Origin of the sequence: Halobacillus salinarum (genome assembly GCF_022919095.1) — a bacterium.
In the GTDB taxonomy this organism is placed as follows: Bacteria; Bacillota; Bacilli; order Bacillales; family Halobacillaceae; genus Halobacillus_B; species Halobacillus_B salinarum.
In genome coordinates this window covers 1,899,688-1,957,358 of sequence record NZ_CP095073.1, presented here as the reverse complement: position 1 = coordinate 1,957,358, position 57,671 = coordinate 1,899,688, and the positions used below count along the sequence as shown (strand labels likewise).

At 41.7% G+C, this 57,671-nt stretch carries 55 protein-coding genes, 3 pseudogenes and 3 other annotated features (1 of these 61 running past the window's edge); of the genes and pseudogenes, 8 read left to right on the top strand and 50 right to left on the bottom strand.

Features of this window, described 5'->3' with window-relative positions; all coding sequences use genetic code 11:
- Positions 1–317 carry the end of a ribonuclease HIII gene (gene rnhC, locus MUN89_RS09930; RefSeq protein WP_244713269.1) on the top strand. It extends 613 nt beyond the left edge of the window, so 317 of the gene's 930 nt are visible here — the last part of the coding sequence; its start codon lies beyond the left edge, outside the window; its stop codon occupies positions 315–317.
- A gap of 221 nt (positions 318–538) precedes the next feature.
- Here rnhC and pheT read toward each other — a convergent pair whose 3' ends face one another.
- The 3 genes from pheT to MUN89_RS09915 form a co-directional block, all read right to left on the bottom strand.
- The gene (gene pheT / locus MUN89_RS09925; RefSeq protein WP_244713268.1) at positions 539–2,965 is read right to left on the bottom strand and encodes a phenylalanine--tRNA ligase subunit beta; all 2,427 of its coding nucleotides are present in this window, start codon (positions 2,963–2,965) and stop codon (positions 539–541) included.
- Between the two features lie 15 nt (positions 2,966–2,980).
- Entirely contained in the window at positions 2,981–4,015 is a 1,035-nt protein-coding gene (gene pheS, locus MUN89_RS09920; RefSeq protein WP_244713267.1) for a phenylalanine--tRNA ligase subunit alpha, read from the bottom strand.
- Positions 4,016–4,092: 77 nt separating this feature from the next.
- Positions 4,093–4,313, bottom strand: a binding site (T-box leader).
- Positions 4,314–4,362: 49 nt separating this feature from the next.
- Positions 4,363–5,097: a TrmH family RNA methyltransferase gene (locus tag MUN89_RS09915; protein ID WP_244713266.1), complete on the bottom strand. Its 735-nt coding sequence runs from the start codon at positions 5,095–5,097 to the stop codon at positions 4,363–4,365.
- Positions 5,098–5,223: 126 nt separating this feature from the next.
- Between MUN89_RS09915 and sspI the strand changes: the two genes are divergently transcribed.
- Positions 5,224–5,445, top strand: a complete 222-nt coding sequence (gene sspI / locus MUN89_RS09910; RefSeq protein ID WP_244713264.1) for a small acid-soluble spore protein SspI — start codon at positions 5,224–5,226, stop codon at positions 5,443–5,445.
- A 121-nt stretch (positions 5,446–5,566) separates the two neighbouring features.
- Here sspI and MUN89_RS09905 read toward each other — a convergent pair whose 3' ends face one another.
- On the bottom strand, positions 5,567–6,652 hold the full coding sequence (locus tag MUN89_RS09905; protein WP_244713263.1) for a M42 family metallopeptidase: 1,086 nt from the start codon (positions 6,650–6,652) through the stop codon (positions 5,567–5,569).
- A gap of 84 nt (positions 6,653–6,736) precedes the next feature.
- On the bottom strand, positions 6,737–7,219 hold the full coding sequence (locus MUN89_RS09900; protein WP_244713262.1) for a dUTP diphosphatase: 483 nt from the start codon (positions 7,217–7,219) through the stop codon (positions 6,737–6,739).
- A gap of 114 nt (positions 7,220–7,333) precedes the next feature.
- Here MUN89_RS09900 and MUN89_RS09895 point away from each other — a divergent pair, with 114 nt between their 5' ends.
- Positions 7,334–7,732 (top strand): sigma-w pathway protein ysdB, encoded by a 399-nt coding sequence (locus MUN89_RS09895; protein WP_244713261.1) that lies wholly within the window; start codon positions 7,334–7,336, stop codon positions 7,730–7,732.
- Between the two features lie 60 nt (positions 7,733–7,792).
- Here the strand turns inward: MUN89_RS09895 and MUN89_RS09890 are convergent, their stop codons facing one another.
- The 24 genes and pseudogenes from MUN89_RS09890 to citZ all read right to left on the bottom strand — a co-directional run bounded on the left by MUN89_RS09890 (position 7,793) and on the right by citZ (position 30,543).
- Positions 7,793–8,362: a TVP38/TMEM64 family protein gene (locus tag MUN89_RS09890; RefSeq protein WP_244713260.1), complete on the bottom strand. Its 570-nt coding sequence runs from the start codon at positions 8,360–8,362 to the stop codon at positions 7,793–7,795.
- A 39-nt stretch (positions 8,363–8,401) separates the two neighbouring features.
- Positions 8,402–8,686 carry a DUF1294 domain-containing protein gene (locus MUN89_RS09885; RefSeq protein WP_318036132.1) on the bottom strand — a complete coding sequence of 95 codons (285 nt, stop codon included), beginning with the start codon at positions 8,684–8,686 and terminating at the stop codon, positions 8,402–8,404.
- Positions 8,687–8,747: 61 nt separating this feature from the next.
- A complete protein-coding gene (rplT, locus tag MUN89_RS09880; protein ID WP_244713259.1) occupies positions 8,748–9,104 on the bottom strand; it encodes a 50S ribosomal protein L20 in 357 nt (118 codons plus the stop codon).
- 30 nt (positions 9,105–9,134) lie between these two features.
- A complete protein-coding gene (gene rpmI, locus MUN89_RS09875; RefSeq protein ID WP_244713257.1) occupies positions 9,135–9,332 on the bottom strand; it encodes a 50S ribosomal protein L35 in 198 nt (65 codons plus the stop codon).
- Between the two features lie 29 nt (positions 9,333–9,361).
- Complete coding sequence (infC, locus tag MUN89_RS09870) at positions 9,362–9,865, bottom strand: translation initiation factor IF-3 (RefSeq protein ID WP_244713256.1); 504 nt, start codon at positions 9,863–9,865, stop codon at positions 9,362–9,364.
- Positions 9,866–9,944: 79 nt separating this feature from the next.
- Positions 9,945–10,069 (bottom strand) — a sequence feature (ribosomal protein L20 leader region).
- A gap of 113 nt (positions 10,070–10,182) precedes the next feature.
- On the bottom strand, positions 10,183–12,123 hold the full coding sequence (thrS, locus tag MUN89_RS09865) for a threonine--tRNA ligase (RefSeq protein WP_244713255.1): 1,941 nt from the start codon (positions 12,121–12,123) through the stop codon (positions 10,183–10,185).
- 108 nt (positions 12,124–12,231) lie between these two features.
- Positions 12,232–12,456, bottom strand: a binding site (T-box leader).
- A gap of 50 nt (positions 12,457–12,506) precedes the next feature.
- Positions 12,507–13,313: a sporulation protein YtxC gene (gene ytxC, locus MUN89_RS09860; protein ID WP_244713254.1), complete on the bottom strand. Its 807-nt coding sequence runs from the start codon at positions 13,311–13,313 to the stop codon at positions 12,507–12,509.
- A 156-nt stretch (positions 13,314–13,469) separates the two neighbouring features.
- Positions 13,470–14,402 carry a primosomal protein DnaI gene (gene dnaI / locus MUN89_RS09855; RefSeq protein WP_244713253.1) on the bottom strand — a complete coding sequence of 311 codons (933 nt, stop codon included), beginning with the start codon at positions 14,400–14,402 and terminating at the stop codon, positions 13,470–13,472.
- Positions 14,403–14,414: 12 nt separating this feature from the next.
- Entirely contained in the window at positions 14,415–15,767 is a 1,353-nt protein-coding gene (locus MUN89_RS09850; RefSeq protein ID WP_244713252.1) for a replication initiation and membrane attachment family protein, read from the bottom strand.
- A gap of 51 nt (positions 15,768–15,818) precedes the next feature.
- Positions 15,819–16,283, bottom strand: a complete 465-nt coding sequence (gene nrdR, locus MUN89_RS09845) for a transcriptional regulator NrdR (RefSeq protein ID WP_244713251.1) — start codon at positions 16,281–16,283, stop codon at positions 15,819–15,821.
- A 37-nt stretch (positions 16,284–16,320) separates the two neighbouring features.
- Complete coding sequence (locus MUN89_RS09840) at positions 16,321–16,671, bottom strand: cytosolic protein (RefSeq protein ID WP_244713249.1); 351 nt, start codon at positions 16,669–16,671, stop codon at positions 16,321–16,323.
- A 208-nt stretch (positions 16,672–16,879) separates the two neighbouring features.
- Positions 16,880–17,257 carry an adenosylmethionine decarboxylase gene (speD, locus tag MUN89_RS09835; RefSeq protein WP_244713247.1) on the bottom strand — a complete coding sequence of 126 codons (378 nt, stop codon included), beginning with the start codon at positions 17,255–17,257 and terminating at the stop codon, positions 16,880–16,882.
- 228 nt (positions 17,258–17,485) lie between these two features.
- Positions 17,486–18,520 (bottom strand): glyceraldehyde-3-phosphate dehydrogenase, encoded by a 1,035-nt coding sequence (locus MUN89_RS09830; protein ID WP_244713245.1) that lies wholly within the window; start codon positions 18,518–18,520, stop codon positions 17,486–17,488.
- Between the two features lie 143 nt (positions 18,521–18,663).
- The gene (gene coaE, locus MUN89_RS09825) at positions 18,664–19,263 is read right to left on the bottom strand and encodes a dephospho-CoA kinase (RefSeq protein WP_244713691.1); all 600 of its coding nucleotides are present in this window, start codon (positions 19,261–19,263) and stop codon (positions 18,664–18,666) included.
- 14 nt (positions 19,264–19,277) lie between these two features.
- Positions 19,278–19,880: a manganese efflux pump gene (locus tag MUN89_RS09820; protein ID WP_244713244.1), complete on the bottom strand. Its 603-nt coding sequence runs from the start codon at positions 19,878–19,880 to the stop codon at positions 19,278–19,280.
- Between the two features lie 58 nt (positions 19,881–19,938).
- Positions 19,939–20,763, bottom strand: a complete 825-nt coding sequence (mutM, locus tag MUN89_RS09815) for a DNA-formamidopyrimidine glycosylase (RefSeq protein WP_244713243.1) — start codon at positions 20,761–20,763, stop codon at positions 19,939–19,941.
- 14 nt (positions 20,764–20,777) lie between these two features.
- Entirely contained in the window at positions 20,778–23,417 is a 2,640-nt protein-coding gene (gene polA / locus MUN89_RS09810) for a DNA polymerase I (protein ID WP_244713242.1), read from the bottom strand.
- 296 nt (positions 23,418–23,713) lie between these two features.
- Positions 23,714–24,399, bottom strand: a pseudogene (locus MUN89_RS09805) (sensor histidine kinase).
- On the bottom strand, positions 24,396–25,466 hold the full coding sequence (locus MUN89_RS09800) for a PAS domain-containing protein (RefSeq protein WP_244713241.1): 1,071 nt from the start codon (positions 25,464–25,466) through the stop codon (positions 24,396–24,398). Before MUN89_RS09800 ends, MUN89_RS09805 begins: the two are co-directional and overlap by 4 nt.
- Positions 25,467–26,162 (bottom strand): response regulator transcription factor, encoded by a 696-nt coding sequence (locus MUN89_RS09795; protein ID WP_244713239.1) that lies wholly within the window; start codon positions 26,160–26,162, stop codon positions 25,467–25,469.
- A gap of 365 nt (positions 26,163–26,527) precedes the next feature.
- On the bottom strand, positions 26,528–27,004 hold the full coding sequence (locus tag MUN89_RS09790; RefSeq protein WP_244713237.1) for a MaoC family dehydratase: 477 nt from the start codon (positions 27,002–27,004) through the stop codon (positions 26,528–26,530).
- A 75-nt stretch (positions 27,005–27,079) separates the two neighbouring features.
- A complete protein-coding gene (gene mdh, locus MUN89_RS09785) occupies positions 27,080–28,018 on the bottom strand; it encodes a malate dehydrogenase (RefSeq protein WP_244713235.1) in 939 nt (312 codons plus the stop codon).
- Between the two features lie 25 nt (positions 28,019–28,043).
- A complete protein-coding gene (icd, locus tag MUN89_RS09780; RefSeq protein WP_244713233.1) occupies positions 28,044–29,318 on the bottom strand; it encodes an NADP-dependent isocitrate dehydrogenase in 1,275 nt (424 codons plus the stop codon).
- Positions 29,319–29,428: 110 nt separating this feature from the next.
- Positions 29,429–30,543: pseudogene (gene citZ / locus MUN89_RS09775) on the bottom strand (citrate synthase).
- Positions 30,544–30,829: 286 nt separating this feature from the next.
- On the opposite strand from citZ, the gene ytvI reads away from it, so the two are divergent.
- On the top strand, positions 30,830–31,804 hold the full coding sequence (ytvI, locus tag MUN89_RS09770; RefSeq protein ID WP_244713232.1) for a sporulation integral membrane protein YtvI: 975 nt from the start codon (positions 30,830–30,832) through the stop codon (positions 31,802–31,804).
- 161 nt (positions 31,805–31,965) lie between these two features.
- Here the strand turns inward: ytvI and MUN89_RS09765 are convergent, their stop codons facing one another.
- The 8 genes from MUN89_RS09765 to dnaE form a co-directional block, all read right to left on the bottom strand.
- The gene (locus tag MUN89_RS09765; protein WP_244713231.1) at positions 31,966–32,358 is read right to left on the bottom strand and encodes an FxsA family protein; all 393 of its coding nucleotides are present in this window, start codon (positions 32,356–32,358) and stop codon (positions 31,966–31,968) included.
- Between the two features lie 112 nt (positions 32,359–32,470).
- On the bottom strand, positions 32,471–34,234 hold the full coding sequence (gene pyk, locus MUN89_RS09760) for a pyruvate kinase (RefSeq protein ID WP_305852445.1): 1,764 nt from the start codon (positions 34,232–34,234) through the stop codon (positions 32,471–32,473).
- A 48-nt stretch (positions 34,235–34,282) separates the two neighbouring features.
- The gene (gene pfkA, locus MUN89_RS09755) at positions 34,283–35,242 is read right to left on the bottom strand and encodes a 6-phosphofructokinase (protein WP_244713230.1); all 960 of its coding nucleotides are present in this window, start codon (positions 35,240–35,242) and stop codon (positions 34,283–34,285) included.
- Between the two features lie 211 nt (positions 35,243–35,453).
- The gene (gene accA, locus MUN89_RS09750; protein WP_244713229.1) at positions 35,454–36,416 is read right to left on the bottom strand and encodes an acetyl-CoA carboxylase carboxyl transferase subunit alpha; all 963 of its coding nucleotides are present in this window, start codon (positions 36,414–36,416) and stop codon (positions 35,454–35,456) included.
- On the bottom strand, positions 36,394–37,272 hold the full coding sequence (gene accD / locus MUN89_RS09745; RefSeq protein ID WP_244713227.1) for an acetyl-CoA carboxylase, carboxyltransferase subunit beta: 879 nt from the start codon (positions 37,270–37,272) through the stop codon (positions 36,394–36,396). Before accD ends, accA begins: the two co-directional genes overlap by 23 nt.
- A gap of 98 nt (positions 37,273–37,370) precedes the next feature.
- On the bottom strand, positions 37,371–37,979 hold the full coding sequence (locus tag MUN89_RS09740; RefSeq protein WP_244713226.1) for a FadR/GntR family transcriptional regulator: 609 nt from the start codon (positions 37,977–37,979) through the stop codon (positions 37,371–37,373).
- An 80-nt stretch (positions 37,980–38,059) separates the two neighbouring features.
- On the bottom strand, positions 38,060–39,298 hold the full coding sequence (locus tag MUN89_RS09735) for an NADP-dependent malic enzyme (RefSeq protein ID WP_244713224.1): 1,239 nt from the start codon (positions 39,296–39,298) through the stop codon (positions 38,060–38,062).
- A 112-nt stretch (positions 39,299–39,410) separates the two neighbouring features.
- Positions 39,411–42,782 carry a DNA polymerase III subunit alpha gene (gene dnaE, locus MUN89_RS09730; RefSeq protein WP_244713222.1) on the bottom strand — a complete coding sequence of 1,124 codons (3,372 nt, stop codon included), beginning with the start codon at positions 42,780–42,782 and terminating at the stop codon, positions 39,411–39,413.
- A gap of 135 nt (positions 42,783–42,917) precedes the next feature.
- Here dnaE and MUN89_RS09725 point away from each other — a divergent pair, with 135 nt between their 5' ends.
- Together MUN89_RS09725 and ytrI are read left to right on the top strand one after the other, a co-directional pair.
- Positions 42,918–43,250, top strand: a complete 333-nt coding sequence (locus MUN89_RS09725; RefSeq protein ID WP_244713221.1) for a sporulation membrane protein YtrH — start codon at positions 42,918–42,920, stop codon at positions 43,248–43,250.
- On the top strand, positions 43,250–43,750 hold the full coding sequence (gene ytrI / locus MUN89_RS09720; protein WP_244713220.1) for a sporulation membrane protein YtrI: 501 nt from the start codon (positions 43,250–43,252) through the stop codon (positions 43,748–43,750). Before MUN89_RS09725 ends, ytrI begins: the two co-directional genes overlap by 1 nt.
- 72 nt (positions 43,751–43,822) lie before the next feature.
- On the opposite strand, the gene MUN89_RS09715 is transcribed toward ytrI, so the two are convergent.
- Positions 43,823–44,773, bottom strand: coding sequence for a DHH family phosphoesterase (locus MUN89_RS09715; RefSeq protein WP_244713219.1), 951 nt, complete (start codon positions 44,771–44,773; stop codon positions 43,823–43,825).
- A 120-nt stretch (positions 44,774–44,893) separates the two neighbouring features.
- On the opposite strand from MUN89_RS09715, the gene MUN89_RS09710 reads away from it, so the two are divergent.
- The gene (locus MUN89_RS09710; protein WP_244713218.1) at positions 44,894–45,187 is read left to right on the top strand and encodes a YtpI family protein; all 294 of its coding nucleotides are present in this window, start codon (positions 44,894–44,896) and stop codon (positions 45,185–45,187) included.
- A 40-nt stretch (positions 45,188–45,227) separates the two neighbouring features.
- On the opposite strand, the gene MUN89_RS09705 is transcribed toward MUN89_RS09710, so the two are convergent.
- The 9 genes and pseudogenes from MUN89_RS09705 to MUN89_RS09665 all read right to left on the bottom strand — a co-directional run bounded on the left by MUN89_RS09705 (position 45,228) and on the right by MUN89_RS09665 (position 53,707).
- Positions 45,228–46,541, bottom strand: coding sequence for a DRTGG domain-containing protein (locus tag MUN89_RS09705; RefSeq protein WP_244713216.1), 1,314 nt, complete (start codon positions 46,539–46,541; stop codon positions 45,228–45,230).
- A gap of 157 nt (positions 46,542–46,698) precedes the next feature.
- On the bottom strand, positions 46,699–47,379 hold the full coding sequence (locus tag MUN89_RS09700) for a metal-dependent hydrolase (protein ID WP_244713207.1): 681 nt from the start codon (positions 47,377–47,379) through the stop codon (positions 46,699–46,701).
- A gap of 32 nt (positions 47,380–47,411) precedes the next feature.
- Positions 47,412–48,962 (bottom strand): polyamine aminopropyltransferase, encoded by a 1,551-nt coding sequence (locus MUN89_RS09695; protein ID WP_244713206.1) that lies wholly within the window; start codon positions 48,960–48,962, stop codon positions 47,412–47,414.
- A 223-nt stretch (positions 48,963–49,185) separates the two neighbouring features.
- Positions 49,186–49,581, bottom strand: a complete 396-nt coding sequence (locus tag MUN89_RS09690) for a DUF350 domain-containing protein (protein ID WP_244713204.1) — start codon at positions 49,579–49,581, stop codon at positions 49,186–49,188.
- Between the two features lie 13 nt (positions 49,582–49,594).
- Positions 49,595–50,278, bottom strand: a complete 684-nt coding sequence (locus MUN89_RS09685) for a DUF4247 domain-containing protein (RefSeq protein ID WP_244713203.1) — start codon at positions 50,276–50,278, stop codon at positions 49,595–49,597.
- Positions 50,279–50,352: 74 nt separating this feature from the next.
- Positions 50,353–51,024: a PspA/IM30 family protein gene (locus MUN89_RS09680; RefSeq protein WP_244713202.1), complete on the bottom strand. Its 672-nt coding sequence runs from the start codon at positions 51,022–51,024 to the stop codon at positions 50,353–50,355.
- Positions 51,025–51,039: 15 nt separating this feature from the next.
- A complete protein-coding gene (locus tag MUN89_RS09675; RefSeq protein WP_244713201.1) occupies positions 51,040–51,549 on the bottom strand; it encodes a DUF4178 domain-containing protein in 510 nt (169 codons plus the stop codon).
- A gap of 133 nt (positions 51,550–51,682) precedes the next feature.
- Positions 51,683–52,800 (bottom strand): annotated as a pseudogene (gene ald / locus MUN89_RS09670) (alanine dehydrogenase).
- Positions 52,801–52,948: 148 nt separating this feature from the next.
- Positions 52,949–53,707, bottom strand: coding sequence for an SDR family oxidoreductase (locus MUN89_RS09665; RefSeq protein ID WP_244713200.1), 759 nt, complete (start codon positions 53,705–53,707; stop codon positions 52,949–52,951).
- An 809-nt stretch (positions 53,708–54,516) separates the two neighbouring features.
- Here MUN89_RS09665 and MUN89_RS09660 point away from each other — a divergent pair.
- Positions 54,517–54,969, top strand: a complete 453-nt coding sequence (locus tag MUN89_RS09660; RefSeq protein ID WP_244713199.1) for a universal stress protein — start codon at positions 54,517–54,519, stop codon at positions 54,967–54,969.
- 37 nt (positions 54,970–55,006) lie between these two features.
- Here MUN89_RS09660 and MUN89_RS09655 read toward each other — a convergent pair whose 3' ends face one another.
- The 3 genes from MUN89_RS09655 to MUN89_RS09645 all read right to left on the bottom strand — a co-directional run bounded on the left by MUN89_RS09655 (position 55,007) and on the right by MUN89_RS09645 (position 57,662).
- On the bottom strand, positions 55,007–55,519 hold the full coding sequence (locus MUN89_RS09655; protein ID WP_244713198.1) for a MogA/MoaB family molybdenum cofactor biosynthesis protein: 513 nt from the start codon (positions 55,517–55,519) through the stop codon (positions 55,007–55,009).
- Positions 55,506–56,351, bottom strand: a complete 846-nt coding sequence (locus MUN89_RS09650) for an EcsC family protein (protein WP_244713197.1) — start codon at positions 56,349–56,351, stop codon at positions 55,506–55,508. The genes MUN89_RS09655 and MUN89_RS09650 overlap by 14 nt, the downstream gene beginning before the upstream one ends.
- Before the next feature lie 123 nt (positions 56,352–56,474).
- On the bottom strand, positions 56,475–57,662 hold the full coding sequence (locus tag MUN89_RS09645) for an acetate kinase (RefSeq protein WP_244713196.1): 1,188 nt from the start codon (positions 57,660–57,662) through the stop codon (positions 56,475–56,477).
- Positions 57,663–57,671: the final 9 nt, after the last annotated feature.

Here is a 57,671-nt window from a genome sequence, read left to right as displayed (position 1 = left end):
ACCAATTTGCAGATCCGGCTATTTATCAAAAGCATTTGAAAAGTGAAGGTCTCAAGCTTCAAGAAAATGTTTATTTTATGACTAAAGCTGAAAGCTTTTCCACAGCTGTTGCCGCAGCCTCCATTATTGCCCGCTCTTCTTTTGTTAAAGCGATTGCCCAATTGGAGATGGACTTAGGGTTAGACATCCCAAAAGGTGCTTCTGCCAAAGTAGATCAGGCAGCGTCTGAAGTTATTAAGCATTACGGAGAAGAAAAATTACTGGAAATCGCCAAAGTTCATTTTGCAAATACACAAAAAGCAAAGAAGTTTCTTTAGAAGCAAGCAGATCAGCAATCACTTTTTTCAATTCGGCGCTGTGACAAAAGCCTATCGTTGACTTAGGAATTTCCCTCCCCTTCATTGTTCGCCTTTAGAGGGGAGGTTTTTAATTATGCCCCGCCGCTTTTTTTAAAAAGAGCATAGTGAACTCGCACGAAAAAAAGCTGCCGCGATTATTCCGCGACAGCTTGCTCACATGCCTACCTGAAAAATTCGATTTATCCTCTTAGCTCTGCCTGGTGGTCTTTTTTTACAGCAGCTAAAATCTGTTCGTGTGCTTCCTCTACTTCTTTATCCTTTAAAGTTCGATTTGGATCCAAGTATAACAAATTGAATGCCAGAGATTTCTTGCCTTGGGGCAGATTTTCACCTTGATAGACGTCAAACACCTGCACGTCTTTGACTAGAGGAGCACCCGCTTCGGAAATCGTCTCAGCAATGGCTCCTGCTGGAATATCTTCAGCAACTACTAAAGCAATATCCCTGCTGACAGAAGGGTACCTCGGAATGGTCTGGAATGTTTCTTCTTTCGTGTAATGCTTAAGAATTTCGTCCATGTTCAAATCAAATACATACGTATCCTTAAGACCGAGATCCTTTTGCAAGGTTGGATGAACCTGACCGACAAACCCTGCCGTTTCGTTTCCTATTTTAACGATAGCCGTTCTTCCAGGGTGCATGTCGGCAACCTTGTCCTTTTCAAAGGTCAATTCGACTTCCAACAGTTTGCTTAGTCCTTCAATAATCCCTTTAACCACATAAAAGTCTACTTCTTTTTTCTCTTGCTGCCATAAATGGGAAAGCCAGTCCCCTGTAATAGCTCCTGAAGCTCTCAATACTTCAGCAGGCTGTTTGGTGATCGTTTCTTCTTCACTAATGAATACTTTTCCTAACTCATAATAGCCGATGTTCTGCTGTTTTCTTGCCACGTTATACGAGAGGGACACCAAGAGTTCTGGAAGAAGGCTGAGCCTAAGATGGCTGTGGTCCTCACTCATCGGCATCGCCAGTTGAACCGCTTTTTCAGCTCGACTGCTCACTTCTGGGCTGACAAGCATTCCAGCTTTCTGATTATTCGTTAACGAATAAGTAATGGTTTCATCCAGTCCTGCTCCTTCAAAGTAGGCTTTTACTTTTCTTTTTAACTGTTGGACTAAAGAAAGCCCGCCTGCTTGAGATGCTCCATTTGGAAGTGTATATGGCAATTTGTCATAGCCATAGATTCTCGCTATTTCTTCCAGCATATCCTCAAATAGTTCAATATCGCCGCGGCGAGTCGGAATGGATACGGTAAATAAGTTTTCATTTTGACTATATTGGAATTGCAGTCTTTCTAGTATCTTACCGATCTCTTCGTTAGAAATACTCGTTCCTAACCGTTGGTTGATACGATCGCTTTGGATCGTTACCATTTTTTCAGACCGTTCAAGCTCATCAAATTTCGCGACCCCTGTAAGAATAGTTGCATTTGCATATTTCTGGAGCAGCTCACAGGCACGCCAGCCCGCCCGTTCCACTCGGTTTGGATCCACCCCTTTTTCGAATCTGGTACTGGATTCGCTCCGAAGACCATGGTCTTTAGACGATTGACGTACGATTCGCGGATCAAAATAGGCAGACTCGAGCAAAATAGTTGTCGTATCATCTTGTACTTCAGATTCAGAGCCTCCCATAACGCCGGCAAGCGCCTGTGGGTCTTCTCCATTTGTGATGACCAAATGGCTTTCTGATAACACTCTTTCCTGATCATCCAATGTCTTCATTACTTCACCTTTGCGTGCACGACGGGTCACGACTTCTCTCGAACCAAATCGGTCATAGTCAAAAGCATGCAGCGGCTGGCCGTACTCCAGGAGAACATAGTTCGTGATATCGACCACATTATTAATCGGTCGAATTCCAGCCGCTCTCAACCGATTTGTCATCCACAGTGGCGATGGACCAACCTTTACATCCTTAATGATAAAAGCTCCATAATATGGGTTTGCCTGCTGGTCTTCAACTCTAACCTTGACATAGTCTTCTGCTTTTTCCTGCGTTGTTTCCACTTGTTCTTCTCTTAATTGGTAATTTCCATCGATTGCTGCAGCAACCTCATAGGCTACCCCAGCCATACTTAAAGCGTCTGAACGGTTAGGTGTTAAACCCAGTTCAATAATGGTATCATCTAAATTTAAAAGTGCCCGTGCGTTTTCACCTGGAACAGCATCATCCGGGAAAACAAAAATGCCATCTGCAAATTCTTTCGGAACTTCTTTCTCGTCTACCCCAAGTTCTTGTAATGAACAGATCATGCCGTTTGATTCCTCGCCGCGAAGTTTCGTCTTCTTGATCTTGAAGTCGCCTGGTAAAACGGCACCAGGGACAGCTACAGCTACCTTCTGCCCTTTCGCGATGTTTGGAGCGCCGCAGACAATTTGTAACGTTTCGCTGCCTGTATCGACTTGGCAAAGGGAAAGCTTATCCGCGTTCGGATGTTGTTCGCATGATCGAACATGTCCGACCACCACGCCTGAAGCTTCCTCTGCAATTGGTTCAACGCTTTCAACCTCTATCCCTGTTTTCGTAATAATTTCAGCGAGTTCTTCTGGTGTATAATCACTAATGTCAATATATTCTTTCAGCCAATTTAATGATACGAGCATGCTTGTTTTCCTCCTTTATGCCTTATGATATTGTTCCAGGAATCGGATATCGTTTGTGTAGAAATTACGAATATCGTCAATTCCATACTTCAGCATCGCTATTCGTTCCGGTCCCATTCCAAAGGCAAACCCTGAATACACCGTTGGATCATACCCGGCCATTTCGAGAACATTTGGATGAACCATGCCGGCACCTAGTATTTCAATCCAGCCTGTACCTTTGCATACAGAACAACCTGCTCCTTCACAGACTTTACAAGAGATATCCATCTCGACAGAAGGTTCTGTAAAAGGGAAGAAACTCGGACGAAGTCTAATATCCCTCTCTGCTCCAAACATCTGTTTAGCGAAAGCATTCAGTACGCCTTTCAAGTCACTCATCCGCACATCTTCATCGACTAAAAGACCTTCCAATTGTGTGAATTGGTGAGAATGAGTAGCATCATCTGTATCCCGGCGATAGACTTTTCCAGGACAGATCATTTTCACAGGTTCTTTGCCATTTTTCTCCCCCATCGTTCTTGCCTGTACAGGAGAAGTATGAGTCCTGAGCAGCAACTCTTCCGTAATGTAAAAAGAATCCTGCATGTCCCGAGCGGGATGACCCTTAGGAAGATTTAAGGCTTCAAAATTATAATAATCCGTCTCTACTTCAGGGCCTTCTTTAATTTCAAACCCCATTCCGATAAACAGGTCTTCTATTTCCTCAACGATACTTGTTAATATGTGAGGGCCGCCTACTTGGACCGGTCTTCCCGGCAGAGTTACATCAATACTTTCTTCTTCGAGCTGTTTTTCTAAAGCAGCTTCTTCAAATCTCGACTGCTTTGAATCGATGGCTGCTGCTATACGTTCCCTAATATCATTTGCCAACTGCCCGATAACAGGCCGCTCTTCTTTTGTGAGCTTTCCCATCCCTCTCAATACTTCTGTGATCGGCCCTTTTTTTCCAAGGTATTCCACACGAATTTCTTTTAAGCCCTGGATATCTTCCGCTTTTTCTACTTTTTGAACAGCTTCTTGTTCTAACTGCTGCAAACGCTCTTTCATCAGCTTCTTCCTCCTTTAAATAGCACTTTGCATGTTAACTTTAAATAAATGGTTCAACTAAAAAAAGCCTCCTCCCAGAAAGGGACGAGACTTGATAAGCTTCGCGGTACCACCCTTGTTGACACAGCATTCCTATGTCCACTTGAGTTCATAACGGATAAATAACCCGGGTCATCATTGATGACCAGCTCCAGAGTGAAAGTTCAATCCCTGTCTCGATCGAAATGCTTACAGTCCATGGCATTTCATCCCTGAAATCGATTTTACAGTGATTTACTGACTCTTTCGTCGCTTTTCACTATATAACTGCTTATTTATTATAGAGAAAGTAGAAGGATTGTGCAACCTTACCCTCTAAAATAATACATGAGAATGCCGCCGGCCATGGCAACATTTAGCGATTCAGCTTTTCCATAAATAGGAATGTGCACCCGGTGATCAGCCATACCGGTAAGAGTGGGATCGATTCCGTTTCCTTCGTTGCCTACGATTAAAGCAGCATTCCCATCGGCATTAAAGTCTTTGTACGAAGCAGAGTTCTCTAGTGTTGAAGCATACACCGTAACCCCGGATTGTTTCAACCCTTCTATGGAACTTTCAAGGTCCTGTTGAAATACAGGGATGTGGAAAAGAGACCCTTGAGTGGACCGGATCACTTTTTCATTAAAAACGTCTACCGTTCCTTTGCCAGCGATAACTTGAGAATAGCCAGCCGCATCTGCCGTGCGGATTAACGTTCCTAAATTTCCAGGATCCTGAACAGCATCGACCAATAACGTCAGCGGTTTAAACGTTAAATCCTGCTGTTTTATATATACAACGGCAGCTATTCCTTGGGGAGTCTCTGTCCCGGCAACAGTAGCAAACACCTGAGTGCTTACCTCCGTAACCTCAACTTTTTGAGGAAGCTTCTCTTCATAATCTTCCCGGACAATCACTTCTTCAACATCCCAGTCACTACTCAAGGCTTCCTCCACTAAATGAATACCTTCAACTATAAATTTCTGTAATTGGTCGCGGTATTTCCGTTTATGTAATTTTTTCCATTCTTTGACTTTAGGGTTAGTGATAGATGTCAGCATATAATACCCTCTTTTACTAAAGTTTCTTACTTATCATACATAGCTTGACCTAAAATGGTCAAACTAAATGAGAAATCTTGAGGAACACAGTGGTTTTTGAATGATACCAAAGGAGGCCCTTGTGACATGGATCTTAATTTAAGAAAAGCTATTCTTTCTAACGTTTCCGGGCATAACACCGAGCAGCTGGAAGCTACAATCGTGGATGCCGTACAAAACGGAGAGGAAAAAATGCTGCCAGGTTTAGGCGTACTGTTTGAAATGATCTGGAAAGAAGCAAGTGAAGATGAAAAGCAGGAAATGCTGGAAACACTCGAACAGAGCCTGCAGCATAACCAAGTTCAATAACACTGAAAAACTGTAGAGAAGCCATTTGTTTCTCTACAGTTTTTCTGATCACTTAAAAATTCTTTCGATAATAAAAGCTGTCGAGAATTCTCTCGACAGCTCTTTCTTAAGAGGATCATGATTAATTAAAAGTGATTTCATTCACTTTATCCGTATCCAAGCGTTTGATCACTTCAACGATCAGTCTAACAGCGTTCTCAAAATCGTCTCTGTGAAGCATGGCTGCATGAGAATGAATATACCGGGTTGCAATCGTAATGGATAAAGCAGGGACACCATCATGACTTAAATGGATGGAACCTGAATCTGTACCACCGCCTGCCAGGGAATCAAATTGATACGGAATCTCTTTCTCTTCCGCTGTATCTACTACGAAATCACGCAAGCCTTTATGAGAAACCATGGAAGCATCATACAATATTATCTGCGGACCTTCTCCCATTTTACTGCACGCATCTTTATCCGATACCCCAGGTGTATCTCCAGCTATGCCCACATCTACTCCAAAAGCAATATCAGGATTGATCAGATTGGCAGATGTTCTGGCCCCTCGGAGCCCAACTTCTTCCTGCACAGTACCCACACCATAGACAATATTCGGGTGCTTCTCCCCTTTTAGCTGCTTCAATACTTCTATAGCGATGGCGCAGCCAATCCGGTTGTCCCAAGCTTTTGCAAGCAGCATTTTTTCATTTTTCATTTGAGTAAACTCAAAATACGGAACAATCGAATCGCCGGGTTTTACACCGAACTCCTTCGCTTCATCACGGCTGGATGCCCCGATATCGATAAACATATCCTTAATTTCTACGGCTTTTTTACGTTGATCTGCCGGTAGAATGTGCGGCGGTTTAGATCCTATTACACCTGTAAGGTTGCCTGTACGTGTCATAATGGTTACTCGTTGAGCCAGCATAACCTGACTCCACCATCCTCCTACAGGCTGAAAATAAAGATAACCATGATCATCAATGCGGGTCACCATAAACCCTACTTCATCAAGGTGTCCTGCAACCATGATCTTCGGTCCTTTTTTGCTGCCGGTTTTTCTTGCGATTAAGCTTCCAAGGTTATCCGTATAGACTTCATCAGCAAAGGGTTTAATATGCTGTTCCATAACATCCCGGGCTTCTTTTTCATTACCAGGGATCCCTTTAGCATCTGTAAGCTCTTTCAACATTTCTAACGTTTCATCTTTTTTAGCCATATGTATGTAGTCCTCCTCTTTGTTCTCTATCAGATATTATATCTCTTTTTCGAGGAATTCACAAAATATTACGGCTATTAGAAGCTAGTATCCTTGATCCTGACGCTGAAAGTTTACTTCATTCTTCTCACAATAAGCTTGTTGGATTTCGTTCTCATCAAAACCGAGCGTCCTGCCAAGCGTCAAATAGTCGGCAAACAATTGAATGTAACTTTCTTCATCAAGCTTCCTCTTGAAATGATCCGTGCTGGAATAGACATTTAAAAAAGCGGCAGTAGGCTGCATTTCTCTGCTTAGATCTGCCATTTTATAACGAAAGTTAAGATCTAATCCTAATGATAAAATAAAATGAAGCCCGTCCACATATTCTTCGAGAATCGTCGATTTCGGACTCGGAGATTTGGTGCTCCAAAATTTAAAACAGCGGGTTTCATTGGCAAGTTCTCCTATTTCTACGAGGAGCGCAAGAATTTTATATTCGCTCAAAGAGCTGGTTTCCAGTTGATGGTTCTCAGTAATATAGTTGTCGAGCTGCTCCTGCATGTCATACAATGAAGTCCAGTTCATATAAAGGTCACTCCTCTAAAAATTTTCTCACTAATAATGTAGCATTTTTTGAAACAAAACGGCAGGTCTTTACGTAGGAAAACTATCAACCGAATTATTAGGGAGACGATGTCTATGATTATTCTTTTTCGATTGCTGTTACTCATTGCCATTGCTTTCATCGTCTATACGGTATATAAATTTATTGTTAACCCGAAGAGAAAGCTGGAAATCGCCAGAGATAAAAAAGATTTCTATTTTCATGACAACCTGGATAATACAAAACAGAACCTTCTCATGACTTATAAGGGGTATGTATTCGAAGGGGAAAAATATTTAGGGACGACTGACCATTCCCTGGAAGTAGTAAATATCAGCGTGAGTGCGAGTAACCCCGAACAATTACAAGGACTGGATCGTGAGGACATCTATTTCTTGGAAAAAGAAATTCTGATCCGTTATCCACATGCTTCCATCGAATGGAAGTACCCGATTAATCGTTTAATTATTTATCCTTTAAAAAATGATGATTAATTCATCTATCAAATCATAAAAAACCCTAAAGACCCTTATCTTCAGGGCTCTCTTATTTTGTCAGCTTGCTTGAAAGAAATCATTCCAAACGAGAACTTCATACTTTCTCCTTGCAAAAAAGCACAACAAAGCTAAACCTCCTGAAAACAAAAGCATCATTGGAATCGAAAGAAGTGTCAGCCACTGCCCCATCGAAGTATAGATGACGGCTAACGGGAAGTTGGCCATTAAACTTGACTTCGTGTAATCTTTAAAATCAGTACTAATCTGAATGAGACAGAATGATAGTAAATGAAAATGGATAAAAGGTATTAATCGGAGGATCGCCACTTGTTTAACAGTTAAAGCGGAATGTCTTTTTAACAATCGTTTTTGCATCGATTGCAATCTCGTAAATCCTGATGGCAGCAGTCTGATCATTTTATAAAAAACTAAACTCGACAGCATCGTACCGATAATGGAATAGGCGCTGCCAGCAATTGGACCGAAAACCACTCCTCCTGTAATACAAACCAGCATAACTGGAATGAACAAAAAGGGCCGAAGAAGATGAATGGCAATGAAGATCAATGGAGCCCAGGCGTCTTGATGTGTTAACCAAGTTACAATGGCAGTAGATGTGTCGCCCATATACGTTTCCCTCCCTGTCTACAGAATATGACAGGGACCTTACTTATAGAACTGAACGATAGCATAACCCAACAGGAACAACTGTAAAAGCATAAGCAGTGGAAAACCTACCCGAAAAGCCATGTGCTTCGTCTTGTGGTGAAAAGCCTGCATGCCCAGACTGCCTCCTAGAGCTCCACCAGCCAGTGCAGCTGCCCACAAGGACTTCTCTTTAATTCTCCATTTGTGCGCTCTGGCACGCTTTTTATCCAATCCTATTATTAAGAATAGCCACAGGTTAATGGTAATATAGTAGCCAAACACCATCAGCCCCCAGTGATCCACATCAATCCGCTCCCCTATAAAAAAACCATTTCCTATCGTTCGGAAATGGTTTTTTCTACGATTATTTTAATGCTGTTTTTGCTTGTTCAGCTAGACTTGCAAAGCCTTGCTCATCATTAATAGCAAGATCAGCAAGCATTTTACGGTTCACTTCAATTCCTGCAAGCTTCAAACCGTGCATAAGACGGCTGTAAGAAATATCATTCATACGCGCTGCAGCGTTGATACGTGCAATCCAAAGCTTACGGAAATCACGTTTTTTCTGACGGCGGTCACGGTAAGCATACTGACCTGATTTCATTACTTGCTGTTTAGCAGTTTTAAATAACGCATGTTTAGAACCATAATAACCTTTTGCTAGTTTAAGGACACGGTTACGACGTTTACGTGTCACTGTTCCACCTTTAACTCGTGGCATTGGAATCCCTCCTAATTATTCGTTCTGTAATTAATCCTTCGGAAGCATGTGCTTAATACGACGGTAATCTCCTGCAGATACCAGCGCATCTTTACGCAATTTACGTTTCTGCTTCGTAGATTTATTCGCAAATAAGTGGCTTGTAAAAGCGTGGGAGCGCTTCACCTTGCCAGTACCTGTTTTTTTGAAACGTTTTTGAGTCCCTTTATGGGTTTTCATTTTAGGCATTACAATATTCCTCCCTATAATTAATTCCCTTACTTCTCGTTTAGAGGAGCAAGCATCATGAACATGTTACGACCTTCCATTTTAGGTTTGGTCTCGATCTGCGCTACATCTTTGCACTCTTCGGCCATACGCTCAAGGACATCCTGCCCTAACTCTTTGTGCGTAATTGCCCGGCCTCTGAACCGTACAGAAGCTTTCACTTTATCGCCCTTAGATAGGAATTTACGAGCATTACGAAGCTTTGTATTAAAGTCATGCTCTTCAATTCCAGGACTCAAGCGGACTTCCTTGATTTTGATCGTAGTCTGCTTTTTGCGAGCTTCCTTTTCTTTCTTCTGCTGTTCATAGCGGTACTTTCCGTAGTCCATAATACGGCAGACCGGAGGCTTCGCATTCGGTGCGACCATTACGAGATCAAGATTGGCATTAGCAGCTATATCCAGAGCTTCACTCCGTGATTTAACCCCTAGCTGATCACCATTTACGTCGATAAGCCGTACTTCACGTGCGCGGATTTTTTCATTAACATTCATGCTATCCTTGCTAATAACGAGCCACCTCCATCGAAATATTTAACTATTATTAGATCTGTAATCGACAAGTCAATTTGACACCATAAAAAAAGTGCAGGTACACACTGCACCCACACGTTTCCTATAGAATACAAAGGAATAAATAACCTGCCAACTGCCCTTAGGCGCCGATCAGGTGAGAAGCGGGTGCTTCTTCTTGTCTCAGATCCGTTCATTTAGTTACCTAAATAAGAATATCATGGCTGCCCTGCCTTGTCAACAATGTTTTGTATTTTCAATGGTTCTTCTGGTAGAGCAGCCTTATTACACATTGCTCGCTACTTATTTAACAGTTTCTGTTCAATTTCGTTGCGGATTTCTTCTTTAAATGTTTCAACGGATTTTGTTTCAGATTTTTGTTCTCCATACTTACGGACATTAACAGCGTAGTCTTCGATTTCTTTATCTCCAACTACGAGCTGATAAGGAATTTTTTGAGTCTGGGCTTCCCTGATTTTATAGCCGATTTTCTCATTGCGCTCATCCACTTCTACACGCACTCCTGCCTCACGAAGCTCATCTTCCAATGTTTTTGCATAGTTGAGATGGGCTTCTGCGGAAACAGGAATAATCTTAGCCTGGACAGGAGCAAGCCATGTTGGGAATGCACCTTTATACTCTTCAATTAAAAATGCCACAAACCTTTCCATTGTTGAAACGACTCCGCGATGAATGACAACCGGGCGGTGGTCCTGTCCATCTTCCCCAACATAAGTCAGGTCAAATCGTTCGGGCAGGTGAAAATCAAGCTGAACCGTAGAAAGTGTTTCATCTTTTCCTAGAGCAGTTTTTACTTGAACATCTAATTTCGGACCATAGAAAGCAGCTTCTCCTTCAGCTTCCACGTATTCAAGCTCCATTTCCTCCATCGTTTCCTTGAGCATTGCTTGGGCTTTCGTCCACATCTCATCGTTATCCACATATTTTTCCTTATCTTCAGGATCTCTATAAGACAGCCGGAAGTAGTAGTCGTTGATCCCAAAATCTCTATAGACACGTTGAACAAGCCGGACCACTCTTTGAAACTCATCCTTCAACTGGTCAGGGCGGGCAAAGATATGAGCATCGTTTAAAGTCATCGCTCGTACGCGTTGAAGCCCAGCTAGTGCACCCGACATTTCATGGCGGTGCATGGTACCGAGCTCTGCGATCCGAACAGGAAGATTCCGATAGCTGTGAAGCTGGTTTTTATAGACCATCATATGGTGAGGACAGTTCATCGGGCGAAGTACCAGGTCCTCATTATCCATTTCCATAGTCGGAAACATATCATCTTTGTAATGATCCCAGTGCCCACTTGTTTTATACAAGTCCACACTTCCAAGGACCGGCGTATAAACGTGGTTATAGCCAAGACGTTCTTCAGTATCTACAATATAGCGTTCAATCGTGCGGCGGATGGTTGCTCCTTTAGGAAGCCATAAAGGAAGCCCCTGGCCGACTTTTTGATTAACAGTGAAAATTTCCAATTCTTTTCCTAGTTTACGGTGGTCCCTTTCTTTTGCTTCTTCAAGCATATGAAGATACTCTTCCAAATGCGATTGTTTTTCAAAGGCCGTTCCGTAAATACGCTGCAGCATCTTATTATCGCTGTCCCCACGCCAATAAGCGCCTGAAATACTGAGTAATTTAAACACTTTAATTTTACTAGTCTGCGGTACATGGACTCCGCGACACAAGTCAGCAAATTCTCCTTGCTGATAAATCGTTAAAGTTTCACCTTCAGGAATGTCATCAATTAACTCTAGCTTTAGTTCATCATCGCTAAACTTTTTCTTCGCTTCCTCACGAGTGAGTTCGATGCGCTTAACTTCTAAATTTTCGTCAACAATCCGTTGCATTTCCTTTTCAATTTGAGGAAGGTCTTCTGGAGTTAAAGACTGATCCAAGTCTATATCATAGTAAAAACCATTTTCAATGACTGGCCCAACTCCAAAGTTCACGTCCCCATATAATCTTTTAATAGCTTGAGCCATGAGATGAGCCGTAGAATGCCGTAAAACCTCCAGTCCCTCTGGATTTTTGTAAGTCAATATTTCTATTGACGCATTTTGATTAATGGCACGCCTTAAATCATAAGGATTCCCATTCAACTTGATAGCCAGTGCCTGCTTTTTTAAACCAGGTGAAATGTCATGAGCAATCTCCTCGCCAGTTACACCTTTTTCAAATTGCTTTGTATTCCCATCCGGGAACTTGATTTCAATAGGATCAGCCATCATTCTTCCTCCTTTTCGTTATTCATGATTTTTCTTTAGCAGCATGAAATTGTGAAGACCCTTCTTCAATTCTCCCACAAAAAAAGCCCGCCCCTCCGCTTCAATCAGCAAAGGGACGAGCATTTCACTCGCGGTTCCACCCAATTTCCCGCATAGTTCATGCGGCTTCGTTCATCCTTAACGCGGATTTTACGCTGCTTATTACTGTATTGTTCACAAGCAGAGCTCCGAGGTGGTAAACAGCTAAGTCGTGTTACGAAGGAGCTTCCAGCCAATGACTCCTTTCTCTGCCCATACGTCTCTTAGTGCTCTTATCCTCTTCTAAGCCTTTGTAAGTATAATATGTAGGTATTATAGCGGTTATCAGAGGTCAAATCAAGTCTTTAAAAAGGAAAGTCCTTTAAAGGCTTCCAGGTTGCTTTCTCTTCAAAAATCCTTACGAGCAGTTCAAGTTTGCCCACACCCTGGCGATCTGAATAAATAATTAATTGATCAGGCGCGTGAACAAGAGCAGGAGTTAAATCCCAATCCAATGGCAAATCGCGAATAGAAGAATCCGGATACTGGTTCATGTAAAGCAGCGTTTCTGCTTCTCTCAATTCATTTCCTTCAGCGTGATAATAGCGAAAAGGAGAATCATCTTTTATATGGAGGAGCTGCACACCTGTATCGCGTAAGCTCACTCTTTGCCGCCAGGAATCCACCATAAGCTGATGAGCTTCTTCTAGTTTATATTCATCAATGAGCTTCCCCGTGTAATCGATAAGCGTCTGGTGGACAGCTTTTAAAACGTGAACGCATAAATGATCAAACTCTACACTATACGTTTCTTGTAACATTTGATCAATATTTTGGGAAACTTCCTCAAATAGAGGCGGCCAGGAATGGCCTTCTGGTGGAGAAGGATCATATTCCTGAGCTACTTCTAAAATCCTTTGAATCTCCTGCGGATCCGTATAATAATAGGAATACCTCAGCACACCTTCAAGCCAGCCGAGCAGTTTTCTTTCCCGAAATAATTCAACAAGTGCCGTAACTGTATCCTCATAGGCTTGCCCTAAGGTGCCGGTAATCAATTGGAATTCAGTTTGGTATTCCTGAGGTTTCACATTCCACTTCCCTTTTGAAAATCGCACAGCCTGCTGAAAAAAAGCGGCATCATCACGGTTAGAAAAGTAAATACATACCAACACAGTTCCCCCTATCCCTGCATTTCCTCTACCAAGTGTATAAAAGAATCATTAAATGACTGATGTGAAAGGAATGAATATTACTCAGTAATTCTATTTGAGTCACCTTATACTTATGTTAGAAAAAAAGGAAACATGCGAAGGCTTGGCAAATTTTTATCCTCTTCTATTTTTGCCTTCCACCGGTACGATTTCACTCAGCTGGCGGATCCTTTCCGTAATTCTTTTTGCTTTTACCTGCTCCACGTCACCCCGGGAACTTGTCATCATTACTTGCTCCAGCTCTTCAAGACTGTAATTGGAAGTGAAAAACACAGGGAGTCTTTCCATCATTCTAAATTGTAAAATGGAGCCAAGCACTTCATCCCTGAACCAGGCGGACTGGGATTCGGCACCAATGTCATCCAGCATTAAGACAGGTGCGTTCTTAAATGCTTCAATTTTTTCATTCATCGAATCATCTTTTATGGAAGCTTTTATCTCCCTTACAAATTCCGGCATATAGATGATCATGGATGGAATATTCTTTTTACTAAGCTCATTCGCAATAGCACCTAAAAAATAAGTTTTCCCCACCCCGAAAGGGCCGTGAAAGTACATCCCTTTCCCAGGCAGGACGTCGTCAAGAGATTCAATGTAGTGCACTGTTTTTTCAATGGCTTTCCCTCTATCAGGATCATTGTAATCAAGCCTTTCTAAATTCGCCTCCAGGATTTCTTTCGGCATATACAGACTTTTGACGAGTGATTTCTGACTTTCTTCCTGTTCTTGTTTACGCTGTCTTGGACATTTATCATAAGCAAGCTTTATCTCCGATTGATGGACTTCAACACGAGGGGCATAGCCTGGAAGGATATTAATACATTGTTCCCTTGTCGGACATTTTTCGCATTGTTTTGATTGAGATTGATATTCATATAATTTAATTAAATTCTTTTCAAGGTCTGACTCTGTTAATGAAGGATGTTTTTCAAGGAGCTTAAGAATCTCCTCCGACTTCAGAACATCTTCTTTCGTTTTCTGCAATCGCTGTTGAAACTGCTTATGGCCGCGCATCCATTTTTTTAGAGAATGCTGAATAGGTTCCATCCTTTCACCTCCTTAACTTCCATTTCCTTTATTCGTCAGTCTTCGAATCCGTTCGGCCATCTCACTCGAATTATAAGAGGAAGCAGCTTCATTGGTGGACGATTTGTTTTTCTGCTCTTTAAACCAGGAAGGCAGTACTTCTTTTTTGCCGTTTTGCCGATACGTCTTCTTTTGCTTGCCCCACTGCTGATACTGCTGATGTTCCGCTTTTGCCATATTCATAGCCTGTCGTACAGTGGATACATTTTTCCGTGCCCAATGGCTGGCAATCTTCTCTAAGTATGGTTTCGACAGCTTCATATCTGTCTTGAGCATGACATAATGAACAAGGACATTCATAACTCCTGGAGCGAGGCCTTGTTCGGTCATTACGTCACGAATGATCTTCAGATCCTGATCAGCTGCATGACTTCCAGATGACAAATCTTCTAATAGCTCTTTCGGTGAAATCTGCTCAAGCATTGCTACAAATTGCTCTTCCTTGGTACCTGTTTGCTGTTCTTTAGAAGAGAGCTTTTCTCTTTGACTTTCTAAAGGACTGGCTGATGTAGATGGACGGGCATTAATGAAATCATGACAAGCGGCTTTGAATTCTTCTACCATAAATTCATTGTCTTCATTAATGGCCCAGGTCACCGCTTTTTCAATTTCAGTTGATGTTAAGTTGTATAAATAAGCCAGCTGAACGATTACACGTTTATTATTTCCAGTAAGAATCCGGTCACTCGGATACATTCGCTCCCTCAACGTTTCCTTCAGCCAATGAAAATCTACTCTTGAGTCAGTGACCACTGGTCCTTTTGCTAACCCGTACTCGTTTGGTTTGGATTCTACATTTTTTTTCAACCTTGAAGCTGATTGGGAAATAGGTTGGAAAACGTCTTCAAATGCAGCAGTGGTTTCCTCATATTTACTTAGATCATACGATTTATGAGATACTCGTTTCTTTAAAGCTAAATACTTATCTTCTCCCAATTCATGGTGGAGAAGTAAAGAAAGCATTTCGTCAAGAAAGAACTCTTCCGGGGTAAATGGAGAGACGATCTCGTACAAATAAACCGTGTGGCCATCTTCTATGCATTTGTAGCTCCTAAGCAGGCCAATGGCTTCCAGTTTTTTTCTTGCTTCATAAATTTTATCCAGTTGGACAGAAAGGTACGACATAATCGTGTGATGAGTATGAACTTCCTGTTCATCCATCGTTTCAAACTCACTGTCTAAAAACTGGAAAAGCGAAATGGCTAACTGACCTAACAGCGGCTGATATAAATGAGTAAGCGCCACTCTTTCTCGGTTATGGGAAACTCCGCTCTTTTTCAAACGATAGCCATCGATGGGAAGCAGTTTTCCAATCGCATATTCCAAAATGCTCCACCCCTTCTATATCTTCAAAAAAGAAAATGAGCCGCATCAGGCTCATCCCTTATCCTCGTGTTTAATTAGTTCTTTTAATTCATCAATAAACACATTGATATCTTTGAATTGACGATAAACCGAGGCAAAGCGGACATAGGCAACTTCATCAATATCGGACAGACGCATCATAACCATTTCACCGATATCCTTACTTAAAACCTCTGAAACGCCTCGATTCCTCAATTCCTTTTCAATATCAAGCGTAACATTCTCCAGTTCCTCAACCGCAACCGGACGCTTTTCACAGGCACGGATGAGCCCCCGCATAAGCTTCTCACGGCTGAATTCTTCACGCGTGCCTTCTTTCTTCACTACAATTAAAGGCACTTCTTCAATGCGTTCAAATGTAGTAAAACGAAAATCACACGCTTCACATTCCCTGCGCCTTCGTATCGCTTGTCCTTCTTCAATTGGTCGAGAATCCAGTACTTTCGTGCTCTTATAGTGGCAATTTGGACATTTCAAATTCAATCAACTCCACATTCGCTCATTTCATCTTACACTAGGACGGATCAATTGAAGGAAACTGGCGGTCCAGCTGCTGATAAAGGCTGACAATTAAATTTCTGCTGAATCCAAAGTCGATCGGTCCACCAGATTCAGTTGTTACAGAAAAATCTACAGCAGTTTGAAATGGGCGCACCATAATTACAGTAGCTACAACAAACGCCGATCTCTTCCCTTTGTATTTAATCGTGATTTCACCACGTTCTTTAGAAGACGCGACCACTTCCGATGGCGTGTCGAACATGGCTTCTACAGCTCGGAATACTTCATCTTTCTTAGCTTTATAATAATGGGAAACAAGACCTTCATCACGATGATTTTCACTCGTTTCAGAGTGTTTGCTCACATACCTGGAAATAAAAGTTTTCACTTAAACAAATCCCTTCAACAAATTCGACATGATCTCCTAACATTTTAACATGATTTAATGAATTTAGGAAAGCTGTCTAAAACATGGAATCGATCCTATGTGCAGTTGCTGAAGAGAAATCAGTTGGATTAAAACATAAGACCACCCAGCATCGCTGGATGGTCTATCGTTTTGTTATTCGATATTATAAAGCACGAGATTGCTGAACTTCAACAGGACCCATGCCCCGGGGAACTTCTACTGTTTCATTTCTGCCTGCTTCTAATGCCTGCACGATATATTCTGCAGCAACATTAGGATCGATCCGATCACCGCATGTATAAACGTCTATACTGGCATAGCCATGTTCAGGAAAGCTATGAATTGTTAAGTGCGATTCAGAAATGATCACTACTCCGCTTACTCCATGCGGGGCAAACTTATGAAAAGCAACTTCTCTTACTTCCGCTCCTGCTTTCAGCGCTGCATCGACAAAAACTTGTTCAATAAACGACATATCATTCAATTTACTTTCATTACAATCCCATAGTTCAGCTATTACGTGTCTTCCCATTGTATCCATTATTTAGGATCCCCCTTTGTACATTGACTTCTTTGTCTCCTGAAATATCAGTCACGTACTACCACGGGGGAAAGTTAGTCCTGAGAGGTCCTAACCCTTTGAGTAGTCATGAAAAAAATAGAAATTCAGAAGTTCACAAAAAAGTATATACGGTTTATCCCCGATTTGCAAGACATTTTCTTGCAAGTTGGTACCTATTATAAAACACAATGGGAATCACTTCCACTATTAAGACACGCGTGCTTCTGTCTTCTGGTTCATAAATGATCCGACAAATTTAGCTAAATCTACTACTCTGCAGGAATAACCCCACTCGTTATCATACCAAGCAAGCACTTTGACTTTCCTCTGCCCAATCACCTGAGTGGAAAGCCCATCTACGATTGCCGAAGATGGAGAAGTTGTGTAATCAATAGAAACAAGAGGTTCCTCGCTGTATTCCAATATCCCTTGCATATCTTTTTTTGAGTACCGTCTAAATGCTTCATTCACTTCCTCAACCGTTGCTTCTCTTTTTAAATCCACGACTAAATCAACTAGAGAAACATTAGGAGTTGGGACTCGCAGCGCCATTCCATTTAACTTTCCTTTCATAGATGGAATTACTTCACCTAATGCTTTTGCGGCACCAGTGGATGTCGGAATAATGGATTGGGTACATCCTCTTGCCCTGCGTAAATCTTTATGAGGATTATCCAGGTTTTTTTGATCATTCGTAAAGGAATGGACAGTTGTCATCAAGCCATTTTCAATTCCAAAATGTTCTTCCAGCACTTTTACTACCGGAGCTAAACAATTTGTAGTACAAGAAGCATTGGAAACTACATCATGGAAAGCCGGGTCAAAGCTTTCTTCATTTACCCCCATCACAATAGTGGAATCTACATTTTTTCCGGGAGCCGTAATAATCACCTTTTTAGCTCCAGCTTCAATGTGAAGCTCCGCTTCTTCTTTGCTGCGGAATTTACCAGTGGCTTCGATCACAATATCAATCTCGAGTTCTCTCCACGGTAAGGTAAGCGGGTCTCTCGTGGAGCATAACACTATTTTTTTCCCATCGACGACTATACAATTTTCAGCAGCGGTGATTTCCCCTTCAAACCGTCCGTGAACACTGTCATATTTTAGCATGTGAGCTATGGTTTCTGCTGGATAGCTAGCATTCACTGCCACAAGCTCCAGGGAATCGTCCAAAACAGCTTTTCTAAACACCATTCTGCCAATTCTTCCTAAACCATTAATTGCAATTTTTGTTTTACTCATCATCCAGCCCCCAATTTATGTGATATACTTTTTATCCGAATTTCACAAATAGTATATCATATTGTAAGCGTTTTTGGATATTTGTTTACTATTTTTTTAAATAAAGGGCACAAAAATACGCCAAAGCCCAGGCTTTGACGTACTTATTGGATAACGTCCCAATTTCTAAGTATTTGTTTTAACTGCCGAAAGCTTGCATCTACAGGTCCATTATTATCAATGACAGCATCAGCAAGGCCGGCTTTTTCATCCAAAGACATTTGCGCCTTTATTCTTTGCTCAGCTTCTTCTAAAGAAGATTGATCTCTTTCCATTAACCTCTTTACCTGTGTTTCTTTATCAACATATACAAGTAATACCTGATCCACAAAATGTTGAAGCCCGCTTTCGAATAGAAGAGGAATATCAAGCACAACGGCTTTATGCTGCTTTTTTAATTCGTCACGCTGGTCTGTCATTTGTTTTCTTACTTCAGGATGAACAATTTCATTTAATTGTTTCCGTTTTTCATAATCATTAAATATTATACTGCCTAACCGTTTACGATCAAGGGTACGTTCTGCATTTAAGATTGTTTCACCAAAAGTTTCTACGATTTTCCTATAGGCAGGTTTTCCTGGCTCCACTACTTCACGGGAAATAATGTCTGCGTCTATAACAGGGATATTGAAATCCTTAAACATCTTCGATATGGTGCTTTTTCCACTGGCAATACTACCAGTTAAACCGATGACAACCGACATCATACCCCTCCTTACTAAGTTAATTTTATGATGGCAATGATGATTAAAAGAATAGCTGGAAATAGAGATAAGCTGTCAATTTTTTCATTCAGTTTCGCACCACAGATCAGTCCACCAGCTAACATAATACATGTCGCAGCGGCAATCAATCCCGCAGTAAGCAAAGGGGAAATGCCGATGAGTGCTCCACTAATACCAGCTCCAAAGGAATCCAGGGAAAGTGCTGCTCCAAGAACTAACACTTCTTTCCCACGAATTCCTCCTGATTGGTCCATATCTGCTTCGACCGGATTTTGAAATACCCGGGCTGGCTGTGTCCAAGGTTTCTTTTTACCTGGGGATGGTTTTTCTTTACGAAAATGCTGCCACAAGTAAAAGCAGCCGATGGCGATCAATAATACGGCCCCAATTCGGTTCGCTGCCTGCTCTGTTAAAAATGGAAGGAGAAGACGTCCAGCATAAGAGGAGAGTAGAAAACAGCTGCCGGAGACCATGCCAATCCCAATGATCCCTTTCCATGTCACCCCGATATTCTTCATTCCAATAATACAGCCTATTCCAAAGCTGTCGAGGCTTAATGCGATGACAAACAAAAACGTAAACACAGCAATCCCCATCTGATTTCACTCCTCACATTAACTGTGAGTTAGTGTATGCCGCTGGGGAGAATTGGTGTCATCGCTGACAAGTTAAACAAACGTGCGTTCCTCTTCCGCTTACCTTTAGTTTTATGATGGGAGTGCCACACTCCTGACAAAGAGAATGCTCCTTCCCATACACCATGAGTTTCTGCTGAAACATTCCCATTTGCCCCTGTCCATTTAAGTAGGAACGTATGGTAGTCCCTCCTTGTGCAACAGCATCCGTAATCGTATGGATGCTAGACTGCCGTATCGACTCTGCTTCTTGTTTTGTAAGTTCTTTAGCTATTCGTTCCGGATGAATCTTTGCACGATACAGTGCTTCATCGACATAGATGTTTCCGAGTCCTGCAATAACGGACTGGTCCAATAGTACGGCTTTTATATTTCTTGAAGTTTTTTGAAGTTTGCGGTAAAAGTAATCCAGTGTAAATGCTTCATCAAAAGGATCTGGCCCAAGCAGAGAAAGCGGCTTGCTTTCGCCTTCTTTCCCTTTTTCAAAGATATGCATGGTCCCAAACTTTCTTACATCCTGATACCGGAGCTCTGTACCATCAGTGAAATGAAAGATCACATGAGTATGCTTCAACGGTTCAGTGGTGCTGTCCTGAACACTGTATTTCCCCTCCATTCTCAGGTGGGAAACTAGAGTAAGGTCGTCTAATTCAAACAATAAAAATTTCCCTTTTCTTTTCATGTCTCTTATAGTCTGCCCATGAAGTGCCCGCGTGAAGTCCATCGGGTCCTTAGGCCGTTTAATGATGTTTCCCCAATGGACGGTAATTTGGTCTATGGTTTTATTAATAACTAACTGCTTTAACGTTTTTCTAACCGTTTCTACTTCAGGTAATTCCGGCATGTTGTCCTATCTCCTTACTTTGCATCGTACCAGGTCGCTCCATAGGAATAATCCACTTTTAAAGGAACACTTAAATCGACGGTGTGCTCCATGACGGAAGCAACCATTTCCTTCAATTGTTCAATTTCATTTTCTGGAGCTTCTAGAATCAATTCGTCATGTACTTGTAAAAGCATGGTCGACTTAAGATTTTCTTCTTTCAGCCGTTGTTCTAAATCGATCATCGCTTTCTTTATAATATCAGCTGCACTCCCCTGGATAGGTGTGTTCATAGCCGTCCGTACTGCGGCGTTTCGCTTATTAAAATTACGACTATTCATATCAGGTAAATACCTGCGCCGGTTCATGAATGTAGTGACATAGCCTGATTGTTTAGCTTGGGCAACTGTTTCATCCATATAATTCTTTACACCAGGATAGCTCGCAAAATAACGATCAATATAAGCTTGAGCTTCTTTTCGCGTAATGCCTAAACTTTGCGATAAACCATAATCACTAATTCCATACACAATTCCAAAGTTCACGGCCTTTGCTTGTCGCCTCATCTCACTTGTTACTTCTTCCCCACTCACCCCAAAAACCTCACTAGCCGTTTGCGTGTGAATGTCCTGACCTTCCCTAAATGCGGCAATAAGCTTTTCGTCTTCAGCCATATGGGCAAGTACTCTAAGTTCAATTTGGGAGTAGTCACTTGAAAACATCACCCATCCTTCTTTTGAAGGAATGAAGGCCTGCCGTATTTTTCTGCCTTCTTCAAGTCTGATCGGGATGTTTTGAAGATTCGGGTCAATCGAGCTAAGTCTTCCTGTCTGAGTAAGCGCCTGATTAAACCGTGTATGAATTTTGTTTGTATCCTTTTTAACTACTTTTAACAGTCCCTCAATGTAAGTAGATTGAAGCTTGCCCAGCTGTCTGTACAATAATATTTTCGGAATAATTTCGTGTTGGTCCTCCAATTGTTCCAGCACATCAGCTGAAGTGGAATAGCCAGTCTTTGTCTTCTTGATCACTGGGAGGTCGAGTTTTTCAAAAAGAATAGGTCCCAGCTGCTTAGGTGAGTTTAAATTAAAAGTCTCACCAGCGAGCTCAAAGATTTCTCTCTTTATTGCCTGAAGACGCCCTTCAAGCTCACTTTCCATTTCCTTCAATCGCTCTACGTCCACCTGGACCCCTTCATGCTCCATCCGTCCCAAAATAAGAGCAAGAGGCATTTCCAAATCTTTGTACAATTCATATTGGGCATTTTCTTTGAGTTTTTCTTCAATTTGATTCTTACACTTATATAAAAGACCAGCTTTTCGAACGACGTGTTCATGAAGAACTTCTTCGTCATCAGGACACTTCATTTTAGCACCTTTGCCATACACTTCCTCGTCATACTTTACTTCTGTTTCTCCCAGGCGATGGCTGATCGCAGGAATGTCGTGATTGTTTTCAGAAGGATTAATTAAATAGGAAGCAAGCAGCAAATCGAAACTGATTCCTTTGATATGAATACCATAACGCAATAAAGCAACCAGTGTCTTTTTCGCATCAAATACCCATTTTTCCTGATCAGGATCCTCTGCCCAATCCTTGAACATGTCTGAATTTAATGCCTGTTCCAACGGCAGAATATATTTCTTTTTCTCGTTAACGACAGCAATGGCTTCTACAGGTGCGACATGATAATTTTCCTGAAGCATTTCCACAATGAGAGCCTCTTTACCGGTGAACATGTCGTTGTTCCATTCATCTACGATTTCGTAATCAACCGCTTCCCAATCCTTATCAGAATCGCTCTCTGCCTTGTCGCCAGCTATTCTGCCGAGCAATGACTGAAAGCCCAGCTCTTTAAAGACCTGACTGACTTTATGACTTTCATAACTTGGAAACGCAAGCTCCTTCAGCCCAATTTCAATAGGAGCGTTCCGCTCGATAGTTACCAGTTTTCTGCTCATAAATGCGTCTTCCTTATGGTTTTCAAGCTTTTCCTTTAATTTCTTTCCGCTTATTTCACCAAGGTTTTCAAATACGTGTTCCAGTGTATCAAATTGCTTCAATAATTTTACAGCTGTTTTTTCCCCTACTCCTGGCACCCCTGGAATATTATCAGAGCTATCTCCCATCAATGCTTTCAAATCAATCACCTGATCCGGTCGTATGCCCATTTTTTCTTCCATAAATGAAGGATCATATGTATCCACATTGGTGATGCCTTTCTTTGTCAAAGCGACATTAATATTTGGTGAGACGAGCTGAAGCAGATCCTTATCTCCAGAAATCACCTTGACTTCATAGCCTTCGTCATCCGCTTTCGTAGCAAGCGTTCCAATGATATCATCTGCTTCATATTGCTCTAATTGATAGTGCGGGACACTGAAGGCATCAAGGACCTCCTTTAATACTGGAAATTGCTCGGAAAGTTCAGGCGGGGTTTTTTGTCTTCCCCCTTTATATTCTTTGTAAGTAGCGTGGCGGAAAGTTGTTTTCCCCGCGTCAAATGCAACTAATATGTGGTCCGGATTATCTTCTTCAAGAACTTTTAAAAGAATGGTCGTAAAGCCATACACCGCATTTGTATAGACACCTTTATCGTTATTTAACAGGGGCAGTGCAAAAAATGCCCGGTACGCAATACTATTTCCATCAATTAATACCAATTTTTCAGCCATAGCTATCACTCCTCTTCGTTCTACAGAAGCGTATAAAGCAAACCCACTGGAATTTCACTCACATACACCTTTTTCACCATTCTACCATGATTCAATAAAAGAGGAAAAAAGACACTCCTGGAAGCATCAGACGAAGAACTAACTTTTATCGTTTATGCCCAATGATTTCAAATGCCTTCGTAAGACAAAAAAAAGCAGAAGCTGAGTCAGCTTCTGCAAAATAGAGAAAACACCTTGGATGAAAGGGTTTCATAAAAATCCTAACAAAGGAGTATAAATTCCTATTAAACATGAGATTAAGATTCTGTAAAGGTCTTTGGTAATTCCACGTGAAAAGTAGTACCTTCATCTACCATACTTTCCACATGAATTTCTCCATGGTGGGCTTCAACGATGTGCTTCACAATAGCAAGACCTAATCCAGTCCCCCGGAATTACGGCTTCTAGCCTTATCCACACGATAAAATCTTTCAAAAATCCTTGAAATTTCCTCTTCAGGAATTCCTACTCCATTATCTGAAACAGAAATGACGATCCGTCCCTCTTTTTCTACAAATTTCAGATGAACTTTACCTTCCTTAAAAGTATAATTCACTGCATTGGTTAGCAAATTCATGAAAACCTGCTTGAGACGGCTTGAATCCCCTTCAATCATTGTTTGTCCCTCTACTTCAGCAGTTAAAATAACTCCTTTTTGTTCTGCATGCTGTTCGACAATCGGGAGGAGGTCTTGAAGCAGTTTCTGGATCTCCACTTTTTCAATGGTTAAATGAAAATCCTCACGCTCAAGCTTTGACAGCTCCAGTAAGTCCTGAATTAAAGATTGAAGCCTGCCACTCTCTTTTAGAATAATATGAAGAAACTGCTCAAGCATAGCTTCATCATTCATTGCCCCATCCAGAAGAGTTTCAGAAAAGCCTCGTATCGATGTGATCGGTGTTTTTAATTCATGGGAAACGTTGGCCACAAAATCTTTTCTCATTTGTTCCAGCCTTTTGAGATCCGTAATGTCGTGAAAAACAAGTACGACTCCCTTCCATTTTCTTCGACTGTTAAAAATGGGGCTCCGGTAACTTCTAAATGCTTACGGTCAATTCCAAGCGGAAGAACAAATGTTTCACTTAGGGTCTCTTCAAACATATAAATTTTTTGGATGGTCTCATGAATCGTAGTAAAGGGTATGGATTCGTGATACAAATGTCCGATGTACTGCTGAGCTTCGCCACCGAAGCTTTCGAGAAACGCCCGGTTTACTAGAAGGATATATCCTTTTTCATCAATGAGTACAAGTCCGTTTCCCATATTATTGATGACGGCTTCTAATTGGCTTTCCTGCATCCCTTTCTTGCTGGTCATCTCCTGGAGATTACGAGCGAGTATGTTTATCGCTCGGCTTAACTGCCCGGCTTCTCCAAAGTGGCCTTCGTAGGTACGTGCTTTGTAATTCCCTTTTGCAAGTTCAGTAGCCACATCTGCTGCCGAACGAATCGGCCGAATAAATTTAGAAAATATATTGTAGCCTATAATGAGGATGACCAATAATCCAAGCACAAGTGTAAATCCGATGAGCAGCCAAATATTTTTGGTAATATTGGTCAGGGAATGAACCCGTGAAAGCAGAATCAGGGTACCATCAATATTATTTAGATCAATGGGAAGAGGATAATAGAAAACACTATCGATCAGCTCGCCTTCTCGAGCCGAAGTATTATTCGTTTTCACACGGGTAAGTATTTTATCTTTCTCGTTCTCTGTTACAACAGGTACAGCACTTACCGTATCAGCAAGAATCTCGCCATCATTTGAAATAAACACCATTCCAGTGTTCAGCTGCTTACTGAGATCATACAATTCTTTTTTGTTAAGCTCGCCTTCTTGTTCATACCGTTCCATATAAGTGGCAAAATACTGGCTCTCTGCTTCAATTCGCTCTTCAAATATATTAACGAAATAATTACGAGTAAGCTGAGCGAGCAAAACCCCAAGGCCCATTATCACGACTGCTACAAGGATCGTGTACGTGAGCAAAGGCCGTGTGTTGGATTTCATTTACTTCGGATCCTCCATCTTATATCCGAGCCCGCGGATTGTTTTGATATACGTTGGTTTCTTTGTATCCGGTTCAATCTTTTCCCGTAAATGACTGACATGGACATCTACGATACGTGTATCTCCGGCAAAATCATAATTCCACACAGCGCTCAGAAGCTGGTCTCTTGATAGAACCCGTCCGATATTTTGGGCTAAATAGAGAAGAAGCTCAAATTCTTTAGGAGTAAAAGTAAGAGGCTCTCCTTTAATTGTTGCTTCGTACTGTTCAGGATAAATAGATAAGTCCGCTATTTGTATATGCGTTTCTTCTTCCTCTACTGGTTCCCGATGCATTCTTCTAAGGATCGCTTTAATACGGGCAACCACTTCCCTTGGACTAAACGGCTTGGTCAAATAGTCGTCTGCTCCAAGTTCTAATCCAAGTACTTTATCAAACTCATCATCTTTTGCAGTAAGCATCAATATTGGAGTATCCACTTGTTTTTGACGAAGCTGCTTACAGACTTCCATGCCATCCATCCCAGGCAGCATGACATCCAATACTACGAGATTATAGTTATTTGAAGAAGCTTTTTCTAAAGCGTCTGTTCCGTTATAAGCTACATCTGTTTCATACCCAGCCTGGTCAATATTATATTTTAGTAATGTAACGATCGATTCTTCATCGTCAACTATAAGTACTTTTTGCATCATTCCAATCACCTCAGACAACATAATATCTTCATAATACAATGAACTTAACAATTTGAATACGTATCTTTACAAGTTTTACTTAATTTTAATAATCATCTTCTTTACTTAGTATGGGTAAGCAAAGAAATTTTTATAGAAAATTAATGAAAATAGCCTTCTATTGTTCGTCAGTAATATGGAAGAAAAACCTGTTTGTCAGGCTGACAGGGAGAGCATTTGAGGAAAAGAGAAAGGAGAGAAGCAGAGTAGTGAAGTGATATCTTCAACTATTGTTCGGATTAATCGGAGACTTTCCTGTTGATCCTTCCATAACTAAAAACAAAAGGGGTTTCTCAAAAATCTGAGAACCCCTTTCCGTGGTCCTATTAGTAAAAATTTTCAAGGGAACTCGCATTCATGGACTTTGGTTCATAAGGCGGCTGTACAATTAAAGTCCCTTTAATAATTTGGTCGCCTTCCTCATCATACCCATTCACACTAAGAGAAACGCTATGATCTTCTTGGCTGATCTCCTTAACTTCTACATTAAAGCGGACTTCCGCATAATGGTAGACTGGTTTAGGATAGGTCAGATCACTATTCTGTATATGACTTCCCGGTCCGGGCAGATGCATAGAAACGATAGAAGAAACCATTCCAAATACCATTACAGTTGGAACTATAGGTCGTTTAAACGGTGTCTGCGAAGCATAATCATGCTGCACGTATAGAGGATTTGCGTCATCTGTGAGACCAAGGTACATAAGCAAGTCCCTATCTTCTACCGTAAAAGATGTAGTGAAGGTTTCTCCTATTTGTAAATCTTGAATCTTTTTTCCTAATTTCCTTTTCTTGCCCAGCATACTCTCACCCCTTGTAAGCGTTTACTCTGGTTATGAAAAAAGATTCGAGGACCAGCCCTCGAACCTCTCTCATTTCTATTTTAATACATTTAGAACGTTTTTAACAGAGTCTGCAGATTTATCCAGCTGGTTTCTCTCTTCCTCTGTTAGTTCCAGTTCAATAACTTCTTCAATTCCATTTCCGCCCAGGATAGTAGGAACGCCTAAATAAATTCCCTCATAGCCGTATTCACCTTCAAGGTAAGCGATAGCCGGGAGAATCCGGCGCTGATCTTTCAAAATAGCCTCAGCCATTTGGACAAGTGAAGCGGCTGGTGCATAGTATGCACTTCCGTTCCCCAGCAGTCCTACGATTTCTCCTCCGCCTTTACGAGTCCGCTCAACAATTGCATCTAAACGATCTTTGGAGATTAATTTTTCCAGCGGGATACCTCCGGCAAAAGAATAGCGTACTAATGGAACCATATCGTCCCCGTGTCCGCCTAAAACAAAGCCGGTGACATCTTTAATCGATACGTTCAATTCTTCTGCAACGAATGTACGGAAACGTGCTGTATCCAGCACACCCGATTGACCTATCACACGGTTTTTCGGTAGTCCTGCTTCTTGGAATACAGAATACGTCATGGCATCAACCGGATTTGTAAGAACGATGATGTAGCAGTCTGGAGAATACTTGACAATTTCTTTCGTAACACTCTTCATAATTTTGGAGTTGGTGCTGACAAGGTCGTCCCGGCTCATCCCAGGTTTTCTTGCTATTCCTGCAGTAATGATAACAAGATCGGAGTCCTTGGTATCTTCATAATTAGAGGTACCTTTAACTTTAGCATCAAAGCCTTGGACAGGACTTGCTTCCAGCATGTCCAAAGCTTTACCTTTTGTAGGATCTTCCTGGTCAGGAATATCGACTAACACTACATCGCCCAATTCCTTTTGAGCAGCCATTAGGGCCGTCGTTGCCCCTGTAAAGCCCGCACCGATTACTGAGATTTTACTTCTCTGAATTGCCATTTTGTAAACTCCTTTCTCAAACGGATCAGTCCATGTTTTTGATCAAAGCATCACCAAATTCAGAACATTTCACTTCCGTTGCGCCATCCATCATACGTGCAAAGTCGTACGTGACGGTTTTGCTTCCGATAGTTTTATCCATGGCTTTTGAAATTAATCCGGCTGCTTCTCTCCAGCCAAGGTGTTCAAGCATAAGCACACCGGAAAGAATAACAGAAGAAGGATTAACTTTATCCATTCCTGCATATTTAGGGGCTGTACCATGAGTAGCTTCAAAAATGGCGTGGCCGCTTTCTGAGTTAATGTTCGCTCCAGGCGCAATGCCGATTCCGCCAACCTGAGCTGCAAGTGCATCTGAAACATAATCACCATTCAAGTTCATAGTTGCCACCACATCAAATTCTTTCGGACGAGTAAGAATCTGCTGCAGGAAGATATCGGCAATCGCATCTTTCACAATGATTTTACCTTCCGCTTCCGCTTTATCTTGAGCTTTATTTGCCGCATCTTTTCCTTCTTCTTCAACGATACGGTCATATTCGCGCCAAGTAAATACTTTGTCTCCGTACTCCTCTTCAGCCACTTCATAACCCCAAGCTTTAAACGCACCTTCAGTAAACTTCATAATATTTCCTTTATGAACAAGTGTAACGTTGCGGCGCCCTTCGTTTAATGCATAATCGATGGCTGCTCGCACAAGGCGTTTTGTTCCTTCTTCGGATACTGGTTTCACACCGATCCCAGAGGTTTCAGGGAAACGGATGTTATGTACACCCATTTCATTTTGAAGAAATTCAATCACTTTCTTCACTTCAGGTGTGCCTTTCTGCCATTCAATTCCTGCATAAATATCCTCCGTATTTTCACGGAAAATGACCATATCAGTGTCTTCCGGATGCTTAACAGGAGAGGGTACACCATCAAAATAACGAACTGGACGCAGGCATGTGAACAAATCAAGTTCCTGACGCAGTGCTACGTTTAAGGAGCGGATTCCTCCGCCGATTGGTGTAGTAAGCGGGCCTTTAATAGCAATTTTGTACTCCCGAATCGTATCAAGTGTTTCACCAGGAAGCCACTCACCAGTTTTATCATAAGCTTTTTGACCTGCAAGTACTTCTTTCCATTCTATGGATTTTTGGCCATTATAGGCTTTATCAACGGCTGCTTCAATAACGCGGCTGGCAGCAGCCCAGATATCCGGTCCAATTCCATCTCCTTCAATGTAAGGGATAATTGGACGATCAGGTGTAATTAAATTTCCGTTTTGTTCTACTGTGATCTTTTGAGCTTGTGTCAAAATAAACCCTCCTAAAAAATTCGTTTCTAAGTCCTGTGGGATGGATCATCCTCTACTATCATACTTTAATTTAACAGCAATAAAAAGTACAACGAAAAACCCGATTGATTTTAACGTTCATCAATCGGAGTGTACGTCTGTCCTTTTGGTCCTACATATTCTGCACGAGGACGAATCAAGCGGTTGTTATCGTACTGTTCTAGAATATGAGCTAACCAACCAGATACACGGCTGACAGCAAAAATCGGAGTGAAAATATCGTGATCAATGCCTAGGCTGTGATACACAGAAGCGGAATAGAAATCCACATTCGCAGGCAATCCTTTGTTTTCTTTGATATAGTCTTCAATTTTCACAGACATATCGTAGTACTTTGAATGGCCGGTAAGCTCTGTTAACTCACGGGACATTTCCTTCAAATGTTTAGCACGAGGATCCCCTTGACGATAAACACGGTGGCCCATCCCCATGATTTTTTCTTTATTTTCAAGTTTCTTTTCAATAGCAGGAACCGCGTTTTCCACAGAGCCGATTTCAGTCAGCATCTGCATGACACGTTCATTAGCTCCCCATGAAGAGGGCCTTTTAATGCACTGATTGCCGCTGTGACTCCAGAGTAAACGTCGGAAAGTGTAGCCACACATACGCGTGCAGTAAATGTAGAGGCATTCAACTCGTGGTCTGCATGAAGAACTAGTGCTTTATTAAAAGCTTCCACTTCAATGTCTTCAGGCTCTTTGCCATTCAGCATATAAAGAAAGTTTGCTGCAAAACTAAGGTCTTTTTTAGGTGATACAGGTTCTTTTCCGTTACGGATCCGAGCAAATGCAGTCACCACTGTAGGGATCTTTGCCTGCAGACGCAAAGCTTTGCGTTTATTCGCTTCCAATTCCATAACATCGGCTTCTGAATCGAACAAGCCCAGCATGGAAACAGTTGTTCTCAAGGCAGCCATCGGGTGGACCGTAGATAAATCATAGGATTTTAAATGGTCGATCACCTCTTTGGGAATCTCCATATTATTTATCAGTTCTGTTTTAAATTCATTTAATTCTTCTTTATTTGGAAGCTTTAAATTCCAAAGAAGGAAAACTACTTCTTCAAAGCTGGAATTTTGAGCAAGATCATCGATATCATACCCGACATACGTGAGTTTATCGTTAATTATTGAACTGATCGATGATTCAGTTGCTGTTATTCCTTCAAGTCCTTTAGTTGATGACATACAATCTCTCCTTTGTGAAAATGGTACTTTAAGTTTCTCATTTAATAAATTAAAGAGAAAACGCTTTAAAAGATCCTATCATTTAATCATGAAATTATCCCCACGAACAATTATAAAGTATTCTGACTTGAATGTGAATTGAAACCGGTTAATATTAGGGATATTTATCAAATTCTCAGCGAAAAAGTCGTACATTGCAGCGAAATCGAGGACAAAGCACGAAATCTGTGAAGCAGAATCTCCGTACAGCCGCATATACATGTAGAGAAGGAAGGAGAGGTGATTTGTGGACAAGCATGTCTTTTATCAAGCACTTCGTTTTTTAGTTGTGCTGGTCTGTGTAATTCTCTCAGGTACGTTCGTATATTTTTCCTGGAACTATCTCTATCCTTTCTTATTTGCTCTATTATTTGCCTGGATTCTGCATCCATTTGTAAAAATTTTAGAGGTGAGAATGCGGCTCCCAAGATGGCTGGCAGTAGTTTTGTTAATGCTGCTTGGCATTTCATTTATTGGCGGGATCGCGTTATTAATCGTAGCAGAACTTGTGAAAGGAATACAGTACGCAGCTGGAGAAGCAGCTTTGGACTTTCCAGCTTTAATTAATCAACTGATTGATGGAATTACAAAACTAGTTACGCCGGCTGTCAGGCAGCTCGAGAACTTTTTACATTCGCTAAATGCTGCTCAGAAGCATTCGGTGGAGACTTCTCTTGAAATGCTCAGCTCTAAAGTCAGCTCCACTCTGTCCTCATTTGCGCAAACGATACTTGAAGGATTGACTAAAGGGATTATCACCATTCCAAACTCTCTATCTACGATGTTTATCGCTGTTTTGGCAACATTCTTCTTTTGCAAAGACTGGGAGAAAATCATAACTGCTGTTCGACAGCTGCTTCCAGCAACGATACAAAAGACAGGTGAAAAGATTTACGAAGATTTGAAAAGAACTGTCAGAGGCATGATCAAAGCGCAAATGATCCTAATAGCCGTATCTTTCGTCATAGTATTTTTCGGACTGCTTGTTATGAAACATCCTCATCCGCTGTCCTTAGCGATGGTCACTGGAGCAGTAGACCTGCTTCCTTACATTGGGACAGGCATTATTTTCGTCCCCTGGATTCTATTTGAGTTTTTTTCCGGAAATTTCGATATCACAATTGGACTCGCCATGCTCTACATGGTGCTCGTCATCGTTCGTCAATTACTCGAACCTAAGTTATTAGCGGATCATTTTGGTGTTCCCCCGTCCTTCTTTTGATCGGATTGTTTTTAGGGTTTCAATTGTGGGGAATCTATGGAATGTTGTTAAGCCCGGTGGCCATCGCCTTCATAAAGACTCTCCATAAAACCGAAGTTCTTGGTGAGATTTGGCGTTTTATTAAAGGTTAAAGAGGCTTGAAGCTGGTGCCAGCCAAGCCTCTACCTCCTGTATATAGTTATGCTCCCTTTTTCCATCATTTTAGTAATCAACCGTCTTAAAAAGAGCTTAATAGGAGCACGCGATCCTGGGATTAATAATATAAAACCTAAGGTGTCCGTAATAAAACCGGGCGTTAGCAAAAAAGCGCCTCCAACAAGGATACAAGCTCCGTCCAATAAAACATCCTGGGGCATTTGCCCGCGCTGCATAGATAATTGGATATTACGAATCGTCTCAAGCCCTTGCTGTTTAGCAAGCCACGCGCCGATTACTCCAGTACTTATGATTAACAGAATGACCCACCAGGGACCTATCCAATTGCCGGCCCAAACGAGCACCCCAATCTCTAATGCTGGTACGATGATGATCAGCAATAATAACCAGCGAAACATATTATCTTTCCTTTCTATCGCCATTTAGTCTATTATAACCTGAACGAAAAAAAGTATAAAAGAAAAAGACAGAAAAGCAATGCTTTTCTGTCCAATACTTGAGCATCGTATATTATAGAACGCTCGCATGACCTTCATAAATATCTCCGCGCGAGCTGTCGATCGTAATATCAATGCCGTCCGTAATAATATCGAGTGCTTTATCCACGCCGACGATAACTGGAATGCCAAGGCTCAGTCCTACTACCGCAGCATGGGAAGTCAATCCACCTTCAAGGGTAATGAGCCCGGATGCTTTTTCAATTGCAGGCATCATATCTTTGTCAGTACCTTGCGTAACAAGAATATCGCCTTCCTGAACTTTTTCAATGGCTTCTTTCGCATTCTTCGCAAGAACTGCACGGCCATAAGCACTCTTTTGCCCGACTCCTTGTCCTTTGACTAGGACATCACCAATAATATGAACTTTCATTAGATTGGTCGTACCACTCTCGCCCACTGGTACACCTGCAGTTATAATAATTCTGTCTCCTCTGGAAACCACTCCTGAGGCAATGCTCTGATCAACAGCAACATCAAGCATTTCATCTGTAGAATAAGCGTGCGGTCCCATAACTGCATACACGCCCCATACTAAAGAGAGTTTGCGATTTACTGCTTCACTTGCTGTTACCGCAACAATAGGTGCCTGCGGACGATATTTAGAAATCATTCTTCCCGTGTGTCCACTTTCTGTAGGCGTTACGATCGCATTTACGTTTAAATTAATGGCTGTGTGAGTAACCGACTGGCTGATCGCATCCGTGATTGTCATATCACTGTGCTTAGACCGTTCACTTAAGATTTGTTTATAGTTAAGACCAGTTTCAGTTTTGCTCGCAATATTTTGCATCGTTTGCACCGCTTCTACCGGATAATCACCGGCAGCCGTTTCCCCGGAAAGCATGATGGCATCAGTACCATCAAATATGGCATTGGCTACGTCAGAGGCTTCTGCACGCGTCGGTCTAGGGTTCCGCTGCATGGAATCCAGCATTTGTGTTGCAGTAATAACTGGTTTACCAGCACGGTTACACTTGCGGATCAACTGTTTTTGTACGAGCGGCACATCTTCAGCAGGAATTTCCACTCCTAAGTCTCCACGAGCAACCATCAATCCTTCGCTGACTTCAAGAATCTCGTCGATATTATCGACACCTTCCTGGTTTTCAATCTTAGGAATGATTTGAATATCTATGGCGTTGTGTTTTTCTAACAGTTCTTTTATTTCGAGCACATCCGAAGCGCGGCGAACGAAGGATGCAGCGATAAAATCTACCCCTTGTTCAATTCCAAATTCAATATCCTTTGCATCTTTCTCTGTAATCCCCGGAAGATTTACACTTACGTTGGGTACGTTTACACCTTTTTTGTTTTTAAGCGGGCCGTTATTTAGTACTGTGGCTTTAATTTCATTCTCATCTTTATGTATTTCTTCTACATAAAGTTCTACAAGACCATCGTCCAGCAAGATTTTCGAACCAGGATGTACATCATTAATTAGTCCTGGGTAGGTAACCGAAAAACGCTCGGCATCCCCTTCAATATCGTCCATAGTCACATAAACCGTGGACCCTTTTTCTAAGTAAACTTCCCCATCTTTAAGAGAACCTGTGCGAATCTCCGGACCTTTTGTATCAAGAAGAATGGCTACAGTTTTCCCCGTCGCTGCAGCTGCTTCTCGAATGTTCTTGATTCTTGCTCCATGCTCTTCAAAATCTCCGTGGGAAAAATTCAAGCGAGCTACGTTCATTCCTGCCTCAATCAGCTTAGTTAAAGTTTCCACCGTTTCGGAAGCAGGACCGATGGTGCAGACAATTTTTGTCTTCCTTATCATTTTCATTTCCTCCTCTTTAAGTGCATTGTAAAGAAATCATTCTTTCTATTAAATCGACAATTCTTTTGAAAGTCGGTACATATTCATATCTACCTGGTGATTCGTGGTTAGGATTTCAATAATATCATGATCTACTAATTCATTATTTTGTATACCTACCATACGGCCGGCTTTGCCTTCAATGATTAAATCTACAGCATACGCACCTAGACGGCTGGCAAGAACCCTGTCTGCAGCTGACGGAGATCCTCCCCGCTGCGTATGACCTAATACGGTGACTCGCGTTTCCATATTAGTGGCTTCCTTGATTTTTTTACTGAAATCCACCCCGCTGCCAACACCTTCAGCGACAATAATAATACTATGCTTTTTCCCACGGTCATGACCGCGTTTGAGCCGCTCAATAATCTCATTAAAATCATCTTTAACCTCAGGAATTAAAATACTTTCCGCTCCATCGGCAAGACCTGACCATAGTGCAAGGTCTCCAGCATCCCTTCCCATAACTTCAATGACATAGGTCCGTTCGTGGGAAGTTGCCGTGTCCCTAATCTTGTCTATCGCATCTATAATTGTATTCAGAGCAGTGTCAAACCCTATTGTGAAATCTGTTCCAGGAATGTCATTATCAATAGTACCAGGCACTCCAATACACGGATAACCCTTCTCTGTTAATTTTTTTGCACCCATGAAGGTACCGTCGCCACCTATAGCGATCAAGCCTTCAATGCCGTGGTTTTTCAATTGTTCAATGGCCTTCTGCTGTCCATCTTCGGTTTTAAATTCCTCGCAGCGGGCCGAATAAAGCTTCGTTCCTCCACGTTGAATAATATCTCCTACAGAGCCTAATTCCATTTTCTCAATATTTCCGTCAATGAGACCCTGATAGCCATATTTAATTCCGTAAACGTCTATCCCATGATAAATAGCTTTACGTACGACAGCACGAATCGCCGCATTCATACCAGGCGCATCGCCGCCACTAGTAAGTACACCTATTTTCTTCATCCTCATCACCTCGAAAGATTTACTTGTTAATCTGTCTCCCCATTCAAAGATAAAACGAAACCTGTGCCTTATCAACTACTACCTATGTAGAAAAAATGGAGAAGGCAATATATGTGCAATGATAGCGTTACCACTCTGTAAAGATGCGAAAAGCCGCACGAAATTGTGCGACTTACATCCTGTCTTTACTATCCGCTTTAACCGCATACCATTATATATCAATAAAAGTATAATCGCCAATTTTTTTATATTTATGAAAGCGTTCTTCTAATAATTGGTCTCTTTCCTGCTTACTAAGTTCTTCTATTGTTTGCTCAATAATCTCTCCAATTCTTTCCGATTGAGCTTCAATATCCCTATGAGCACCACCCCGGATTTCAGGAATTACGTCATCGATGACGTCAAGCTCTTTTAAATCATAAGCGGTAATGCGCATACTTTCTGCAGCTTTCTTGGCAAGACTTGAATCTTTCCACAGAATAGATGAAGCACCTTCTGGAGAGATCACAGAATAAGTAGAGTTTTCCAGCATAAATATCTTATCTGCAATTCCTAGACCAAGCGCACCACCGCTTCCCCCTTCACCAATCACAACACAAACGACCGGAACGGAAAGACCAGCCATTTCAAATAGATTTCTTGCAATAGCTTCGCTCTGGCCCCGTTCTTCTGCTGCTTTTCCTGGATATGCTCCTTTGGTGTCTATAAAAGTGATGACGGGTCTTTGAAACTTGTCTGCTTGTTTCATCAGGCGCAAAGCTTTTCTATATCCTTCGGGGTGAGGCATACCAAAGTTTCTTCTTATGTTTTCCTTTGTATCTTTCCCACGCTGGTGACCGATCACTGTCACGGGCTTCCCTTTAAACTTAGCTATGCCTCCAACGATGGCTTCATCATCTCCATAAAGGCGATCCCCATGCATTTCCAGAAAATCAGTAAAAAGATAATCAATGTAATCCAAGGTGGTTGGCCGTTCAGGATGCCGGGCCATTTGCACTCTATCCCAAGGCTGCATCCGATCATAAACATCTTTTTCAAGTTTTTCCAACCGTTTTTCGAGGGTAGTAATTTCTTCGTTTAAATCCATTTCGCTGTCTTCAGTCAGCCGCTTAAGTTCAGCGATTTTTTCTCTTAGTTCCATGACAGGTTTTTCAAATTCCAATACATGCTTCATTCCTTTTCACCCCCGGCTGGTGAATATCGAGCACAGTAGTCAAAACTGCTTTCAAATCATGACGATGGACAACGCGGTCCAGTTGGCCGTGCTCTAATAAAAATTCAGCCGTTTGGAAATCATCCGGGAGTTTTTCCCTAATGGTCTGTTCAATGATTCTTCTTCCAGCAAATCCAATTAAAGCGCCAGGTTCTGCAAAATTATAATCTCCTAGTGAAGCAAAGCTTGCGGAAACCCCTCCCGTAGTAGGGTGGGTCATCACAGAAATGAATAAACCGCCCTCGGAGCTGAACCTTTGTAAAGCGACGGACGTTTTACCCATCTGCATTAAGCTGAGAACACCTTCCTGCATACGTGCACCACCGGAAGCAGTAAATATGATAAAGGGAAGATTTTCTTCTCTGGCTTTCTCAATGGCGTTAGTAATCTTCTCACCAACGACAGAGCCCATGCTTCCCATCCGAAACCTTGCATCCATGATGGCGATCGCAGCAGAGTTTCCATTCAGCTCTACTTTTCCTGTCACCACGGCTTCATTAAGTTTGGATTTCTGCCTGTCTTTTTCCAGTTTTTCTTCATATTCCGGAAAATCCAGCGGGTTGGTTGAAACCATATGCTTGTCCCATTCTTGAAAGGTTTGGGAATCAAACAGGTGTTCAATCCGCTCATAGGCAGTGAGCCTGTGATGATGTCCGCAATGAGGGCAGACGTTCATATTCCTGTTTAGTTCTTTTCGATAAAATATTTTGTGACACTCAGGGCATTTCTGCATCAGCCCTTCAGGTACATCCTGCTTAGCTTCCTGGCTTGGAATGGATGCATAACGTTTTTTCTTGCTGAAAAAATCTCTTAGCAAGGTGATTCCTCCTTTGGGACAAAAGCTTCCTTTAACCTACTATACAGAAAGGAAAGTAAAGAATTTCTCTATTTTTGTCGAAAATCATTCGACAAGTCTTACATGTGTTCATATAGGCTTAAGACATCGGATGGTTTACCGCTTTTCAGTACTTGGAGCATGTTTTCATACCAAGAGGATGAATAACTCACTTCGTGAACCGCACCGGTAAACCAAGTGATAAACTGCCACATGGATAAGAGCAGTTCCTGGTTGGATAGCTTATATAAATAATAAAACATTTGTTCATGACTTTCACTCGTCATTGGTTCTTGTAAGTAGCTCTCCACTTCTTTTTGCTCCTGCGGTGTCAGCTTTCCTGAATGAATCATTAAAATTTCTTTTTCAAGCATCTTCTTAGCAGTTACAAGTTCATCTCTCGTCCTTGTATTATTTAACAAAAAATGAGAAAGAAGTTCAACCATGTGGTAGGGACGGTACGCCCTCATAAAAGTGCCTTCTCCGCGGCGGGTTTCGATCAAGCCTAACAGTTCCATAGCTCTAAATGCTTCACGAATCGAGGATCGTCCAACATGGAGCAGGTCACTTAGTTCCCGTTCTGACGGCAGCTTATCACCAGGTTTTAATTGGTGATCCTCGATATATGATTTTAATTGATGAAGGACTCCTTCATAAGCTTTCTTCTGCTCCGAGCTTGACACTGACATGGAACACTCCTTCTTATTTACATAAATTCCATTCATTATGTAAGTATGGAGAAAAGCACGCGGCTTTTCTCCAAGCTTCTTCAATCTTCATCAATCAACGTGAGCTGTCTCGTTTTTTCTGCAACTTCTTCCGGATCCACGTGGTGCCTTGCCACACCTGATTCCATTGCAGCCTGCGCGACACTGGCTGCTACTTTCGGAGCGACTCTTGGATCAAATGGGGCGGGGATTACGTAATCTTCATTTAATTCTTCATCGGTTACGAGTGACGCAATGGCTTCAGCTGCGGCTATCTTCATTTTCTCATTGATCCGGGTGGCCCTAACGTCCAAAGCTCCACGAAAGATACCTGGAAAAGCAAGGACGTTATTTACCTGGTTAGGGAAATCTGAGCGGCCGGTTCCTATTACACGGGCACCGGCTGCTTTAGCGTCCTCGGGCATTATTTCAGGATCCGGATTCGCCATAGCAAATATGATCGCATCATCATTCATATTGGAGACCATTTCTTTGGAAAGTAAGCCCCCGACAGATACTCCAATAAACACATCTGCCCCTTCCATGACTTCTTCTAAATTACCTTCTACTTTATCTTTATTAGTTATTTTTGCTACTTCATCCTTAACATCATTCATGCCGTATTCGCGGCCTTCATAAATCGCACCTTTAGAATCACACATAATGATTGACCTGACCCCAAAATGATAGAGAAGCTTAATAATAGCGATCCCAGCAGCTCCCGCACCGTTAGCTACCACTTTAATTTCAGAAAAGGATTTCCCTGTTAATTTAAGCGCATTCATGAGCCCGGCTACGGTTACAATCGCAGTTCCGTGTTGGTCATCGTGAAAAATTGGAATGTTTGTTTCCTTTTTTAAACGTTCCTCTATAATAAAGCAGTTCGGAGCGGCAATGTCCTCCAGGTTTACACCTCCAAAGGTTGGCTCCATTAACTTAACTGTTTGTACAATTTCGTCAATTTCTCTAGTATTTAAACAGATCGGGAATGCATCTACACCGGCAAAGCTTTTAAACAAAGCTGCTTTCCCTTCCATCACAGGAAGAGCAGCTTCCGGTCCAATATTCCCGAGTCCGAGAACAGCAGATCCATCGCTCACCACTGCGACCATATTCCCCTTCATTGTATAATCATACACAGATTCTTTATGATCATAAATTTCTTTACATGGCTCTGCTACCCCTGGAGAATACGCGAGACTTAAGTCTTTTGCATTTCTGACAGGAACTTTTGATGTAGTTTCCAATTTCCCTTTATTTACACGATGTATGTGTAATGCTTCGTCACGTAAATTTGACACAGGTACACGCTCCTTTAGTAAGAATAAAGCCGTTCCTGGTGGTCTGACCACCTTTAACTTCTTCATTATAACAGATGCAATTGTTGTGTAAAGAATTTAGAAAAACCCGGTCTTAGTTCTTCGAATCGTTCGAATGTCTTTGGGTACGAACCGCAACAGAAGAGTCTCCAAAAAAGCTTTTCAGCCTGTCCAGACAAGCATTATGAACAGCAAGAGAATAGGTCGGCCCTAACTGGTAGGTTTCCCGTTTATCAGCACGGAAAATGAGCACTGTTGCATTCCCCGGGAAATACTCAGCTGTGGCTTTTAAAAAGTCCAGAGATTCCTGCTCCTCTTTTTCTTGTATTCGAATAAAAATTCTTCGTTCTTCTTCGTGATTTTCCACTGCTTCAAAAGGAGAAATTTTTTCGACGATCAGTTGAACTTTATCATTTCTTTTCTCTGTTTTCCCTTTAACAGACACGAGCATTTGCTCGTTCAGCCAGCTTCTGTATTCACGGTACACGTTTGGAAATAATACCGCGTCCATCTCGCTCGTCTCATCACTTAATGTTACAAAAGCCATCGGTTCCCCGCGTTTCGTACGTATTTCTTTAACAGATTCGACAACGGATGCCGTTTCGATCTTCCCATTCTTTTTCATGAAAAAGATTTGATCAATGGAAAGAACTCCATGTTTTCGTAAAGAATTACGGTGAGCTTCTAACGGGTGCTCAGAAATGTAAGTTCCAAGTACTTCTTTTTCCATAGCCAGCTGCTTAAAGATTGGAAAGGGCTCAACATGCAGAAAGTCCTCTCCAGTCTGAAGTTCTTCTCCGAATAGTCCCGTCTGGCCTTGAAATTCTTTAAACAGCTCTCCTTGTTCTAAAGCCTGGTCAATGCTTGCAAGCAGCTGGGCTCTGTTTTGCTGAAGTTCATCAAACGCGCCAGATAATATAAGCGCTTCGATCACAGAACGACTGACCGCCCGATGGACGACACGAAGACAGAAATCATTCAAACCTTTAAACCTTCCTTGTTGTCTCTCTTCCAAAATAGCTTCAACAGCTTGCAATCCGACGCCTTTAATAGCAATCAACCCGATCCGGATCGAGCCTCGCTCATCAACGCATAACGTATAGCTCTGATTAATGGAAGGACCTTTCACTTTTACGTTCAGTTCTCTCGCTTCCCTTAGGTAGGCTGACAGCTTTTGGCGGTCGCCTAAATGAGAATTCATTAATTCTGCTAAGAAATATGAAGGATAGTGAGCTTTTAGGTAAGCGAGCCTGTACGAAATCAGACTATAAGCGACTGCGTGGCTTCTGTTGAAACCGTAGTTTGAGAATTTAACGATCCAGTTGAACAATTCTTTCCCCATGTCCTGGCTGTATCCCTGCCGCTTACAGCCTTTCATAAATTCATCTTCTTGTTCTTTCAATACTTTCTGCTGTTTTTTGCTGACTGCGCGCCTCAGTAAATCCGCCTGTCCTAAACTGTATCCTGCCACCTTCTGCGCCACTTGCATGATCTGCTCTTGATAGACAAGAACCCCGAAAGTGTCCTTTAAGATAGCCTCTACATCAGGATGCGGATAAGTCACTTGCTCTCCGCCATGTTTTCGTTTGATAAAAACAGGGATATAATCCATAGGGCCTGGCCGATAGAGGGCATTGACTGCAACTACGTCCTCAAATCTTGTCGGTTTTAATCGTTCTAGAACTCCTCTCATTCCCTGGGATTCCAGTTGAAATACCCCTATCGTTTTGCCTTGCTGGAGTAATTGAAAAGTGGATGGATCATCAAGTGGAATTTCATCGGTCCGAAATGCCTGGTTTTGATTTTTTCGAATGCGCTGTTCCATTCTTTCAATAAACGTTAAATTCCTTAAACCAAGAAAATCCATCTTTAATAAACCGATGCTTTCCAGATCGCCCATAGCCAATTGGGTTAAATGGACATCCCCTTGTCCTGGCATGACTGCAGTATGCTTCACTAGTGGCTGCTCACTGATCACAACACCCGCAGCGTGCGTGGAAATGTGCCTTGGAAGTCCTTCCAGTTTCGTAGCAATTCGAAAAAGCAGCTGGAGCTTATTGGATTGTCTAATATAATTTTTTAAATCCTCAGAAGCTTGTACAAGCTTAACGAGAGAATGAGTCGTTGCAAAAGGCAGCTGCTTCAAAATAAACGACGCATCGTTTTGGTCAATGCTCATTACTTTGAAAAGCTCCCGTAGTACACTTCGGGAAGCGAATGTACCGAAAGTACAAATCTGTGCTACATGGGCAGTCCCATATTTATCAGCTACATAAGCAATAACTTCATCTCTACGGTGGTCAGGAAAATCTATATCAATATCCGGCATGGAGATCCGCTCAGGATTTAGGAATCGTTCAAATAACAAATGATAGTGAAGAGGATCAACCTGGGTGATGTTTAACAGATAAGCTACAATCGATCCTGCAGCTGAACCCCGGCCTGGCCCAGCATGAATCCCGCGGCTTCTCGCATAATGGACGAAATCCCAGACGATTAAGAAATAATCACTGAAATTCATAGAAATGATAATGTCCAGTTCATGATTCATTCTTTTTTCAGCTGTTTGGTATCGATCTGTATATTTACTTTGAAGGGCTTCTTCACACAATTCTCTTAAGTATTGAGCAGCAGTTTTCTTATCCGGCACCGGGTAGGAAGGTATTAAATGTTTACCAAACTCAAGCTCTACTTGACACTTATCTCCAATTTCCTCGGTTTTGAGCAAAACCTCCGGCCACCAATCTAAAAAATAAGATTCTAAGTCCGATTCCGGCTTTAGATCGAAACTTTTTGGGAGCATCGGCATTTGATCGATCTCCAAACGGCTCCCTTCATCAATTGCCCTTAAACATTGATAGGCTTGATCATCATCCTTGGTTAAGTAGCGCACATCACTAATCGCTGTAACTTGAATATCTTCTGCTTCAGCCCACTTTTTTAAAGGCTTTTGAATCTGTCTTTCCAGATAAGAATTTTGTTCTTCCACGCTCAAGTAAATATCCTCATCAGCGAATAAGTCATACCACGGTTGCACGATATTTGCAGCTTCTTTAATATTTCCTTCTGCGAGAGATGCTCCTAATGAAGAAAAAGAAGAAATAAGGATAATCAGCAGTCCTTTATGATGAATATGTAATTCCTTAAACTGCAGAGGCCTTTTATCGAGCTGAATGATCGAACTAAGAGCTAAAAGGTTTTGATAGCCTTCATTATTTCGTGCGAGAAAGATTACAGAATAGCTCTCTTCCTGGTGTTGAACCTCTGCATGCATCCCAAGGATCGGCTTAATTCCGTTTTCTTTGCAATGTTTATAGAAGGAAACCGATCCGCTCATAACTCCTTCATCGGTTAAAGCCAGAGAATCATAACCGAGTTCTTTTGCTTGCTCCACTAGCTCCTTAACCTTGATCGTACTTTTCATCAAGCTGTAGCTGCTGCGGACATTAAGATGAATAAAGGACATGACTGTTCACCTTCTTTCTTTTTAGAATTATAGCGAAAATCAATGGGATGTGGAAAGCATCCTGCATATTCGGTATGCTCTTAGAATAATTTTTTTAGTAGAGAAACACAACCTGCCTGCGAAAAGAGGGACAAGATGGAAGATCGTTTAATCATTTCAATGACGCAATGCTTCTTTATCGCTTTTGGTGTGATTGCAGGAGGAACCTTGATTGGAAGTATCGGCAGTTTTCTTACTGGAGAAGCACCTATGACCGCTATGTTCCGAATCGCTAAAGGATTGCGAATATGGGCCATAGTCGCAGCCATCGGCGGCACGTTTGATGCAATCAGCAACTTTGAAAAAGGAATCTTTGAAGGGTCTACCTTTGATTTATTTAAGCAAGTTATGATTATCGTGTCTGCTATGGGAGGTGTCCAGGCGGCTCTACTACTAGTAGAATGGCTGCTTGGGGAGGAAGTGACCTGATGTATATTCCTCCATTTATAAGAAAAAAAGAAGCGCGCAGATTTTTTGCAGGGGTCATGCTTGGAACGATTTTAGGTTATTTATTTTTTATTTTCATCCACGGACAGCTGCATGAAAAATATGCAGAGGAAAATATTAAATTGAATGCAGACTTGGTGGAACTGGAATCAAAATACGAAGGACTGCTCAATAATGAAAAAGAAGAAAATGAACAATCGAAGGACAGTACAGTAGAGGAAATTTCGGTCCATTATTCCAATGCAAAAAGGCTGCAAGTCGATTTATTAACACAGCATCAGCTGACGACACTAATAAAGCAGCAGCTGGAATCTATTCCTGGGAAAGAAATACATGTGGTGGCGAGTCAAACAGATCTCATCGTTGCCGCTATCGAAAACAAAAGGTTCGTAGTGGAAGATTTCACTTATCAGTTAACCGTTCAAAAACTCATTGTCGGCCATACAGTAAGTCTGCAATTAATGATTACAATAGAAAAGTAATAACGTCGGCATCCCCTTTTCCTCTAAATAAGCCTGTAAAAGCATAAGACTTCTACAGGCTTTTGTAATTCTTTATGCCTTATCGAAAGAGAGACATGCCATTTTTAACTCAGAAACGATCTGCTCCGTTTCCTCCCATCCAGATGCCTGTGCACCAGCGGCTAGTGGATGTCCTCCACCTTTATGATTGGCCGCTATGTCATTGACTACAGGTCCTTTAGAGCGAAGCCTGACTCGGATGGTATCTTCTTCTTCCACAAAAAAAGCCCAGGCGAGTACGCCTTCAATGTCTCCTAGTATTCCCACCAGCTGACTCGTTTCGGTAGAAGTGACATTAAATTTCTTTAAGGTTTCTGCTGACAAGCGAAAGGTACTGTATCCTTCTTCATGCACGGTAAAATTCTGCAAAATATAGCCTTTCAGCTTAGCCAGTCTTTCAGAAGTTTTATATAATTCATTATAAAGAAGCGGCCGATCAAATGAATAGCCGACTAATTCAGCAGCAAAGTGAAGCGTTGTCTCAGTGGTGCTCGGAAACAGAAAGCGTCCTGTATCCCCGACTATCCCGGCATAGAGAAGGCGGGCAGCTTTCTCATTCATCACAAACCCTTGATCAAGCAGTTCTTTATAAAGTTGATAAATCATTTCACTCGCGGAACTTGCTTCGGTGTTGACCCATTGAATATCCCCGTATTCATCTACGAGTGGATGGTGGTCTATTTTCACTAACATGGATCCATTTTGATAGCGCTGATCATCTATCCGCGACTGGTTAGCTGTATCACAGACAATCACTAACGAATTTGAGTATTCCTCATCTTCTACGTTCTCCATTTCTGCTAAAAAGCTGAGAGAGGGATCTTCTTCTCCAGTTATCTTTACGGTTTTATTTGGAAAACTGGCTTTAATCAATTCCGCCAATCCTGCCTGAGATCCATAAGCATCCGGATCCGGGCGGACATGGCGGTGAATAAGGATGGAATCGTAGTTTTTAATGGCTTGTCCAATTTGTTTAATAGACATAACAAACCCCTTTCTCGCTTTGATAAAGTAATTTCATGCATCGTTTTTTAGATAAGGTAGCATTTCCAGTCAAAAGAAGCTAAAATGAACATATAAAATCTACTTCAGGAGTCGATCATAGTGATCATTTTATCTACAATCATTTTCATTTCACTTGTCCTATACATTTACTATAAAGTGATGGTAGTCAAAGCAAAGGATCCGTTAACCCAGGTATACTTAAATAGTAAAGCACGCCTTTTCCTTGGCAGTCTCGTGTTTTTCTTCGGCATCAACCAGTACCTTGCTTATCAAACGCGGTTATCGTTGTTCATAGGCATTGTATTTGTAGTACTTGGCGCTGCCCAGTTTCGTCACGGATGGAAAGCATCCCGTCATTATCAAAATGAATATGCAAAACAACAGTCTGTATAAGAAGATCACGGCCGCCTATATTAAAGGGCGGCTTTTTTATTCAGCGGTCGATTAGCTGAGCCATTAACAGAGCTTTCCCTACAATCGATCGATCATGGTGAACCTCTACGTCTACTTTTGCAAATTTTCTTCCTACTTCCAGAATCTGCGGTTTTATTTGAATCTCGCTCTCTATCTGCACGGGCTTTATAAAATAGACCGAAATATTTTCAACGACGAGATCTCCTTTTTTATATTTTCTTAGAAGCCTGCTCGTTGATTCCGTAATTAATGAAATAAATACTCCATAAGAAACTGTTCCCAGCTGATTTGTCATTTGAGGAGTTACACGGGTACGCAAGACATATTCCTGCTCCTCGCTTTCTCCCATCTCCAGTTGTTTAGTCGCAAGGTCTTCAATCGTTTCCCCTACCTGCGGCTGCCTTTGCAGGTGCTGCAGCGCCTTCAAAACGTCCTGTCTGGAAATAATCCCTTGCAGTTTATGGGAGGCGTCGACCACAGGCATCAGCTCTATACCTTCCCATACCATGACGTGAGCCGCATTCGCCAAAGAGGTTTTCGTATGCACTGTCATTGGGTTCCTTGTCATAACCCGATCGATAGTCAATTCCTGTTCTTTTCCTATGACGTCTTTAGACGTGACGACTCCTACTACCCGGTTGTGCTGATCTACGACAGGGTATCTGCTGTGGGAGGTTGCTTGATTATATTGATACCAGTCTTGAACAGTATCCTTCGTTTTTAAAAAGGTCGATTCACTAAATGGAGTATAGATATCGTCCACGAGAACAATCTCTTTTTTTATTAGCTGGTCGTAAATGGCCCGGTTAATCATCGTGGCTACGGTAAAGGTATCATAACTTGTTGAAATAACAGGCAGCTTTTTTTCATCTGCTAACTTTTTCACCGTTTCAGACGTATCGAATCCTCCTGTTATGAGAACTGCTGCTCCTTCTTTTACGGCAAGCTCATGGGCATTAGTCCGGTTTCCTACAATTAATAGAGAGCCCGCTTCCGTATAGCGCATCATGGCTTCTAACTTCATCGCTCCGATGACGAATTTATTTAAAGTTTTATAAAGACCCTCTCTTCCGCCAAGCACTTGCCCCTCGACAATATTAATAATTTCTGCAAATGTCAGCCTTTCAATATTCTCTTTCTTCTTCTTTTCGATACGGATGGTTCCTACACGCTCCATCGTACTTACGAGATCCTGGTTTTCCGCTTCTTTAATTGCACGATAAGCAGTACCTTCACTCACATTAAGTGCCTTAGCAATCCTCCTTACCGAAATTTTACTTCCCACTGGCAGGGATTCGATATGTTCAAGTATCTGTTCATGTTTCGTAGCCATAACTATTCACCATTCTTTCTAACTGTACTACTATACAGTGCTGTTATTGTTATTATACAAGTGATACAGTTCCACTGCAATTTCATCCAGTTAAAAGTAAATGACCTCATAAAAAAATCCTTCTACTCCAATTAGTAGAAGGATTAGAAGGCGCTAATTAAAGCTCCACTGATTCTCCCGGTTCAAGAGCAAGACCTTTACCTGGAGACACCTGATTGGCAAATCCTTTGCCGTCTTGATTAATTAATTCAAAGGTGTTGTAGTGGATCGGAACTACCTGTTTTGCATCAAGCCATTTCGCTGCAATCAATGCGTCATCCGGCCCCATCGTAAAATTGTCTCCAATCGGCAGAAAAGCGAGATCAATATCATTCAATTCACCAATCATTTTCATATCTGAAAATAACCCGGTATCACCCGCATGGTAAATCGTTTTTCCATCAATAGTTAATAGAATTCCCGTAGGCATTCCAGTATAAATAATTGTACCATCTTCCTCTGTATAAGAGGAACCGTGGAAAGCCTGGGTAAATTTCACATGACCGAAGTCAAAATCTCCTCCGCCCCCAATGTACATTGGGTGGGCATTTAACCCTTTGTTTCCTAAATAAGTAGCCAGTTCAAACGGAGCAATAATTTGAGCATCGCTGCGTTTTGCAATTTCGAAAGTATCGCCAACATGGTCATTATGTCCATGCGTCAACAAGATCACATCTGCTGTAACCTCATCTGCGTTCAAATCAGTGTTTCCATTCTCAGAAATGAAAGGATCAAAAAGAATGGTTTTTCCTTTTGCTTCTACTTTTACGACAGAATGTCCATGATAAGTTACTTTCACTCTACCACTCCTTCATAAAATTTCCGTCCCACCTAGTAATGCTGCCATGCAGATTCATAAAGTTGAATAAGGTGAGGATCGATCAGTGTATTGGGTTTTAAGGAAACTTTCTTTCCTTCCTTGGATATGATTTCCCTGTCTTCATCCTTTCCAAACACCGTCATGGAGTTTAACAGCTCGTCTGTTAAATAATTCGTGTCTGCTTTTAAATGAATGCTTCCTGCATCAATCGGTTCCCTGCTGGCCATCACAAAGCCCCAATTCCCGAAGCTTGGAATATCCACATGAAAATTTTCGGTGTACAGACCTGTCGCTTCAATGGTATCGCTGATTGTCCAGTAAACCTTTGTAGCAAACACCGGACTCGTCGCTTGTATCATCGCCGCTCCACCGGGATCTAAATGATTTCTCACGAGTGAATAAAATTCTTTTGTATAAAGCTTGTTTAAACTTTCGTTATTTGGATCAGGCAGATCAACGAGAATGACATCATAAAATGATTCGGATTGTTTCAAAAATTGAAAAGCATCCTTATTTAGAACGGTCACTTTATCATTTAATAACGACCCTTTATTCATTTGCAGCAAGTGGTAATTCGTCTTAGCAAGCTTAGTCATCGCTGGATCCAAATCGACTAACGTAATGTCTTTTACTTCCGGGTATTGAAGCACTTCCCTTGCCGCAAGACCGTCTCCTCCACCTAAGATAAGAATATGTTCCCTCTTTGAGGCTTCCGCCATCGGTGGATGGACGAGGGTTTCGTGGTAACGCTCCTCATCAGAAGAACTAAATTGTAAAGATCCATCTAAATACAACCGGGTGTCTCCTTCTTCTTTAGTCATGACAATATGCTGATAAGCACTGTCCTCTTTAAGAATGATCGGATCTTTATAAAGTTTTTGTTCAAAAGAAAAAGCCATCTCCTCCCCAAAAAACAACCCGCCTATCAATAGAAGACCAATCAGGACACCAGCAGCAGTATGGAATCTCAAACGATTGATTTCTTTACGAAATAGATAGAGCACACCGATCGCGATAGCAAGATTGATACAAGCTACAAAAAAAGCACTCTTCACCATGCCCATTTGAGGACGCAGGTAAAATGCAAAAAGCAATCCGCCTATTAATCCACCCGCATAATCAGAAAATAGAACGCGGGCTGTACTTCGATTGAGTTCTTCCCCGATTTCATTCGCTTTTCGTATTAAAATAGGCAGTTCCAGCCCTGTTAATCCTCCCACAGTAAAAGTTAAAAGGTAGAGAAACAGCGCGTCAGTTCCTTCAGGAGCAAAAGCAGTCATGCCAAACATCATAAAACTTGAAAAACCACCGACAAGGGCCACCATAAACTCAATCCAGACAAAGGTGATCACCAGTCGCTTCATCACCTTTTCACTGATACTTGCGCCAATCCCCATACCTGTCAAAAACAAGCTGATCGTGAGCGTATATTGTTTCACCCCATCTCCTAAAATGTAAGAACCTAAGGCCCCAAAAAGCACTTCAAAAATGATTCCGCAAATCGAGACAATGCCAGAGGCCCAATAAATGAAACGGGTTTTATTTTGAAAATTCGCTGCCATACTATTCACTCCGGTCTTTTTGCTCTCTTAGTGATGTCATTAAACGTTAGTGGGAACATCTGCAATCAAGGAAGGATTCCTGTAATCGAGAATGAAGAACCACCCCAGCGTCAAAACACATGCATGCTGACATCATTACTTTCATTTCCTTCATCTAAAAAAGCCACCAGGAAACGATCCTTAGTGGCTTTTAAGGAGAAATCATCCAAATAATAGACTAGGGTTATGTAATAGATGCCCCAATTACAAATGCTAACCCGATCGAGACGCCCATAGAGACAATACCAACTGCCATGTTGTTTTCCTTAAGCTTAGAACCCACAGAGAAACTTCTCGTAAACAGTTCAAACAATAAGTAGGCAACCATTTGCAATACTACTCCGTATGCTCCCCAAATGATCGTATCCCATATGGTCAAACTGTTATAAATGGCAAACGACAGAATGATGCAGATGCCAATTATTTTTCCCGAAATCGATAAGGCAACGGCTTGATTGCCCGATCCAATTTCTTCCCAGTCTTTATATTTCGTAGTAATGAATTCAAATACAACCAGGCCAATTAGTACAACAAAAATTGCTATCACAAAATACGCTAACGTCATTAAGAAAGGTTCCATTTATATGCCTCCTTTATTTTCCTGCTCCAGGACCGCCACCACGCTGGGAAGACCCACGGAAAGATCCAGTCTTACCGGAATTAAAACCACCTGAACGAACATACCCTCCATAACAATTCCCTTGGGTCTGGCACTTTGCTTTCCGTTTTTTAAACCAATCATCAGCATCCAGCACTTCATCTAAAATGTAATAAGCAAGCAGACCGTCAAAGAAACTAGGTGAATAATGATTTCTTACAAACTGGTCACTCGCAAGTTCAATAAAAACGACGTTGTTTTGCTCCTGGCTCTCCTGCAGGATGACGAAATCATTTTTATAAACCAGTACTTGTTTCCCTTCCTGACGCTTGCTTATTTCCTGAGGTTTTACTTGTTGGGATAAAGCATCAGCAGCTTCGGGAAGGCTGAGTTTGCGGGTGACGTAAATTTTTGATAACCCTTGATCCGTTTTAACTGTATCCAGCAAAGGAAATGACTGCTTTACAACGTTTTGAATCGATGAATTACTGCTTGCTTTGATCGTATCTAGAATTTCAGATTTTTCAGGCTCATCAGGCAGATCTTCATATGTATTCTCTTGATAATTTCCTCCCCCTGACATTCCGCGATTAGCTGTATTGTCAGGTCTGTTAAATAAATTAAACATTAATATGACGGCTATTATTCCTACAATAATTAACCCAGCATAATTCCTCACACGAGTCCCCCTTCCAAATATATTCGTGCCTGACTTCAACAGTCAGGCACGGATATCCGGAATTCTGCCAGCGATTATTCTTTATTCATTTTCTTCTTCAGAGCAGCAAGCTCATCGTCCACGTTATCTTTTTTATCAAGAGCTTCGAATTCATCGTCCAGGGAACGGTTGGATTTCGATAAGTCTTCGCTCGTCTCAGCTTCCGCTTCAAACTGCATAACTTTTTCTTCCATTCTTTCAAACCCTTGACGTGATTCATCTCCACCGATATTGGACATCGTACGGTTCATTTTTGTTCTGGTTTTAGCAGATTCCGCTCTCGCTTTTAATGAATCTTTTTTCAATTTCATTTCCTGGTATTCTTTTTTCATTTCGTCTAGTTTTTTGCGAAGATTATTGGAATCTTCTTTAGCTCTTTCCCAGGAAGCTTTCAACTGATCTGCCTGTTCTTTGTGATTATTTTTATCTTCCAGGGCACGACGGGCCAGATCTTCGTCTCCTGCGTCTATGGCTTTTTCAGCCTGCTGCATTCGTTTATCCACTAAAGCTTGAGAATCATCATATTTGCGTTTCAGCATTTTTTCATTCGCTATTTGCTTAGCAACCGCACTTTCTGCTTCGCGAATATCACTTTCCATGTCTCTCATAAACTGATCCAGCATTTTCACTGGATCTTCTGCTTTATCAAGCATGGCATTCAGCTCTGCACCAACCACCGTTTTGACTCGACTGAAAAATTTAAACATCAAAGATCCTCCTTTTTAATTTGATCCTGCGATAATCTTTATTTCATATGGCTCTATATCATAACCGTAGCTGACTTCAATTTCACTTCCCCATGACTCAAGACTGAGGTATGATTCTTCATCATCCGAAATATAATCAGCATAGCGTGTAGACCGGTTATCAATATTCCGGCTTCTGCCTTCCCCTTTTACATGTGCTTCCCCTTCTTCATCTTTATAATAAGTGGTTCCTTCATAGGTAAGCTGCTTTGGAAATGGGGGATTCACTTGTAAATTAACTGTAACATAGATCCCTAATTCAAGCTCATCATCCATTTCAGCAGACAGCCACTTCGTATTACTGCCTTCCAGTAATTGATAGGCAAACCATTCGTATGAACCATCTCGGTAAGAGATTTTGCCGACCACTTCATAATCAACGAGATCGTAAGTTACGATATCCCCGACTTGGATCGATAATGCAGTCCTCTCCTTTACTTCTGGTGCTTCTTTCTTTTTTGAAAACATTCTCGAAAAAAAGCCCAAATGCTCACCTCACCTTCGCATTTCTCTTGATATCTGTATGTACGGATGAATCACGAATAAGGTTTCATTCTCTATTTAAATTTTAAAAAAATCAGCAGATTTTTTGCATCTGCTGATTTTCTCATAGACGTATTTAAATCTTTAATAATTCATGCGCACTTGCATATTCCAGCCCATGCGCTTCAGCAACCGCCTGATATGTCACATATCCTTCAGCAGTATTAATGCCTTTAAATAATGCTTCGTTATCCTTACATGCCTGCTTATAGCCTTTATTTGCCAACTGAAGGGCGTAAGGGACTGTAACGTTTGTTAAACCAATGGTGGATGTACGTGGAACCGCACCAGGCATATTTGCTACAGCATAATGAACTACCCCATGTTTTACATAGGTAGGATCATCATGTGTGGTGATCCGGTCAGTCGTAGCAAAAATCCCCCTTGGTCGATGGCTACATCAACGATCACTGAACCTTCCGGCATGGATTGAACCATATCCTCGGTCACTAATTTAGGGGCTTTTGCTCCAGGAATTAAAACAGCTCCAATGACCAAATCAGATTCCTGTAGAGATTCCTGAATGTTTAAGGGGTTCGACATAAGCGTATTGATGTCTGAGCCAAAGATATCATCCAGCTGGCGGAGACGCTCCGGATTCAAATCAATAATAGTGACATCTGCGCCTAAGCCCATCGCGATTTTGGCAGCATTCGTTCCAACGACTCCACCACCAATAACCGTGACCCGTCCCCTTCTTACACCAGGGATTCCTCCTAAGAGAATGCCTTTACCTCCATGTGATTTTTCAAGGAACTGAGCACCGATTTGGGAAGCCATACGTCCCGCCACTTCACTCATCGGAGTCAACAATGGCAGGGAGCCATTAGGCAGCTGTACCGTTTCATAGGCGATAGCTACCACTTTATTCTCAATTAATGCCTTCGTTAGTTCAGGCTCAGGTGCTAAATGTAAATAAGTAAATAAAATAAGACCTTCATAAAAATAAGTATATTCTTCTGGAAGTGGTTCCTTAACCTTCATCACCATTTCCTGACTCCACGCTTCCTGCGCCGTTGCTACGATCACAGCTCCTGCTTCCTGGTATTGTTCATCTGTAAAACTTGAACCTAAACCAGCACCCTGCTCGACATATACTTCGTGACCAGCATTTTTTAGTGAAATAACGCCTGCTGGGGTCATAGCTATGCGATTTTCATTGTTTTTGACTTCTCTTGGTACTCCGATTTTCATGAGCATCCAGCCTCCCATTCGATTCTCTAAAGAACTCCTCTTACACTTTCCCTGAAGTAAATGCCGCGTCCGGTGTAAGCCTTCCCATTGTAACAAATCCATTCAAAATTCCATACCCTTTTAAAAGGTATTCGAATTTTCAGTTTTTCTACAGATGACGATGGATCACATCTAATCCTCCTGTTACTTCATAGATCGTGCCGGTAATCATATCTGAATCCTCTTCACAAAGAAAAGAAATGGTTCGTGCAATATCTTCCCCTGTTCCGGGCCTTCCAATCGGTGTATCTGGATCGACCTTGTTTCTTGCCTCTTGAATGGTGGATTCTTTTAAATTTCCTTTAATGTTTCCAGGACATATCATATTGGAAGTAATCCCATTCTCAGCCTCTTCTAATGCTAATGTCTTCGTCAGGGATACAAGCCCTACTTTTGCAGCAGCAAAAGCGGACCTGTAAATCCACCCCGAAGCTTCTCCAGCACCTTGGAAACCATAATTAATAATGCGGCCAAACTTCTGTTTTCTCATGTGCGGGACTGTTTTCTTCAATAGAAAAAAAGCAGCATCTAAATTGCCTCTAATCATAGCGTCCCACTCTTCTGTTGAATAATCCATCAATTTTTTTCGTTCAAAAATATAAGGGCCGGCATTGTTGACTAAGAAATCCACTCGTCCAAAGCGGTCGATCGTTTCATCGACGAGAGCAAATAAATCCTGCCTTGAAGTCACATCCGTTCGTATAATATGAATGCGATCGGTTAAGTGAGGAAACTCCTCGTAAAGCTGCATAGCTTTCTCCTTATCGCTCCGGTATGTAACGGTTACTGAATGTCCTTTCCTTAAAAAATGTTCGGTAACTTTCTTACCTAACCCTTTCGATCCTGCTGTAATAATGGCATGGCGCATATCGGACTTCCTCCTTGATTCAAGGTTCTTGATGAGTGCAGTTCGTCTATTCACACGTAAATTTCTGTTTTGTACAAAGATTTCGTCTAAGGAGAAGTGAATGTATCTACGTGAAAGCACGCACAGCTGAACAGAAGTCCAGGAGTTTTGGCATGTAAGTGTACACCCGGATTCTTATTCAGCTAAGCTTCTCTTTTCAAATGTTCCTGTTGTTCATTATGTATCTGGTGTAACAGCTTCTGCAAATATAACGAGTTATGCCTGGACACCAAGTCACTGGTGTTGGCTGGATCAGAAACTTCTCTTTATTAAAGTGTAAAGGACTGTGGCTCCGTTCAATTATTTCATAACATTGATCCCCATGCTTCTGCAAGTAATCATCCAAATTCTTTCTGCCCTCGGAACAGTGGTGATTCCCATCCATCTTTAAGCGACTTTTACTATATGAAACGAATGTACCTGAATGAAAATACTCCGGAAAGCTTGTTTTACCAGAGACGGATTTTTCATAACTTTATTGTGATAAGGAGTGGATTGTTTCTGACCTAAGGATGCCTCCCGTCCATCGTTAGGAATAGCTGCATTTCCTTTTTGCATGGGCCAGCAACATGAAAAGGACCAAGCCAATCAGCTGAGTGCGCAGGGGTAATTAGCGTGGACACACAAGTTTACGCCTAACTCCGAATCCTTTCTCCAAAGGGGCCGGCATCCCTATTATGTTCACACAATCCCCATAATAATCGTAAGACAATAAGCAATACTGGCAATTTACATGATATAATTAAAGTAAAGGAAGGGAGTGTCTAGTGATGAAATTCGAGTACAAAGATATTGTCGTGGCAGTTGATGGCTCTGAAACCGCAGAGGTGGCTTTTAAAAAGGCTATTGATATTGCAAAACGAAATGATGCAAAGCTCATTTTATCTCATGTCGTAGATACCCGTGCATTTGCCACGGTAGAAGCTTATGACCGCTCACTCGCCATTCGGGCTGAAAAGTATGCTACTGAGCTCTTAGATGAATATCAGCAAAAAGCGAATGATTCAGGAGTCACCAATGTAGTGGTAGACATCGACTATGGCTCTCCAAAAGTAAAAATCGCAAAAGACGTTGCCCCTAAGCATCAGGCGGACTTAATTATCTGCGGTGCTACTGGACTGAATGCCATGGAACGCTTTTTCATCGGAAGTGTTTCTGAGCACATTACGCGTTATGCTAATTGTGATGTCCTTGTAGTACGGGACAATGACGAAAAACCTTAATTTTTACTCCTCATCTACGGATGAGGAGTTTCTAGTTTTATTCCTTTTTTTTCATTTCTGCAGTGACGTGACCTAGTTCTGGTAGAATTAATTGAGTCATAGCAAGTTTGACGGCTCCACTGGATCCAGGAGTCGAGAATACAGCCGTTTTCCCCACTATACCGGCAGAAGCTCTTGAAAGCAGAGAAGCTGAGCCGATGTCCTCTGTATAACTCAGCATACGGAACAGTTCGCCAAATCCTGGAATGTGTTTATCATATAATGACTCCACTACTTCGATAGTAACGTCTCTTGGAGCGATACCTGTACCGCCATTTGTAAGTATGGCTTCAATTTCCGGATTGTTGATTCCTTCCTTAACAGCTTCTTCAATCGCCGATTGTTCATCTTTAATGATCGTGTAATTTAAGACTTCATGAACAGCACCTTCGAGATACTCCTTCATCATTCTTCCGCTCTTATCATTTTCTTTCGTTCGTGTGTCACTTATGGTGATGATTTTGCACTTTACGCTTTGCACCGCTTGCCGCCTGTGATTATGTATAGTCATGTCCATTCTCCTGTTCCATCTTGAAATAACGGTACTGATAAAACTTTAAGGCAAATTCAGTCACCTGCTTTGTCAGCTGAAAATTAGAATACGCCCCTATTCCCACGCTGATAAGCGGAATCCCTTGAAATAATTTTTTCCTGAACATTAATATGAACAGAGATTTGAACGTCTGTTTAAAGGGCTGCTCCAGCCATTTTTCATTCGTAAGCTGATCGTTCGCTTCAAAAACATACGGATCTTTTTGATTTTTGACTTCGGCCGCCAAATCTTCCCATGCGTACGACTGCATTCGCTTAGGAAGGGTCGCCGCGTGAAATACTTTTAACGAAAGCAGCATTTCATAGGGGTGATTCATTTCATGGCCAAAGGTAAGTCCGATTAATTGTACAGCCCGCAGATTTAAAATCATCATTACAGGAAAGTCCACACCTAATAGAAGCCACCCCCCCGTTCCCGTTAAGCCTCCCTGGGCAAACGAGTATAACCGGCCTCTGGCTACCTGCTGTTCTGCTATGTACGTTAATTGATCTATCGAAAGTTCCTTCATGTCATTGATTTCTTCAATTTCATTATTAAAAATTCGTCCAATTTTTAATATTCGTTCTCTCGCATCATTTTGAAAAGAAGTCCCTTGCAAAAATGCATGAGAATGAAAGAGCCAAGTATCCAGTCTTGAAAAAAATCTATATTTCACTTTTTCATCTAAATGATAGAAGCTCTGGTTTACCCAGTCATCGTACATCATTTCAAAATCATTCGCCTGATACCCTTTAATATGGTCAATCCACTTTTTTAATTCTTCCGCCATGCTTTCTCGAGACAAGACCATCAGCTCCTTAAAGGTTGATCTATGTTAATTGTAGCCTTAATACAAACAGAATAAAAGGTGATTCGTACGCTCTCTATAAATAAATAACAGCCGGCAGAGAAGCATCTCCGCCGGCTGAACCATTTACAAACCTTTTTCAACTGTATCCCTAGCAATCATAACCTCTTCATTCGTCGGAATGATCATCACTTTTACAGGGGAATGAGGGTAGTTTAAAAAGGCTTCTTTTCCTCTTACCTTATTCAGGGATGGATCCCAGTACACTCCCATAAATTCCAGTCCTTTAAGGACACGTTCACGCATTGTAGTACTGTTCTCCCCTACTCCTGCAGTAAAGATAATTCCATCAATCCCATGCATGCGAGCAGCATAGGAACCGATATATTTGTGGATGCGAGCGGCAAAAACTTCTAAGGCAAGCTCAGCCCGCTTGTCTCCTTCATTAGATTTCTGCTCAATATCACGTAGATCACTGGAGAATCCAGATAAGGCAAGCATGCCACTTTCTTTATTCAAGACATTCATCACTTCATTAGCCGTCTTCCCTGTTTTCTCCATAATGAAAGGGATAAGGGCAGGATCTATGTTTCCTGAACGTGTTCCCATAGTAACACCGGCAAGCGGAGTAAAGCCCATAGATGTGTCGATCGATTTTCCACCTTCGATTGCGGCAATACTTGCCCCATTTCCTAAATGGCAGGAAAGCAGGCGAAGTTCTTCAATCGGTCTTCCGAGCATTTCAGCGGCACGTTGTGATACGTATTTATGAGAAGTGCCATGGAACCCATATTTTCGAATTCCATACTTCTCATAATATTCATAAGGAAGACTGTACAAGTAGGACTGCTCAGGCATAGATTGGTGGAATGCCGTATCAAACACAGCCACGTGAGGCACGTGAGGAAGCACTTCACGGAAAGCAAGGATGCCGGTTAAGTTAGCCGGGTTATGAAGAGGTGCCAATTCGGACACATCTCCAATTTCTTTGATGACTTCCTCAGTAATGAGAACGGAGTCACTAAACCATTCTCCACCATGCACTACACGGTGGCCGACGCCGTTAATTTCATCCAGGGATTGGATGATGCCATTGTCCGTAAGCTTTGTTAATAATATATTGACAGCTACTGCATGATCTGGAATATCCGTTACCTGAGTATCTTTTTCTCCATTTACCTCTATGGTAAACACAGAGTTTTCGATACCAATTCTTTCTACAAGACCTTTCGTAATGACTTTTTCTTCAGGCATTTCTATTAACTGAAACTTTAAAGAAGAACTGCCTGCATTTATCGCAAGAATTTTATTCAACGTTGTTCA

Excerpts from the sequence above, each read along its gene's own strand:
- mdh (WP_244713235.1), bottom strand. The coding sequence starts at position 28,018 with ATGGCAATTCAGAGAAGTAAAATCTCAGTAATCGGTGCGGGCTTTACA.
- rplT (WP_244713259.1), bottom strand. The coding sequence starts at position 9,104 with ATGCCACGAGTTAAAGGTGGAACAGTGACACGTAAACGTCGTAACCGT.
- MUN89_RS09900 (WP_244713262.1), bottom strand. The coding sequence starts at position 7,219 with ATGAACTGGACTTCATTGTATGACATGCAGGAGCAGCTCGACAACTAT.
- MUN89_RS09660 (WP_244713199.1), top strand. The coding sequence starts at position 54,517 with ATGAAATTCGAGTACAAAGATATTGTCGTGGCAGTTGATGGCTCTGAA.
- coaE (WP_244713691.1), bottom strand. The coding sequence starts at position 19,263 with ATGTCGGTTGTCATCGGTTTAACTGGTAGTATTGCCAGTGGAAAAAGC.
- sspI (WP_244713264.1), top strand. The coding sequence starts at position 5,224 with ATGGATCTTAATTTAAGAAAAGCTATTCTTTCTAACGTTTCCGGGCAT.
- rpmI (WP_244713257.1), bottom strand. The coding sequence starts at position 9,332 with ATGCCTAAAATGAAAACCCATAAAGGGACTCAAAAACGTTTCAAAAAA.
- MUN89_RS09680 (WP_244713202.1), bottom strand. The coding sequence starts at position 51,024 with ATGTTTAAATTTTTCAGTCGAGTCAAAACGGTGGTTGGTGCAGAGCTG.
- pheT (WP_244713268.1), bottom strand. The coding sequence starts at position 2,965 with ATGCTCGTATCATTAAATTGGCTGAAAGAATATATTGACATTAGTGAT.
- MUN89_RS09695 (WP_244713206.1), bottom strand. The coding sequence starts at position 48,962 with ATGGCAGCGAATTTTCAAAATAAAACCCGTTTCATTTATTGGGCCTCT.
- MUN89_RS09650 (WP_244713197.1), bottom strand. The coding sequence starts at position 56,351 with ATGGTCTTGTCTCGAGAAAGCATGGCGGAAGAATTAAAAAAGTGGATT.
- MUN89_RS09715 (WP_244713219.1), bottom strand. The coding sequence starts at position 44,773 with ATGTCTATTAAACAAATTGGACAAGCCATTAAAAACTACGATTCCATC.
- MUN89_RS09905 (WP_244713263.1), bottom strand. The coding sequence starts at position 6,652 with ATGGCTAAAAAAGATGAAACGTTAGAAATGTTGAAAGAGCTTACAGAT.
- MUN89_RS09890 (WP_244713260.1), bottom strand. The coding sequence starts at position 8,362 with ATGGGCGACACATCTACTGCCATTGTAACTTGGTTAACACATCAAGAC.
- thrS (WP_244713255.1), bottom strand. The coding sequence starts at position 12,123 with ATGGCTGATCCTATTGAAATCAAGTTCCCGGATGGGAATACAAAGCAA.
- MUN89_RS09655 (WP_244713198.1), bottom strand. The coding sequence starts at position 55,519 with ATGACTATACATAATCACAGGCGGCAAGCGGTGCAAAGCGTAAAGTGC.
- polA (WP_244713242.1), bottom strand. The coding sequence starts at position 23,417 with ATGGCTGAAAAATTGGTATTAATTGATGGAAATAGTATTGCGTACCGG.
- MUN89_RS09800 (WP_244713241.1), bottom strand. The coding sequence starts at position 25,466 with ATGAAATCCAACACACGGCCTTTGCTCACGTACACGATCCTTGTAGCA.
- MUN89_RS09725 (WP_244713221.1), top strand. The coding sequence starts at position 42,918 with ATGGAAGATCGTTTAATCATTTCAATGACGCAATGCTTCTTTATCGCT.
- MUN89_RS09795 (WP_244713239.1), bottom strand. The coding sequence starts at position 26,162 with ATGATGCAAAAAGTACTTATAGTTGACGATGAAGAATCGATCGTTACA.
- MUN89_RS09765 (WP_244713231.1), bottom strand. The coding sequence starts at position 32,358 with ATGTTTCGCTGGTTATTATTGCTGATCATCATCGTACCAGCATTAGAG.
- infC (WP_244713256.1), bottom strand. The coding sequence starts at position 9,865 with ATGAATGTTAATGAAAAAATCCGCGCACGTGAAGTACGGCTTATCGAC.
- MUN89_RS09895 (WP_244713261.1), top strand. The coding sequence starts at position 7,334 with ATGATTATTCTTTTTCGATTGCTGTTACTCATTGCCATTGCTTTCATC.
- MUN89_RS09830 (WP_244713245.1), bottom strand. The coding sequence starts at position 18,520 with ATGAGTAAAACAAAAATTGCAATTAATGGTTTAGGAAGAATTGGCAGA.
- MUN89_RS09705 (WP_244713216.1), bottom strand. The coding sequence starts at position 46,541 with ATGGCTACGAAACATGAACAGATACTTGAACATATCGAATCCCTGCCA.
- MUN89_RS09690 (WP_244713204.1), bottom strand. The coding sequence starts at position 49,581 with ATGGAACCTTTCTTAATGACGTTAGCGTATTTTGTGATAGCAATTTTT.
- MUN89_RS09740 (WP_244713226.1), bottom strand. The coding sequence starts at position 37,979 with ATGTCAGTGTCAAGCTCGGAGCAGAAGAAAGCTTATGAAGGAGTCCTT.
- pheS (WP_244713267.1), bottom strand. The coding sequence starts at position 4,015 with ATGAAAGAGCGTTTGCAGCAGTTAGAACAAGAAGCTGTTCAAAAAGTA.
- ytrI (WP_244713220.1), top strand. The coding sequence starts at position 43,250 with ATGTATATTCCTCCATTTATAAGAAAAAAAGAAGCGCGCAGATTTTTT.
- MUN89_RS09665 (WP_244713200.1), bottom strand. The coding sequence starts at position 53,707 with ATGCGCCATGCCATTATTACAGCAGGATCGAAAGGGTTAGGTAAGAAA.
- MUN89_RS09790 (WP_244713237.1), bottom strand. The coding sequence starts at position 27,004 with ATGCTGGGCAAGAAAAGGAAATTAGGAAAAAAGATTCAAGATTTACAA.
- mutM (WP_244713243.1), bottom strand. The coding sequence starts at position 20,763 with ATGCCGGAATTACCTGAAGTAGAAACGGTTAGAAAAACGTTAAAGCAG.
- MUN89_RS09820 (WP_244713244.1), bottom strand. The coding sequence starts at position 19,880 with ATGGGGATTGCTGTGTTTACGTTTTTGTTTGTCATCGCATTAAGCCTC.
- dnaI (WP_244713253.1), bottom strand. The coding sequence starts at position 14,402 with ATGGAACCTATTCAGCATTCTCTAAAAAAATGGATGCGCGGCCATAAG.
- MUN89_RS09915 (WP_244713266.1), bottom strand. The coding sequence starts at position 5,097 with ATGCTGACATCTATCACTAACCCTAAAGTCAAAGAATGGAAAAAATTA.
- speD (WP_244713247.1), bottom strand. The coding sequence starts at position 17,257 with ATGGATACAATGGGAAGACACGTAATAGCTGAACTATGGGATTGTAAT.
- pfkA (WP_244713230.1), bottom strand. The coding sequence starts at position 35,242 with ATGAAGAAAATAGGTGTACTTACTAGTGGCGGCGATGCGCCTGGTATG.
- accA (WP_244713229.1), bottom strand. The coding sequence starts at position 36,416 with ATGAAGCATGTATTGGAATTTGAAAAACCTGTCATGGAACTAAGAGAA.
- pyk (WP_305852445.1), bottom strand. The coding sequence starts at position 34,234 with ATGATAAGGAAGACAAAAATTGTCTGCACCATCGGTCCTGCTTCCGAA.
- dnaE (WP_244713222.1), bottom strand. The coding sequence starts at position 42,782 with ATGTCCTTTATTCATCTTAATGTCCGCAGCAGCTACAGCTTGATGAAA.